A 56,298-nucleotide genomic window follows, 5' to 3' on the forward strand; every position below is an offset into this window, starting at 1 on the left:
GGTGGCTGCTCCTCCCGCGTCCGCTGAGCGCGCGACTGCCCGGGCACCCGGTCGGCATCCGCGGCCGACCGGGCGGCTGCGGATGCCGTGGGCGTGTACGGCGGACGCATCTGCTGATGCGCTCTGCCCTGCTCCACTCCGACCTCCTCGGCCTGCTCCGGGCCGGCCCGCCTGCGCCGTGCCTCCCGTGCACGATAGGCGGAGGAGGGCGCAGTTCAAACATCGATCTCTTCGGGTAAGGTAAGGCTAACCTGCAAACGATCGCGATTCGGTGGTCCCTGCATGACCCTCCCCACCCTGCTTCCCGGCACAACGACGTCCGCCGTGTCGGACGCGTACGCCCGCCTGACCGAGGTCTTCCCCGGGCTGCGTGCCGAGGTCCTCGGGGACGACGAGCCGGCTCCGTCGGGCGTCGGCTGGGTGTGGGCGCACGAACTCGCGGCCGGCGGCGCCGCCCTGGACACGTTCCTCGCCTGGGACAACGCGCAGGTGCTGCGGGACTACGGAAAGCAGGCCCGGCCCGATGTGGTCGCCAGCTTCGGCCTGCACCGCTACGCCTGGCCCGCATGTCTGCTGGTGACAGTGCCGTGGTTCCTGCACCGGCGGGTGCCGCGGATCCCCGTCGAGGACGTGGCGTTCCAGCGGACCCTGGGTCATCTGACCGTGCGCGTACGGGAGTTCACCTGCCTGCCGGACGACCCGGCGGCCGCGCTGCCGGGGGCCAGGGTGGTGGCGGACGAGGCGGCACTGCGGGCCGAGGTGCTGGCCGCGGTGGCCGAACACATCGGTCCGGTGCTCGACGGCTTCGGCCCCCGGATGCGCCGCGGCAAGCGGGCGCTGTGGGGCATGGCGACGGACGAGATCGTCGAGGGCCTCTGGTACATCGCCCATCTGCTCGGCGAGGAGGGGCGGGCGATGACCGAGCTGGAGGAGCTCCTGCCGGGCACCATCAAACCGTATGTCGGCACGGCGGGCTTCCGCGAACTGACCGGGCCGAACGGCGAGTCGCTGCCCACCCGCGACCGGGCCAGCTGCTGCCTCTTCTACACGCTGCGGCCCGAGGACACCTGCGTCACCTGCCCGCGCACGTGCGACGCCGACCGGGTACGGAAGCTGACGCCCGCCTGATCCGTACCGCCCCCGCACGGGTGGCGAGATTCGAACGCAACTCGGTTGCCGCAGACGGGCGTTCGAGGAGTTGCGGCCCATCCGTACGCCCCGTCGCCCCAATGGCATTCTCTTGCCCCGAAACCCCCTGAGCCCGAAGGGATTTCCGCCACTATGGCGCCCGAAACCCCTAACGCGATGCAAGGGACCGCGCATGAGACTGACCGACATATCGCTGAACTGGCTACTTCCGGGCGCAGTCCTGCTCGTGGGGGTCATGGCGGCGGTGGCGATGGTCGCGCGCGGCAAGCGCGCCGCTGACAAGTCCGCGGCCGACGACAGCTGGGAACGCAGCGAGGACCGGCGCAGGCGCAAGGAGGCGCTCTACGCCACCGCCTCGTACGTGCTGCTGTTCTGCTGCGCGGCAGTCGCCGCCGCGCTCTCCTTCCATGGACTGGTCGGCTTCGGCCGGCAGAACCTCAGCCTCTCCGGAGGCTGGGAGTACCTCGTCCCGTTCGGCCTCGACGGGGCGGCGATGTTCTGCTCCGTGCTCGCCGTGCGCGAGGCCAGCCACGGTGACGCGGCGCTCGGCTCGCGGCTGCTGGTGTGGACGTTCGCGGGTGCGGCCGCCTGGTTCAACTGGGTGCACGCACCGCGCGGCATGGACCACGCGGGCGCCCCGCACTTCTTCGCGGGGATGTCGCTGTCCGCGGCGGTGCTCTTCGACCGGGCGCTGAAGCAGACCCGCCGGGCCGCGCTGCGCGAACAGGGCCTGGTGCCCCGGCCGCTGCCGCAGATCCGGATCGTACGGTGGCTGCGCGCACCCCGGGAGACCTTCGGTGCCTGGTCGTTGATGCTGCTGGAGGGCGTACGCACGCTGGACGAAGCAGTCGACGAGGTACGCGAGGACCGGCGGGAGAAGGAGCAGAACCGTCTCCGCCGGAGGGACCAGGAGAAGCTGGACCGGGCCCACATCAAGGCCCTGAACCGGCAGAACCGGGCCTGGGGCCGGGCCGGCCGGGGCGGTGCCCAGGTCGACGTACCGGCCATCGCCCCGGCGGCGGGCTCCGCACAGTCCGTCGCGGAACCCGCCATACCGGAGCCGGGACAGCTGCCTCTGCGACCCAGACCATCCCTGCAAGCCGTGAACGGCACGAGCTCGAAGGGCTCCCCGGACCGGAGCACAGGTGATCCGAGAACCGTCGACCTCACCGCCGAGGACGACACCCAGGCCCTGCCCCGGCTCGACTCGCTGGAGCGGAAACTCAAGGACCTGGAGCAGCAGTTCGGCTGATCGAGACCCGGTCCGCGGCACCCGGACGGTCAACGTCCGTGCAGCTCAAGGCGGAAGGCCCTGTCCCGGCATCCGACTCGTCCGGACTCCCAGGCCCCTCAGGGCCTTCCGCCGTCCAGTTCGAACCAGACCACCTTGCCCAACGCGTGCGCCTTCACGCCCCACGCGTCCGCGAGGCTCTGCACCAGGATCAACCCCCTGCCGTGCGTACCGTCGTCGGCGTTCGGTACGTACGACATGGGCAGTCCGGATACGAAATCCCGCACCTCGACCCGCAGGGTCGCCGGCACCACGGTCACTGTGACGACCGCGCCGTGCCGCGTATGGACCAGAGCGTTCGTCACCAGTTCGCTCAGCAGGAGCTCCGCCACTTCGGCCGACTCCTCGTGCCATCGGTATCGTAGGAATTCCCGCAGCGCACAGCGCACTTCGGAGATGTCCGCCAGATCGGTACGAGCCAGTCTGCGGTGCATTCGAATCAGCTGCTGACGCTCCATCGTTTCCCCCGCGTGCACAGTGAATCACCCCCTTCTCGTCGAACACCTTCCCGGGATGCATGCCCCGCACGCGGGCTGTCACGCTTGTCGACTCATCAATAAGCACATATGGGGACGGGGCAGCCCTCATGACCTCGGAAACACGGCCGACACATTCCCGTTGTCCCGATTAACTTCCAAAAAATTCACACGAGTTGGCGTTGACGAGGACATGTCTACGCGCGTCATCATGGTGAACATGCGAATCCCCCCACGGATCACAACGCTCGGCGGTGTCGCCGCCCTCCTGTCCGTCCTCTTCGTCGGCGGTCCGATCACGGCGTCCGCCACCGCCGCCACCACATCGGTCGGCAGCATCTGCTACTCGGACCTGCCGTCCCAGGCACACGACACCCTCGATCTCATCGAGGCGGGCGGCCCCTTCCCCTACTCGCAGGACGGCATCGTCTTCCAGAACCGGGAAGGCGTGCTGCCCAGCCGGAACACCGGCTACTACCACGAGTACACGGTGATCACCCCGGGCTCGCCGACCCGCGGCGCGCGACGCATCGTCACGGGTGAGCAGAGCCAGGAGGACTACTACACGGCCGACCACTACGTCACGTTCGACCTCGTCGACTACGGCTGCTGAGGCTCCACCGACAGCACCCTCCGGACCGGTCCGCGCCGTAGCCCCCCACCTGCGGCGCGGATCACCGGACCGACGGGACGGCGGTGCCTTGTACGCTGCGCCCATGACCGTGACCTATGTGATCGACGGCTCCGAAGTCACCGGACTGGAACGGTTCTGGCAGGTGATCGGCGAGTCGGTGAACGGTCGCGGTGGCTACTTCGGCCGCAACCTCGACGCCTTCGCGGACTGTCTGAGCGGCGGCATGGGGACACCGGACGACGGCGACTTCGTCATCGAGTGGCGCGACCACGCAAGCTCCGCACACGCCCTTGGCCACGAGGAGACCGCACGCCACGTGCGCCGACTGCTCGGCCGGGCACACCCCACCAACCGGCCGGCCCTCCAGCGGAGACTGGACGAGGCACTGGCCGGACACGGTCCGACGCTGTTCGACCAACTGGTGGAGATCATCGAGGAGCGGACCGCGCCCGGCACACTGCGACTGCGCTGACCGTCGCCGCGCCTGCGGCCATGCACCCGCGCACCGAGTTCGTATGCCTCCGGTGCCCACCGGGGTACGTCGTCCGTCACGGACCCGCACCAGGGGTGCCCCGCGCGTCGCCGGGGAAGTGGTGCCATGAGCACCCCGCAGCCGCCGACCCCGAGGAGCCGTGATGCACGACGACCGCACGCTGGTGGAGGGACGCCTGGAGCGGGCCCTCCACCAATTCATCCGCCCCGCCCAGTACGCGGACCGGTCCCCGCTCGGCCTCTCGGTGTGGCATGCGCCGGGCGAGCCGGTGCCGGTGGCGGAGGCCATGAAGGGAACGTACGAGCCCTTCGCGACCGGAACCGAGTGGGGCAGGCCCTGGTCGACCAGTTGGTTCCGGCTGGAGGGCACGGTGCCCGAGGCGTGGGCGGGGCGCCATGTCGAGGTGGTGGTGGATCCTGGTTTCTCCGGTCAAGGGCCCGGCTTCCAGGCCGAGGGGATGCTGTACGACGACGGGGGCGTACCGCTCAAGGGCATCCATCCGCACAATCGCCATCTGACCGTCTCGGCCTCGGTGTCGGGCGGTGAGCCGGTCTCCTTGCTGCTGGAGGCGGCTGCCAACCCGGCCGTCCTGGAGCACGGCTTCGAGCCGACTCCGCTCGGTGACGTCCTGACGGCGGGCGACCGGCCGCTCTACAGGTTCGCCTCCGCGGACCTTGCCGTGCTGGACGAGGAGGTCTGGCATCTCGTCCTGGACATCGAGGTGCTGTCCGAGCTGATGCACGAACTGCCCGCCGACCGGTCGCGGCGCCACGAGATCCTGCGGGCGCTGGAGCGGATGCTCGACGCCCTGGACCTGCACGATGTGGCGGGCACGGCGGCCGCGGGCCGCGCCGAGCTGGCCGGGGCCCTGGCCCGCCCGGCGTCGGCGAGTGCGCACCGGATCTCGGCGGCCGGCCATGCGCACATCGACTCCGCGTGGCTGTGGCCGCTGCGCGAGACGGTGCGGAAGGCCTCGCGTACGTTCGCCAACGTCACCGCGCTCGCCCAGGACTATCCGGAGCTGGTCTTCGCGTGTTCGCAGGCCCAGCAGTACGCCTGGGTTCGTGATCATCAGCCGCATATCTGGGAGCGGATCAAGCGGGCGGTGGCGGACGGGCAGTGGGCGCCGGTCGGCTCGATGTGGGTGGAGTCCGATGCCAATATGCCGGGCGGCGAGGCGCTGGCGCGGCAGATCGTGCACGGGAAACGGTTCTTCGAGCAGGAGTTGGGGGTGGAGACGCAGGAGATCTGGCTGCCGGACTCCTTCGGCTACACGGCGGCCTTCCCGCAGCTGGCACGGCTGGCGGGGGTGAAGTGGTTCCTGACTCAGAAGCTGTCCTGGAACCAGACCAACAAGATGCCGCATCACACCTTCTGGTGGGAGGGGATCGACGGGACCCGTGTCTTCACCCACTTCCCGCCCGTCGACACGTACAACGCGAACTTTCACGCAAGTCAACTCGCGCATGCGGAGAAGAACTTCGCGGACAAGGGGCGGGCGACCCGGTCCCTGGTGCCGTTCGGCTGGGGTGACGGCGGGGGCGGTCCGACCCGGGAGATGCTGGAGAAGGCGCGCAGGCTGCGGAATCTGGAGGGTTCGCCGCGGGTCGAGATCGAGAAGCCGTCGGCGTTCTTCGCGGCGGCCGAGGAGGAGTACGCGGAGCAGGCACCGGTCTGGTCCGGCGAGCTGTACCTGGAGCTGCACCGGGCGACGTACACCACTCAGGCCAAGACCAAGCAGGGCAACCGGCGCAGTGAACACCTTTTGCGTGAGGCCGAGTTGTGGGCGACGGCGGCGGCCCTGCGGGCACCCGGATACGCGTATCCGTACGAGACGCTGGACCTGGTGTGGAAGACGGTCCTGCTGCATCAGTTCCATGACATCCTGCCGGGCTCGTCGATCGCGTGGGTGCACCGCGAGGCCCGTGACACGTACGAACAGGTGCGGGCGGAGCTGGCGGACCTGGTGGCGGACGCGGTGACGGAACTGGGCGCGGCAGATGGACTCGTTGCGCTCAACTCCTCGCCTTACGAGCGAAGTCAGGTGATCGAACTGGACGCGGAGGCAAGCGCGGTACTGCCGTCCGGTGCACAGGTGCAGCCGCTGGACGAGTGGCGTACGGCGGTGTTCGCCCGGTCGCCGGGGCTGGGCGCGGGGCTGCTCGACGGATCGGCGGTGCCGGAGCGGGAGGCGGTGGCGAGCCGCACGGCGGACGACGGGTTCGTCCTCGACAACGGGCTGCTGCGGGTCACCGTCGACCGCGACGGGCTGATCGCGGCCGTCCGCGATCTCGACGCGCATCGTGAGGTCATCGCCCCCGGCCACCGGGCCAACCTCCTTCAGCTGCACCCGGATCATCCCAACCACTGGGACGCCTGGGACATCGACCGGCACTACCGCCGCACCCGCACCGATCTGACCGATGCCGACTCGGTCGAGCTGATCGAGGAAGGGCCGCTGCGGACGGCGGTGCGCGTGGTGCGGACGTTCGGGAAGTCCCGGATCGTGCAGGAGATCCGGCTGGCCGCGGGCAGCCGGCAGATCGACATCGACACCGAGGTGGACTGGCAGGAGTCGGAGAAGGTCCTCAAGGTGGCCTTCCCGCTCGATGTGCATGCCGAACGGTCCACGTCCGAGATCCAGTTCGGCCACGTCCACCGGGCCACGCACGACAACACCGGCTGGGACGCGGCCCGTTTCGAGATCTGTGCACACCGCTGGCTGCGGGTCGCCGAGCCGGGGTACGGAATCGCGGTGCTCAACGACTCGACGTACGGACACGATGTGACCCGGACCCCGCACGAGTCGGGTCTCGCCACGACCGTACGGCTGACGCTGCTGCGCGCGCCGCACAGCCCGGACCCGGAGACCGACCTCGGCACGCACCGGTTCCGGTACGCGCTGGCGCCCGGGGCGGAGGTCACGGACGCGGTCCGCGCGGGGCTCGCGCTCAATCTGCCGCTGCGGGCGGCGGTGGCCCCGGTGGTGCCGTCACTGGTCACCACCGGGCATCCGGCGGTGACCGTGGAGTCGGTGAAGCTGGCCGAGGACCGCAGCGGCGATGTGATCGTGCGGCTGTACGAGTCGGCGGGCGGCCGGGCCGCGGCGACGCTCCGGGTCGGCTTCCCCGTCGTACGGGCGCAGATCACCGACCTGCTGGAGCGGCCCCTGCACGAGGCAACGGCCGATGAGCACGGTCTCGTACTGGCGCTGCGGCCGTTCCAGATCCTGACGGTACGGCTGACTCCGGCCTGAGCGACCGCCCCGCCCCCGGACCGGCTCAGAGCCTGTCGGGTGACCTTCGATCGGAGAGCGGACGCGGCATGGTGCGTGCGATTCCAAGGCGCCGGGATGGCCTCGTAGCGGAGCTACTAGGGCATTTCGGCAACGCCGGAAGCGTGCGTGCCAGGGCGTGGCCGCCCGATCAGAGGTCACCCGGCAGGCTCTCAGGGGCGGGGCACGTTCCGCAGGTTGGAGCGGGCCATCTGAAGCATCCGGCCCACACCTCCGTCCAGCACGATCTTGCTGGCGGAGAGCGCGAACCCGGTCACCATCTCCGCGCTGATCCTCGGCGGGATGGAGAGCGCGTTGGGATCGGTGACGACGTCGATCAGGGCCGGGCCCTTCTGCTTGAAGGCGTCCTTGAGGGCGCCTTCGAGCTGTTTGGGCTTCTCGACCCGTACGCCGTACGCCCCGGCGGCCCGCGCGATCGCGGCGAAGTCCGGGTTCTTGTTGGTCGTACCGAACGACGGCAGACCGGCGACCAGCATCTCCAGCTCCACCATGGAGAGCGCAGAGTTGTTGAACAGGACCACCTTCACCGGCAGGTCGTACTGGACGAGGGTCAGGAAGTCGCCCATCAGCATGGTGAATCCGCCGTCGCCGGACATCGACACGACCTGCCGGTTCCGGTCGACGAACTGGGCGCCGATGGCCTGCGGCAGCGCGTTGGCCATCGAACCGTGGCTGAACGAACCGATCACCCGGCGCTTGCCGTTCGGCGACAGATAGCGGGCTGCCCAGACATTGCACATCCCGGTGTCGACGGTGAACACGGCATCGTCGTCGGCGAGTTCGTCGAGCACCGAGGCGACGTACTCCGGATGGATCGGGATGTGTTTCTCGACCTTGCGGGTGTACGCCTTGACCACGCCCTCCAGCGCTTCGGCGTGCTTCTTCAGCATCCGGTCGAGGAACTTCCGGTCGGTCTTGGCCTTCACCCGCGGCGTCAGACAGCGCAGCGTCTCGCGGACATCGCCCCACACCGCCAGATCCAGCTTGGAGCGGCGGCCCAGGTTCTCGGGGCGCACATCGACCTGGACGATCTTCACATCGGTGGGCAGGAAGGCGTTGTAGGGGAAGTCGGTGCCGAGCAGGACCAGCAGATCGCACTCATGGGTCGCCTCGTACGCGGCGCCGTAGCCGAGCAGTCCGCTCATGCCGACGTCGTACGGGTTGTCGTACTGGATCCACTCCTTGCCCCGCAACGCGTGCCCGACCGGGGCCTTCACCCGCTCGGCGAACTCCATGACCTCGGCGTGGGCGCCGGCGGTGCCGCTACCGCAGAAGAGGGTCACCCGCTTCGCCTCGTCGACCATCCGGCAGAGCTTCTCGATCTCCTCGTCGCCGGGCCGTACCGTCGGCCGCGAGGTGACCAGGGCATGCTCGATCGACTTCTCCGGCGCCGGCTGGGAGGCGATGTCACCCGGCATCGAGACCACGCTGACGCCGCCTCGGCCGATCGCGTGCTGAATCGCCGTCTGGAGCAGCCGCGGCATCTGCTGCGGATTGGAGATCATCTCGTTGTAGTGGCTGCATTCCTGGAAGAGCAGATCCGGATGCGTCTCCTGGAAGTAGCCGAGACCGATCTCGCTCGACGGGATGTGCGAGGCGAGGGCGAGGACGGGGGCCATGGAGCGGTGGGCGTCGTAGAGGCCGTTGATGAGGTGCAGATTGCCGGGGCCGCAGGAGCCTGCGCAGGCCGCCAGGCTGCCGGTGATCTGGGCCTCGGCACCGGCGGCGAACGCGGCGGTCTCCTCGTGCCTGACCTGGATCCACTCGATGGCGGAGTTGCGGCGGATGGCGTCGACGACCGGGTTGAGGCTGTCGCCGACGACGCCGTAGAGCCTCTTGACTCCCGCCCGGACGAGAATGTCGACGAACTGCTCCGACACGTTCTGCTTGGCCATGGGTGCGTATCCTCTCCGCGCCGGCAGCGCGCGCTAGGACTCCATCAACCCATGGCCCGCACGGTTACGCCTCCCAGACGCCGACACTCGTGCGGTCGTCGGCGTACCCCTTCACCCTGAGTTGGGTGTCCGCGAGGAAGGCCGCCAGGCCGGGCGGTTCCTGGGGCGTCCAGCGTTCGGCGAGCTCGTCGGCGAGGGCGGGCTCGCCGCGCAACGGCTCGGCCAGCCCGGTGCTGCAGAGCAGCAGCGTGTCCCCCGGTCGGGCCACCGAGGCCCGGAACCGGAAGGGCTCCGCGGGCGGCGGGGGCGGGCTCTCGATGTACGGGGACGGCGGTGTCGTGATCCCCAGGTCCATGGTCAGCCGGTCGCCGTGCGGCCCGCTCTCGGGGGACGCGGATCCGAAACCGACGACGGGCTCCCCGGTGACGGCCCCGGGCGCCGGAACGTCCGGTTCGAGGTCCCGCCAGACGCCGTCGCGCAGCCGGAAGAGCCCGCCGCCGCCCACTCCGAAGAAGACCCGGGTGCGGCAGTCGGGGTCGGCCGACAGCAGCAGGCAGCGCAGGCCCGCGGTGTACTCGTGCGGTTCGAGCCCCAACTCGGCGGCGCGGGCGCGGAGCCTGCCGTAGCTGCGGTCGGTGAGGCGGTGCAGACCGGATTTGAGGTCGCCCCGGCGGCCTGCCCTTATGTCCTCGGCAAGCCGGGCGTGGCTGCGGCCGACGGCTCCGCCGATCCAGCGGCAGGCGTCGGCGGCCGCGAGATGGGCGCCCTCGGCGGCGCGGGCTCCGCTGGCGACGGCGACGAGTACGAGGGCGTTCTCGGCGGCGCCGAAGCGCACGGTGAGCAGGGCGTCACGCCGGGGCTCGCCGCGGAACCGCGCGGAATCCCCACGCACCGAGGCGGCCCGCAGGGTGTACGTGCCGTACCTGGCCCCGTCGAGCACGGTGTCGGCGACGAGCGCGTCGAGTTCCTGGGGTGTGGTGGCGGGCAGGGCGGTGGGCTCGGCGTCGTAGGTGGGCGGCCGGTCCCCTACATACATGAGTCCGGGGCGGGATGCGGGTCCGGGAGCCACCGGGTCCGGGCCGGCCGGGGTGGCTCCGGAGCCGGAACCGGTCGCCCCTGCAGGTGCGGACTCCTCCGGGGCCTCGGCCCGATCTGCGACCGGCCGCCTCGGCAGAGGCGGCACGTGCTCGGGCGGAGGCGGGACCGGGACGGGTGGTGGGGCGGGGACCGGAGGCGGGACCGGAGGCGGGACCGGGACGGGTGGTGGGGCCTGAGCCGGGACGGGTGGTGGGGCCGGGACGGGTGGTGGTCCATCGACGATCCCCGGCCGCTCGGCGCCGGGCGGCGGGGCCGGGGGCGGCGCATCGACGAGCGGCGGCGCAGGAGCCGGCGGTGCGGCGAAGGTTCGTGGCTGTGCGGCGCCGCGCGGTGGCTCCCACGGGGCGCGCTCGGCCTCCGTCGGCGGCTCCCACGGCGCGCGCTCCTGTACAGGTGGCTCCGGCGGTGTCCGAGGATCCGGCACGGCCGCGTCCACCCCTCCGTACCCGTCATCACGACCGGGCCCGCCCCGCCCCGCCGGACCCACCGCGTCCGAGGCCGAGTCGAAGCGGTCGTCGAGACTGTCGGCCGCGTTGGTCGACCCGGTGTCCGCGGCGGTTTCGTCGTACAGCCTGCGCCACCAGTCGTCCTCGTGGGCGGCGGGCCTCTCCCCCTGCTGACTCATGCCCTTATTGTCCACCGCACGGGCCGTACGAAAACGGGTCATCGGGAAAAAAGAGGTCCGCCGGGCGACCCCACCCCCCACGGGAAGGACGCCCGGCGGACCGGTTCCGGTGTGACCCCGGTCAGCGCACCGCGTATGCGTCGACGATGGTCTGGACGACGGAGTTGCCGTTGGCGTCCGTCAGTTCCGTCTTCAGCGTGACCGGCTTGCCGGCCGCGCCCGCGTGGTTCACGGTCGCGGTCCAACGTCCGTCCCGCTGTGCGGTGGTGGCCTGGGTCCAGGTCGTGCCACCGTCGTACGAGTACGAGACCTTGGCCGCGGTCAGCTTGCCGGGTGTGTAGCCCGCGTGACCGGTGACGCTCAGGCCGATCTTCTGACCGTCCTGCGCCGCCAGGGTCTTCATCCCGTCCGTCGCCAGGTCGTAGCCCGGGAAGAGGAGCGGGATGCCCTGAGAGTACGCGTTCTCGTCCCGCTTCGAACGGAATTTCCAGGTGGTCTCGGTCTGGGTGGACCGCTTCCACACTGCCGCGGGCGAACCGACCTTCATGGTGACCATGGTCAGTTCGTACGGTGCGTCCTCGGCCGGCACCTCGAACACGCCGGACGGGTATCCGGAGCTGCCGAAGTTCTTGTCGCCGCTGGTCAGCGTCATGTTGCCGAGGTCACCGAACGAGCCCTGGACACCACCGTGTTCGCTGTCCGCCCAGAAGCCCGGGGCGACGCCGATCAGGTTGTCCTGTCGCTCGGCGGCGAGCACCTCCTTGCCCTGGAGGTCGCGCGGAGTGGACGGGCCGACGATCCCCCGGTACCAGTTCTCCGTGCGCTGCGAGCCGGACTTGTAGGTGTGGGCCGGGTCGACCATGGACTCGCCCCAGGGGAAGCTGGAGGAGACGAAGCGCTCCCAGGCGTTGTCGCCCGCCGAGTAGTACTCGGTGCGCTTGCCCGGGACGGCGACGGTGTCGAACACGGCGGAGAAGCGCCCGCCGTACGGCCGGTCGATGACCAGCGAGTCGACGTAGTCGGCTGCCATGCCCATCGCCTCGTACGTGGCGGTGGACTTGCCGAGCTTGCTGTCACGGACCTTGTACGTACGGTCCGAGGTGACCGGGCCGGTCTCGGGGAAACCGAGGTTGTAGACGAACGGGCTGGCGGCGGTGGCCTTCCAGCCCAGAGTCACGGGACCGTCGGCGAGAGCGGCGGTCAGGCCGGCGGCCTCACTCGTCTCGATCGCCAGGGAGGGCAACGGCGCCGAACCGAAGCCGAGGGACGGCAGCCATGTGCCCGCGGACGGCCGGTACACGATGATCGCCTTGGCGCCGGCGGCCTTGGCGTTCCGCGCCTGGACGGACATGAATCCGTCGTCGGCGACCTTCACCAGAGCGATCTTGCCCGCGACGCCGGCGGCCTTCAGCTCGTCCGGAGTTCCGGTGCCCGCGTCGACGAGCGCGGCTTCGCCCGTACCGTCGAGGTTGACGGCGCCGGTGCTCGCCGTCTGCGGGTGCAGCTCGGCACCGCCGACGACCGAGAGCTTGTCGATCTGCGGGGCGTACGCACGCCAGAAGCTGGCGAACTCGAAGTCGCCGTCAGTGGCCCTGCCCTCGACGTCGGCCAGGTAGTTCTTCACGATGCGGCTGCCGGTGACGGAACCCGAGTGCAGCCAGACGTCGTCCCAGCTGCGGCCGAAGCTGAGGGTCGTGGAGCGGTTCTCGGACCTGCGGTCCTCGGTCTTCACCTGGAGCCGGTGGGCCTTGCGGGCGTCCAGTACCAGGGTGGTGTCCTTGGTGACGTTCAGCTGCGGCCTGGCGAGGTAGCCGACGGACTCGACCATCCTGCCGGTGGCGTCCTTCGGGTCCGGCGACATGACGAAGCTGGAGACGAAGTACGCGCCGGGGCGCACCTGGTACACCTGGTCGGCCGCCCCGTCGTTGAAGCGCCGCTCACCGCTGGCGGTGTCGGTGCCGATGACGTCCAGCGAGGAGGAACCCGCGGCGGGCTTGCCGGTGCGGTCGATGAGCTTGACGCGCAGAGTGACCGTCTCGGCGCCGACGTACAGCGAGAACGGGGTGGAAACCTTGACGCCGTCGGCGCCGGTGGCCAGTACGCGCCCGGTGACATCGCCGTACTGGGCGGCCTTCAGCTGCGCGGTCGGGTCGATGTGCAGCGGGACCTTGACGGTCGCTCCGGCCGGCACGGTGACACTGCTCGCGTCGAGCTTGGCGACGGAGGAGCGGACCGCCGAGCCGTCGTTGCCGGTGACGCCCTGGACCTTCAGCGACAGCTTCACCGGCTCGGTGCCGGAATTGGTGTACGGGACGTCGACCGTGGTGCGGTCGCTCCTGTCCTGCGGCCAGTTGAACGTACCGCCCTGGACGGCGGGGGCGCCGACGACGGTGGTGTCGATGGCGGCCTTGACGTCGAGGCGGCCGCCGCCGGTCTCCCGTACGTCACCGGGGATGTCGCTCTTCGCGGACGACACGAGGGCCGCCTTGATCTGCTGCGCGGTCCAGTCCGGGTGACGCTGCTTCACGATGGCTGCGGCGCCCGCGACATGCGGGGTGGCCATCGACGTACCGGACATCGACCGGTACGCGTACACTCCGCGGCCACCGGCCGCGGCGGCCGAGATGTTGACGCCGGGGGCGGAGATCTCGGGCTTGAGGGTGTGCGAGCCGATCACAGGTCCGCGGCTGGAGAACTGGGCCGTGGAGTCGTCGCGGTCGACGGCGCCGACGGTCAGCACGCTGGGGGCGCAGCCCGGCGAGGAGACGGTGTTCAGCGTCGGACCGGAGTTGCCGGCCGCGATGACGAACAGGGTGTCCTTGCTCTGGGCGAGCTCCTCGGCAGCGACACTCATCGGGTCGGTGCAGTCGGTCGGCGTCGGGCTCCCGAGACTCATCGAGACGACGTCGGCCTTCTGGTCGACGGCCCACTGCATACCGGCGATGATCCAGGACTCGGCGCCGGAACCGCTGTCGTTGAGGACCTTGCCCGCGAGCAGGTCGGCGCCCGGGGCGACGCCCTTCTTCTTGCCGTCGCTGGCCGCGCCGGAGCCGCCCACGGTGGAGATGGTGTGGGTGCCGTGGCCCTGCCTGTCGTCGGTGGTGTCGGAGTCGGTGAAGTTCTCCGAGGCGGCGATCCGGCCCTTGAGGTCGGGGTGTTCGGCGTCGACACCGGTGTCGAGGACGGCGACCTTGGTGCCCTTGCCGTCGTAACCGGCGGCCCAGGCGAGGTCGGCGCCGACCTGCTTGGTCGATTTGTCGAGAGTGGCCTGAACCTTGCGGTCGAGCCAGAGCTTCTTCAGACCGGAGACCGAGCGGGACCGGGTGTCGGTGACGTCCGACCAGAAGGCGGCGGCCTTCTCCTTGTCCGCCTTGAGCGCGACGCCGTCGATGGCGTCGAGTGCGAGTCCGCGCTTCGCACCGCGCGGGGTGACGGGCGCCGAGCGGGCCAGGTCCTTGCTGTACACCGCGATCAGCGGCAGCGACTTGGTGCTCGCGTCGTCATAGCCCTGACGGATCAGGCCGGTGACGTTGAAGAGTTCCTCGTCGACCTTGCCCGCGGCGAGCGCCCCGGTCGCGGTGTCCGGGTAGACGTACAGGTCCTTGCCGGACTGCCGGGTCTGGATGAGCGGCACGGTGCCGTCCTCGCGTGGCAGCGCGGTGGCGGACGCCGCCCCCGAACGGTCCGTGCTCACCAGAACCTTGTCCCCGGTGACCAGGGTGACGGTGACCGGCTTGCTGCCCTTCCCGGCAGCGGCAGCGGTGGCTGCCGCACTGCCGGTGAGCGGTCTTGTCGCGGCGGGCGCGTCCTGTGGCACGGCCACGGACGGCGCTACCACGGTGGCGGCCAGGACGGCGGCTGTCGCCGCTCCCAGCGCCGTACGCGATATCGGGCGCATCGCACTCCCCAGGTGATTCCGGAAGAAGGGCACACAAAGGCCTTGTTTCCGGAGGTTGTTGGTACTGCGGTGGCGCCACATTGGCAGAGGTACGTGCGATACAGGGATGATGTACACGGCGGGTTTACGCCGTGGCCGCTTTCCGCCACGGCCGACCGGCCGAAGAGTGCGCAACGATGCGGAAGTGACACGTCCGGGGAGGGGTCCGAGGGTGCTGGGAGCCATAGGTCTCGACGAGAGACAGGAGTCCGCCTACCGTGCGCTCGTCGCGATGGGAGCGGCGGAGGTCAACGACCTCGCGCACCGGCTGGGGCTTCCCGAGTCGGAGACCGAGCGGTCGCTGCGCCGGCTGGAGCAGCAGGGCCTCGCCGCCCAGTCGTCCGCCCGCACCGGCCGGTGGGTGGCGGCGCCTCCCGGGGTCGCCCTGGGCGCACTGCTCACCCAGCAGCGCCATGAGCTGGAGCAGGCGGAGCTGGCGGCGGCGCTGCTCGCCGAGGAGTACCGGGCGGATGCCGCCGAGCCCGCCGTGCACGATCTGGTCGAGGTGGTCACGGGCGCGAGCGCGGTGGCGCACCGCTTCCACCAGTTGCAGCTGGGGGCGGCGACCGAGGTGTGCGCCCTGGTCACGGGGAACCCCATCGCGGTCAGCGGGCTGGAGAACGAGTCGGAGGAGCGGGCCGCCACCCGCGGGGTGTCGTTCCGGGTGGTGATCGAGCGCGAGGTGCTCGCGCTGCCGAGCGGGATCCTGGAACTGTCGGCGGCGCTGAGCCGGCACGAGCAGTGCCGGGTCGTCGACCGGGTGCCGACCAAGCTGGTCGTCGCGGACGCCTCGCTGGCCATGGTGCCGCTGACCGGCCGCGGCGCCGAGCCGGCGGCACTGGTCGTCCATGCCTCCGGGCTGCTGGAGTCGCTGATGGGGCTCTTCGAGGCGGTGTGGCGCGAGGCCATGCCGCTGCGGCTCGGCGAGAGCGGCTGGGCTCAGGAGACCACCGTCGGACCCGATCCGACCGACCTGGAGATTCTGTCGTTGCTGCTGGCCGGGCTGACGGACGCGAGCGTGGCGAAACAGCTGGAACTGGGGCTGCGGACCGTCCAGCGACGGGTGAAGGGCCTGATGGAGCTGACCGGCGTGTCGACGCGGCTGCAGCTGGGCTGGCATGCGTACGAACGGGGCTGGGTGGCCCGCACCCCGCGGGCCTGAGGCGGGCTTGTCCGGCAGGGCCTCGCGACTGCCTCATTACGCCTCTGAGCTGCGCCGACGGCTCCCGCCCGGCACCTTGCTGACGGGCGGGACCTGCCGGACTCCGGCAGGCTGGTCAGATGGGTGTGTGGCAGCTCATCGCCGTGGGCCTGGTCATTCTGCTCGGCCTGGTCGGCGTGCTGGTGCCCGGGGTGCCGGGGCAGGCGATCGTCTGGGCGGCCGTGCTGTGGTGGGCACTCACCGACAGGAGCCCGGCCGCCTGGGGCGTACTGATCGGCGCCACCGCCCTCCTGCTGCTCAACCAGGCGCTGAAGCCGCTGCTGCGGCCGCGCCGCCCGCGCGAGTCCGGCGCCCCGCGCAAGACGCTGATGCTGGGCGGGATCGCCGGGATCGTGGGTTTCTTCGTGCTGCCTGTGGTGGGCGGGATCGTCGGGTACGTCGGGGCGATCTACGGTGCGGAGCGGCTGCGGCTCGGCAGCGGTGGGGCGGCCCGGGCCTCGCTCCGTTCGGTGATGCGGGCCACCGGCTACTCCGTGCTCGTCGAGCTGTTCGCATGTCTGCTGGTGACGGGGGCGTGGCTGGTCGTGGTGATCCGGAGCTGACCACTCACCTTCCTCTCGGTGGACATCAGGGTGGACACTGTCCAGATAGGCGGTAACACATCGGATCTCTCCCGCTCTATTGACGCCAGGATCGCCCTTGCCTACCTTCCGTGAAGGAATAGCTCGGATGAATTGATGCGCCTGCGTACGAGTCGCCAGGAGACGCCTTGCCCACAGCACCGGACCCTTCCTGCACGCCCCGGACTCCCCGGACGGCCTCCTCGCCGCCGTCCCCCTCCCGAAGAACTGTTCTCGCCACCGGCACCGCGCTCGGCGGCGCCCTGATGGTGGGCGGCGCGGCCGTCCCCGCCCAGGCGGCAGCCCCGGCCACCGCACCTGCCGCCTTCGCCGCGCCCGTCGTGCACTCCCCCGATGACAGCTGGCGCACCGTCCTCGACGACGCCGATCTGCTCTGGCAGAAGCTGCCGAAGACCTGGTACGAGGGCCCGTATCTGGGCAACGGCCGCCTCGGCTCCGGCATCTACGCCGAGCCGGGCGCCACGACGACGGCCGTCCGTTTCAACGTCCAGCACTCCGAGGTCCAGGACCACCGCCCCGAGTTCGGCTCCCTCTTCGGCCTCGCCCGCCTGCCGATCGGCCACTTCACCCTGGAACCGGCCGGCACCATCACCGGCATCGAGTGGTGGATGCGACTGCGCACCGCCGAGCTCGAAGGCACGATCACCACCACCGCGGGCACCCTGAAGCTCCGCGCCTTCGTACACTCCTCCAGCGACCTGCTCGCCGTCGAAATCACGCCGAGCGAGGGCGAGCAGGGCTTCCGCTGGGTCTTCCACCCGGCCGACGCCATCAGCCCGCGTGCTGACTTCAAGCCTCTGCCGGACGGCTACACGGGCAACCCGCCCGCCGTCGTCGAGCAGCACGGCGAGGTGACCGCCGCCGTCCAGCCGCTGCTGGCGGGCGGCCAGCACGTCACCGCGTGGCGGGAGCGCACCAGGGGTGACAGCCGCACGCTGTACGTCACCGTCACGCACTCCCACCCGAAGACGGCGGCACGTGACCGCGCGCTGCGTACCGTCAAGACCGCATCCGCGCTCCCGTACGCTCTGCTCGCCACCCCGCATCGCTCCTGGTGGGACCGGTTCTACCGGAAGAGCTTCCTGTCTCTGCCGGACGCCCGGCTGCAGCGCTTCTACTGGATCCAGCTCTACAAGACGGCGTCGGCGGCCCGCAAGGACGCGCCCGTGATGGCGACCTCGGGCCCCTGGCTGGAGCCCACCCCGTGGCCGAACACCTGGTGGAACCTCAACGTCCAGCTGGAGTACTGGCTGATCCACGGCTCCAACCACCTGGAGCTGGACGCCGTCACCCGCGCCCTGAGCGAGTTCCGGGACCAGCTCTCCCGCGAGGTCGCGGCCCCCTACCGGGCGGACTCGGCCGGCATCCCGCGCACCACCGACCCCCAGCTGGTCAACGGCGCGTCCGTGACCGACGGCGGCTACGGCGTCGGGATCCCCGGCCAGGACCCTCCCACCCCCGAGGTCGGCAACCTCACCTGGGCACTGCACAACGTGTGGCTCTCCTACCGGCACACCATGGACGAGTCGATCCTGCGCGACACGCTGTTCCCGTTGCTGCGCAAGGCGGTCAACTACTACCTGCACTTCCTGGCGCCCGGTGCGGACGGCAAGCTGCACCTCCCGGCGACGTTCTCCCCCGAGTACGGCGTCAACGCCCCCGACTGCAACTACGACCTCATGCTGCTGCGTTGGGGCTGCCGCACCCTGCTGGACTCGGCCGAGCAGCTCGGCGTCCACGACCCGCTGACGGCCCGCTGGCAGGAGGTGCTGGCCAAGCTCGCGCCCTACCCGGTCGATGCCAACGGGTTCATGATCGGCGCCGGGGTTCCGTTCGCGAAGTCGCACCGCCACTACTCGCACATGCTCGCGGTGTATCCGCTGTACGAGCTGACGGGCGCGACGCCCGACGAGCGCGCCCTGATCGAGAAATCCCTCGCCCACTGGGTGGGGTTCGAAGGCGCCCTGCAGGGCTACACCTTCACCGGTGCCGCCTCGATGTCCGCGCTGCTCGGCAAGGGCGAGGACGCGCTGAAGTACCTTGGCCAGCTGATGAGCCGCTTCATCCAGGCGAACACCATGTACAAGGAGTCGGGCCCGGTCATCGAGACCCCGCTCTCGGCGGCCCAGTCGCTGCACGACATGGTGTGCCAGTCCTGGGGCGGCACGATCAGGGTCTTCCCGGCGCTGCCCGCCGCCTGGCGGGAGCTGACCGTCCACGACTTCCGTACGCAGGGAGCGTTCCTGCTCAGCGCGGTACGGGAAGAAGGCCGCACCCGCTGGGTGCGGGTGACGAGCGAGGCCGGCGCCCCCTGCGTCGTACGCCACGGCATAGACGGCCCGATCGAGATCCGTGACCGCCACGGACGGCCTTTGGGGTACGAGGAGGTGGCGGACGGCACGGTGCGGATCGGCCTCCGCCAGGGCGACTCGGCGCTGATCACGGCCGAGGGCGACCGCCCGGCCCTGACGATCCGCCCGGTCGCCCCGAACGCGGCGGCGCCGCGCTGGGGTCTGCCGGTCTGAGCCGGCCCGGTCGAAGGTCGTAAGGACCACGGTCCGATGCGACGGCCGACGGGGCCGGCACACGGGGCCGGCCGACGTGCCGGGAGGCCGGTCCCGAATTCCGGCCGGGTGAAGGGAATGCGGGCCCTCGACGGGGCCGATGTCACCGGCGGTCCAGATGACGCACGGCGTACGAGCGCCAGGGCCGCCACCGCTCCGACCCGGGCGACCTGTCCGGATCCACATCGGGATCGCCGAGCGCCCGCATCCTGATCAGCGCCGCGGCTGCCGGACCGATCCCCGGCAGCCGCAACAGCGCCTGCTCGGCCTCGTCGCGGTCGGCCCCGGCGTCGAGACGCACGGTCCCGTCGGCGAGCGCGGCAGCCAGTGCCCGCAGCGCCGGATCGTCAGCCGCACCGGCCAGCACTCCCGGCTCCGGGAACACATGGGTCAGACCGCCGCACGGCACGTCGAGCACCTTCCCGTACGTCTCCACGAGCCGCTCCGCCGCTTCCCGGCCGACGAGCGTCCGTACGGCGAACTCCTCGGGGTCCGCGGCGCCCGGTGACCTCAGCCCGGGGCGGGCCGCGACGCGCGGTGCCAGCCCGGGGTCGGCGCGGAGCCGCTCGTCGACGGCGTACGGATCGGCATCCAGGTCGAAGAGGCGCCGCAGCCGCTGTACGGCCGTGGTCAGATCGCGCAGGTCCGTGAGGTTGATCCTGGCGTCCAGCCATGCCCCGGCGGACCGCTCGTCGACGGAGACGACGCCCGTGCCGTACGGCAGCCGCAGGGTGCGCCGGTAGGTGCGGGCGCCGGGATCGCCGCTGACCTCCTCGACCCGGGCGACCGCCTCGCCGGCCAGCAGATCGAAGACCTCGCGGGCGGCATACGGTCCCCGGTGGGCGAGCCTGAGCGGGATTCCGGCCGTGCGCGCCTCCCGTACCGCCGCTCCCAGTCCGGTCCCGGCCTCGGCCCGCAGCGCGCTCGGCGTGCGGGCGTAGATCTGCCGGATCGTGTCGTTGAACTGGCGCACGCTGGCGAAGCCGGACGCGAACGCGATCTCGGTGACGGGCAGCCCCGTCGTCTGGAGCAGCACCCGTGCGGTGTGTGCCCGCCGGGCGCGGGCCAGCGCGACGGGTCCGGCGCCCAGCTCGGCGTTGAGCTGCCGCTGCAACTGGCGCGAGCTGTAGCCGAGTCGGTGCGCGAGCCCGGGCACGCCCTCCCGGTCGACCACGCCGTCACCGATCATCCGCATGGCACGGCCGACGACGTCGGCCCGTACGTTCCACTCCGCGGACCCCGGGACGGCGTCCGGGCGGCAGCGCCTGCACGCCCGGAAGCCGTTGCCCTGGGCAGCGGCGGCGGTCGGGAAGAACCGGACGTTCTTCCGCTTGGGGGTGACGGCGGGGCAGCTCGGCCGGCAGTAGATCCCGGTGGTCTCGACGGCGAAGAAGAACTCCCCGTCGAACCGCGCGTCGCGGCTGCTCACCGCCTCGTACCTGGTCCGTTCGTCCATCACACCGTCCAGTGTGCGCCACCGAGCGGTGGCGCACTCGCGGTTTTCGGACGTCGACCCGGCGCCCCCGGCCGGGGCGCGGCACTACCGCACCCGGCCCCGCTTCGCGTCCATGGCGGCCCGGCCCGCGGCCCCCCTGCGCTTCCATTCGCGCAGCATCTCGGACCGCACCCGGGCATCGGTCTTGGCGACGATGCGCTGGTTCTCGCGCAGCAGCTTGCGGAAGCTGTCGAGGCGCCGCTCGGAGAGCGAACCGTCGTCGATCGCGGCGAGTACCGCGCAGCCGGGCTCGGACTGATGGGCGCAGTCGTGGAACCGGCATCGCCGGGCCAGGTCCTCGATCTCCGAGAAGACCTGACCGACGCCGGTCTCCGCGTCCCAGAGTCCGACCCCGCGCAGTCCGGGTGTGTCGATCAGTACGCCCCCGGAGGGCAGAACCAGCAGATTGCGGGTCGTGGTGGTGTGCCGGCCCTTGCCGTCGACGTCACGGGCGGCCTGCACTTCCATCACGTCGTCGCCGAGCAGCGTGTTGGCAAGGGTCGACTTGCCCGCACCGGACGCCCCGAGCAGCACACTCGTGCCGCCCGAGACGATGGCACCGAAGACGTCGAGCCCCTCCCCGGTGGCGGAGCTGACGGGCAGCACCTGCACACCGGGCGCGATGGCTTCGATGTCCTGGACGAAATACGACAGCGTGTCGGCGTCCGGCACCAGATCGGCCTTGGTCAGCACCACGATCGGCTGGGCTGCACCGTCCGTGGCGGACGCACCGTCCCGCAGCAGCGCGTCACCGCTGGAGCTGGACATGGCGAGCGCGAGGAAGCGCTCCACCCGCCCCAGGTCGAGCTCCACGGCGAGCGAGACACAGATGGCGATGTGGTCGACGTTGGTGGCGAGCACCTGCCCTTCGGAGCGCTGCGACGACGTCGAGCGCACGAAGGCGGTGCGCCGCGGCAGCAGTGTCCGTACGAACTGCGGATCGCCGTCGGGGTCGACGGCGACCCAGTCGCCCGTGCAGACGATCCGCATCGGGTCGCGGGGGACGACGAATGCGGTGTCCGCGCGGAGGGTGCCGTCGGGGGTGACGACATCGCACTGACCACGGTCCACCCGCACCACCCTTCCGGGCAGCAGCCCCTTTGCGGCGTGCGGTGCGAACTCGGCCGCCCAGGCGTCGTCCCAGCCGTACGGCGACAGCGGATGCGACGAGGACGGGCCGACGTCGGAGGAGAGCGGGGAAAGCGGGGAGAAAGACAAGGGAAACCCTTCGGAGGGTGGCCCCGGCAACGCGCACTCGGGCGCGGAGAAGTACGAAAGAAGGTCAGCCGGCGACCACGGGGGTGAGAACGATGCTCTTCCGGTTGTGGGCAGCGCCCACCGCAACGACAGTCATCAATGTCCTCACCTCCTGGTTCACAGCACGGGCCGACACCGGCGGTATGTCCGCCGGCCGCAACGCTGCACACGATAGCCGGGAGCCGCCCGACGCCGTCAACACATTTATTGCCTCAGGTCCTCGCGGCGGACCGGTCCGGGACGTTCGTCGGAGTTATCACGAAGTCTCCCTCGATCAGGTGAAACCGGCGTACAACGACGGTTCCATGGCCGTTATGGTGCCGAGCATGACCTCACCCCAGACCGCCACCGGCACGTTCACACAAGCCCAGTTGGGCACGCTCTCCCTGATCGGGTGGAGTGGGGAGCACCCCGACGACGGACACGATGTCGCCTTCCTGCTCGTCTACTCGCTGGGCGACGGGACGGACGGCCCGGCCGCCGGTGAGGCCGCGATGCGAGTGGCGCTGGAGCGCTGCGGGCTGCCGGTCGGCGCCGGTCTCGTGCGCGCCGCCGAGACGCCGGGCCTCCCGGTGAAGCTCCTGGTCCAGGCCGGCCAGGCCGTACTGACGCTGCCCCACTTCACCGCGCAGTACCGGGTGCCGCCCGAGTGGCTGGTCGCGGCCCGCGACCGGGGCGAGGTCTACGCGATGTTCGCCACCCGCCCGTGGCCGGCGGCGGTGCCGGGCCGGCCGGTCAGCGAGGAGCTGCTGCGTTCCTTCGCCGCCGACGAAGAGGTCGTCATGACCTCCGCCCACTGTCTTCTGCCGGTGCGCTCCCTGGGCTGACCCGCCCGCCCGGTCCCTCCGATGCCCACCGCCCCCCGTCGAGCGGTGGGCATCGTCGTGCGCCGCCCCACAGGGGAGAGCGGGCGGCCCGGGGGTACCCCTGGACCGCCCGCAGCTCACGCGGCGTCAGCTGTTGTTGGCGCCGTTGCCCGACAGGACCGGGACGTCGTCCACGATGTGCGACAGAGCCTCGTCGCCCTTGGCCTGGGTGGAGTTCTCGGCGCACTGCTGGTTCTGCGGCGAGTGCAGGACGTTGACGTCCTGGACCGCGACGGGCACCAGGCCCACGACCGAGCCGACGTCGGCCTTGGCCGGCAGGCCGACGCACGCCTTGTTCAGCGAACCCTGGACGAGCTGCAGCTGCGGGCTGCCATCGCCCTGGGTCACGCTGTTGCCGAACTGCTGCTGCGTCCCGTTCCCGTTGACCGACGTGGTGCCCTGGTCATTGCCGATCGCCATGGCCGAGGGAGCCGCGGCAGCCGACAGACCGACCAGGGATACGGCCACTGCCGCGCCGGCCATCATCTTCTTCATCACGCTTCACCTTTCAGAGCGTCCCGTTCTGGAACGCACTGATCAACCGGATACGGAAGCGTCAGTTCCGCAGCACCACTCAAATGGGTTGGATCCAGGGCGAGTTCGACGCGGGCGACCGCCTCCAGGTCCGATCAGTCACCGAACATCTCGCCGGAGGTGCGCGCCGCGGGGACGAGGCGACCCGCGCAGGGCGGATCGGACTCGGGGCGCGGCAAGGACTGCTGCCTGGCCCGCCGGGCTGCCTGCCACTCGGCGAGCAGCCGGTCGTAGATGGGTGTGACGTCCTCCGTGTGCCGGTGCCGGCCGCACGGGCGCTGACTGTCGTAATGGTCCATGACGGGCCTTTACCCGGTGCGGCGGCCGACCGCAGCCGCCACTACGGCAACCGGCCCAGTACACCCCTCCATCGAGGGTTTTCGGCGGGCTGAGGACCGTCCCGAGATCCCTGGCGGATCACCCTTGCGCGCACGACGAGGGGCCAGTCCGTCCGGGGCGCCGAGGAATGGCCGCCGCGTGGAAGAACTGGCCCCACGGAGTATCGCGGAAAGGCGTCCGGAGCGGTGAGGCTCTAGTTGTTGCCGTTGCCGGACAGGACCGGGATGTCGTCCAGGATGTGCGACAGAGCCTCGTCACCCTTGGCCTGGGTGGAGTTCTCCGTGCACTGCTGGTTCTGCGGCGAGGACAGGACGTTGACGTCCTGGACCGCGACCGGGACCACACCGACGAGCGAACCGACGTTGGCCTTGGCCGGCAGGCCGACGCAGGGCTTGTTGAGCGAGCCCTGGACCAGTGCGAACTGCGGGCTCCAGTCACCCTGGGTGGCCGAGTTGCCGAACGACTGCGCGTTGCCGTTGCCGTTGTACGACGTCGTACCGGTGTCGTTGCCGATGGCCATGGCCTGCGGGGCGATCGCGGCGGAGACGCCGACGATCGCAGCAGCCGCAGCTGCCGAGGCCATAATCTTCTTGATCATCAAATAGCCCTTCTGGGGTTTTCCGTTGTCCGCCTGTCCGGAGCGCCTTTATCAACTCGCTCCGGCGGGATTGGATGTGCCACTTCACCCGAACGGGGCCTCTGCCTTACGGATGTTGCCGAATGCGCGGCAGCGATACCGGAGAATTTCAATCACCGCGAATGCGATGGGAACTGCCGTCCTTTGACGGATCAGCCACCGAAGGGCACGCCACCTAGCAGCGGAGCCGCGCTCTTGGCCGCACCGGTGGCCTGACCGGCGGCCTTGGTGACGGCGCCCTTCTTCTGCACCGATTCCGTGGCGCCACCGACGGTGTCGACGATCGGGTCGATGCCCTGCGGGGCTGCGGCCAACACCTGGTTGACGCCGCCGTCGAGGCTGAAGCCGGGGGCCGTGGCGGTGGTAACGGCGAAGGCGGGAGCAGCCGTTCCGAGAGCAACCACGGAACCGGCAACGAACGCAGCAGTCTTCGCGTACTTCACTTTCAGGTTCCCTTCTGCGGCGGCATCTGTTTCGGTCGCGTCCCCGCGCCGCACAAGCCTTCTTTACCTGTGACTTCTGCCGCTTTCGACCTGGGTAACGATTCGGTTCCGGTCGGGAAACTGCACGGTCCACCTTTTCTGGTGGACCACTCGATCGATCGCATGACTATTCACTGGAACGAGTGTTGCAGGGGTTCCACAGCCGGAATGGGTGGTGCACTGTCAAGTGCTCCGTTCCGCGCAGCCGTCCGGGTGTCCGCCTCCAGCCGCCGGCGCACCGCGCCGCGGGCGATGCGGAACGACTTCGGCCGTTCCCCCTCATCCGGAAGCACGGCGAACTCGCGGAACGGAGCACGCGGAAAAAAGAGGAAAGCCCCGGATCGCACGCGAGGTGCGATCCGGGGCGGACCGGCGGTGAGCACTGGGCTCAGCCGACCGGAATTCAGCCGTTGGAGCAGGCGTTTCCGAACGCGGGGTTGAGCAGGCCGATCACGTTCAGCGTGTTGCCACAGACGTTGACCGGGACGTGAATCGGAACCTGAACGACGTTGCCGGAAAGGACACCCGGGGAGTTGTTGGCCGCACCCTCGGCACCGGAGTCGGCGAAGGCGGGAGTTGCGGCACCGATCGCCATCAGGGTTCCGGCGGCGATGGCGGCAACCTTGGTGTACTTCACTTTCATCCCTTTCTTTGACGGAGTCCGGAGCGGCCACGACTTTCGTGCCGCACGAGCGCATTCCTGAACGCTCGTAACTCCGCCACTACAATTGGTAACGACTTAAGACCGTGCGCGAAACTCTTCAAGAAGAAGATTCCTGAAAATCCGCCCGAATGATGCAACATTCGCTACTCGGCACAACCGCAAGGATCATTCGATTTTCCGTTGCGCCGAGGGACCGACAGGCAACAGCAGGCCCGGGCCCCGCGGAGGAGGAACCCCGGCGGGTCCGGGCCTTTGCGTCCGGCTCAGCTGTTGCCGGTGCCGTTGCCCGAGAGCACCGGAATGCCGTCCAGGATGTGCGACAGCGGCTCGTCACCCTTGGCCTGGGTGGAGTTCTCCGTGCACTGCTGGTTCTGCGGCGAGGACAGGACGTTGACGTCCTGGACCGCGACCGGGACCACACCGACGAGCGAACCGGCGTTCGCCTTGGCCGGCAGGCCGACGCAGGGCTTGTTCAGGCTTCCCTGAACCAGGCCGAACTGCGGGCTCCAGTCACCACGGGTCTCGGAGTTGCCGAACGACTGCGAAGAGCCGTTGCCGTTGACCGAGGTGGTACCGGTGTCGTTGCCGATGGCCATCGCCTGCGGAGCAAGCGTCGCCGAGATGCCGACGATGGAGGCTGCGACGGCACCCGTAGCCAGGACCTTCTTGATCACGATTAACCCTTCTCGTACTTGATGCCCCGCGTCGGAGCACTCTGACCAACTCACTGCCGGGCGTTTGGTTCTCTCCATTCACCCGAATGCCGAGTCGCCACGACGCTCGCACCGAAGCGCGTCGCGGAACCCGTCGCACTGATTGCGTCACAGGGTGACGAACACCCGTACGTAATCCGTCCGGGTGGTTACATAATTTCCACGGAATTCTTAGTTTCCCCCACCAAGTCTTTGTCGTTATGGGTGTCGTCAAGCGCGAGTTCGGGACGCGTGTCAGAGGAGTCCGTGTGAGTTCCGCTGAGCCGTGACCGCCGCTTGCCGAATCGCGTATGGCGAGCCGCCGGGACGGTTTCCCCGGCGGTAGCTGCACCGCCTGATGAATGAACTGCGGGCGATCCGCCCGCGCGAAATGTCCTAAGGAAGGGCAACCAATGCGAAAAGCTTTGAGTAAGAGCATGCTCGTCATGGCGGCGGCGTCAGGCATCCTGACCGCGGCAGGCGGATATGCACAGGCGGATGCTTCGGCCGACGGCTCCGCTGCCGGCTCGCCGGGCGTCGGCTCGGGCAATGCCGTACAGGTGCCGGTCCACGTTCCCGTCAATGTCTGCGGCAACACCGTCAATGTGGTCGGTCTGCTGAACCCGGCATTCGGTAACACGTGCGAGAACGCGAGCGACCGCTCGGACGACGGCGGGGCCCAGGGCGCGAGTGCCGTCGGTGGCACCAGCAACTCCCCCGGTGTGCTGTCGGGCAACCTGGTCCAGGTTCCGGTCGACGTCCCGGTCAACGCCTGCGGCAACACTGTCGATGTCGTCGGCGCACTGAACCCCGCGGCGGGCAACCATTGCTCCAACGGGAGCCGGCCGTCGACGGGCGAACCGCCCGTCGTCGAACCGCCCGTCGTGGAGCCCCCGGTCGTCGAGCCCCCCGTCGTGGAGCCCCCGGTCGTGGAGCCCCCCGTCGTCGAACCGCCCGTCGTGGAGCCCCCGGTCGTAGAGCCCCCCGTCGTCGAACCGCCCGTCGTCGAGCCCCCGGTCGTGGAGCCCCCCGTCGTCGAGCCCCCCGTCGTCGAGCCCCCCACCGTGATCCCTGCCGGCGTGAACACCCCCGGCTCTCAGCTGGCCCGCACCGGCGCAGCCGACCTCGGGGTAGCGGCTGGCGGCAGCGCTGCTCTTCTGCTCGGCGGCACCTTGCTGATGCGCCGCGCCCGCGCTTCGCGGAACTGACGTATGCGCAGAATTTCGTAACAGGAAATAGCGACAGGTCCGGCAGGACAGCATCAGCTGTCCTGCCGGACCTGTCGTGTTCCGCCGGCCTCGCGTACATGCGGGGCATCTCCCTGTGTCACCCGGCAGTCGGTGCGCACAGGGGGCGACGCCCCTACGGGTAGAAATGCGTCAGCGACTCGGCCACGCAGGCCGGTTTCTCGGACCCTTCGAGTTCGAAGGTGAAGGCGCGGGTCATCTGTACGCCGCCCCGCGCGACCTCCTTCACCCCGACGACCGACGCATGCAGCCGCACGCGGCTGCCGACCGGTACCGGCGCGGGATAACGGACCTTGTTGACCCCGTAGTTGAGTGCCCGGCCCACACCTTGCACCTGGAGCAGTTCACCGAACATCGGGATCCCCCAGCCGAGGACCATGTACCCGTGGGCGATGGTGCGTCCGTACGGGCCCGTCGCGGCGCGTTCGGTGTCGGTGTGGATCCACTGGTGGTCCCCGGAGACGTACGCGTACGCGTCGATGAGCTCCTGGGTGATCTCCTTCCAGCCGGAGTGGCCCAGGTCGCGCCCGCTCAGGGTGAGGATCTCCGGGATGCCGTGCACGGTCAGCGGCATGGTCCGCGCTCCGTTCTTGCTCGCAGTGGGAGTCAGACACCCCATGTCGTTTGAGGTCAAGCGGCAGAGGTGTAGGCATGGTGTGACCAGGCGGTGGCTTCGTCGTAGTGGGTACGGGTTTTGAGGCAGCCGTGGAGGATGCCGACGAGCCGGTTGCCGAGCTGGCGGAGGGCGGGGTTGTAGCCGACCTCGCGGGCGCGTTGCTTGTCGTAGTAGCGGCGGGCGCCCGGTGATCGCAGGGCAGCGAACGCCTGGGATTGCAGGGCGTCGGCGAGGCGGTTGTTGCGGACGTAGCGGGCCTGGACGCTGTGGCTCTTGCCGGAGGCTCGGGTGATGGGGCTGGTGCCGGCATAGTTCTTGCGGGCTTTCGCGTTGGCGTATCGGGTGGGATCGTCTCCGAACTCGGCAAGCACCCGGGCGCCGGTGATCTCCCCGATGCCAGGCATCGAGAGGTAGATCTCAGCGTCCGGGTGCGCCAGAAAATGGGTCTTCACCTGCTCTTCCATCGCGGCGATCTGCTCGTTCAGCGCGATGATCAAGCGGGCGTGGGCGGTGGCGGTGGCCGCGTAGGCGGCGGTGACCGGTTCGGGCAGACCAAGTTGCGGCTCACGCAGCGCGGCCTGGATGGTGGCCGCTTTCGCGTCCCGGTTGCGGCGGCGGTGGCGCGTCAGGACGGCGGTGATCTGGGTGCGGGTCAGCTTTGCCCCGGCTGCCGGGGCAGGTGCCTTGATCAGCAGTTCCAGCGCGTCCGTGCTGGTCAGTGTCAGGTCCGCGTATGCGGCCAAAGCGGCTGGGAAGTACTCGCGCAGAATGCAACGCAGCCGCTGGAAGGTGCGGGTGCGTTCCCAGATCAGGCTCTGGTGAGCACGGGCGACGACCTTGACGGCCTGGGCCTGCTCGCTGTCCCCGGCCACCGGTCGAAGCTGGTCCCGGTCGATGCGGACCATGTCCGCCAGCGCGTGCGCGTCGCCCTTGTCGCTCTTGGCGCCGGAGGAGGCATAGCGTTCCTTGAAGCGGTTGACCTGGCGGGGGTTGATCGCGAACACCTGGTAGCCGGAGGCGATCAGGGCCTGCACCCACGAGCCGCGGTCGGTCTCGATGCCGACCACGACCTCGGCTGGGTCCAGGTCCGCGCCGCCGTGGCGGGCGATCAGTTCGTGCAGCTTCGCGATGCCTGCCACCCCTTCGGGCAGGTTCGCGGCGGCCAGTTTGTGGCCGGTCTCGTCCTGGACCTCGACATCGTGGTGGTCCTCGGCCCAGTCATCACCGATCAGCAGCAACAGACCCTCCCCGTCTCGTACTTGACACAGCGGTGCAGCCTGCGGAAGGCGCGGCACGCGGCCTAATGGATCCAGTGCTCACGCCCCCGTGGGGCGGGCACGCCACCCCATCAGCGGTCTGGCCTCCCGGCCGACCAGCAGGGGCACGGTCTGACTCCAGAACTCGGCTGGTTCCGGCGGCGATAGTGCTCACCTGCTGGCGGCTACGGAACCGAGCATTCCCCGACTCCGTAGCTCCCATTAGGCGGTGACGGCGGCGGCGCGCGGTGCGGCAAGCGGCTCCGCGGCCTGTTCGTCGTGGTTGGGGCGCTTGAGCAGGAGCAGCATGCAGACCAGGGTCAGCACCACCTGGAGGACGGCGTAGGCGATGACGGCGGTGATCGAGCCGGTGCGGTTCAGCAGGAACTGGCCGATGATCGGGGTCGTTCCGCCGAGGAGAGTTCCGCAGAGCTGGTAGCAGAGCGAGATGCCGGTGTACCGCAGATGGGCCGGGAAGCGGCTGGCGAGCATGCCGGCGAGAGCCGCGTAGTAGAGGCAGTGCGGGATGGTCGCGACGGCGACGCCGACCATCGCCAGACCGTAGTTCTCGGTGCTGATCAGGATGAACATCAGCGGCATCAGGACCAGTTCGGGCAGCAGCATCACCGTCACCGCACGGGACCAGCTCTTCATCCGGGTGGCGATGAGCGCGCCGAACGGCTGGACGACGATCTGCGTGATGTTGGCGACCAGGATGATCGTCAGGAAGGAGCTGCGGTCGAAGTCGAGCGACGAGGTGGCCCAGGACAGGGCGAACGTCGACTTGAAGTACGTCGCCGACAGGCCGATGGTGCAGGCGCCGATGCCGAGGACGATCAGCATGGGCTGGGTGCGCAGGACTTCGGTCAGCGGAACCTTGACGACCTCCTTCTTCTGGATGAGGTTCGCCATCGCCGGGGACTCGGCGACCTTCAGCCGGACGAACAGCCCGACGATGACGAGGACGGCGGAGAAGAGGAACGGCAGGCGCCAGCCCCAGGAGACGAACGCCTCGTCGGGCAGCTGGCTGATCGCCAGGAAGCTCAGCGTGGAGAGGGTGTTGCCGACGGGCGAGCCCTGCTGGGCGAACGCCCCGTACAGCACCGACTTGCCCTTCGGGGCGTGCTCGGAGGCGATCAGGACCGAGCCGCCCCACTCGCCGCCGAGGCCGATGCCCTGCACCATGCGGATGGCGACCAGCAGGATCGGGGCGGCGATGCCGATGGAGGCGTAGCCCGGCAGCAGACCGATCGCGGTGGTCGAGATGCCCATCATCAGCAAGGTGATGACGAGCGTCTTCTTGCGGCCGAGGCGGTCGCCGTAGTGGCCGAAGATGATGCCGCCGATGGGGCGGGCGAGGAAACCGACCCAGAAGGTCGCGAAGGCGACCAGGGTGCCTATGGCGCCGTCGAGTTCGGGGAAGAACACCTTGTCGAAGACCAGCGCCGCCGCGGTGCCGTAGATGTAGAAGTCGAACCATTCGATGGTCGAACCGATGAAGGCTCCGAATCCGGCGCGGTTGGCGGCTCTGGTGCGCTCTCGTGGGGTGGCGGTGGACGCACTCATGCATGGCTCCCGTGAACGTCGTCGATCAAGCGGATGGTGGGGGCGTCGCCCGAGACGCCCGTGTCGGCAGCGCAGCGAGGGACCTGGGGACGGCTGCCGGGTGTGGTGGCGGTTACGGTGCCGACCGGGACCTGGAACGGTCCAATACCGAATTGCTGGTGCAGTGAGACGCCGGGCATCTCACTGCCGGTCAGCTGCCGTTGGTGCGACGAGCGCGGTACCCGTCAGGCCGCGATGCGCTCGAAGATCGCGGCGAGGCCCTGGCCGCCGCCGATGCACATGGTCTCCAGGCCGTAGCGCGCCTCGCGCCGGTGCATCTCCCGGGTCAGCGTGGCCAGAATGCGGGCGCCGGTGGCGCCGACCGGGTGACCGAGGGAGACCCCGGAACCGTTGACATTGATCCGCTGCTCGTGGTCGGTGTCGCCGAGGCCCAGTTCGCGGGTGCAGGCCAGGACCTGGGCGGCGAACGCCTCGTTGAGCTCGATCAGGTCGAGGTCGGCGAGGCCGAGTCCGGCGCGGGCGAGTGCCGCACGGGTCGCCGGGACCGGGCCGATCCCCATCGTCGCGGCCGGGACTCCGGCGCGGGCGAAGGAGACCAGACGCACCAGCGGAGTCAGGCCGAGGCGTACGGCTGTCGCCGCGCTCGTCACCAGGCAGGCGGCGGCCGCGTCGTTCTGTCCGCTTGCGTTGCCCGCGGTGACGGTGGCGTCAGGGTCGGACTTCAGCATGATCGGGCGCAGCGCGGCGAGTTGTTCGGCGGTGGTGTCGGGGCGCGGGTGCTCGTCGGCGGTGACGGTCGTCTCGCCCTTGCGGGTGCGTACGGTGACGGGGACGGTCTCCGCGTCGTAGCGCCCCTCGGCCGCGGCCCGGGCGGCGCGCTGCTGCGAGCGCAGGGCGAGCGCGTCCTGGTCGGCGCGGCTGATGGCGTACTCCCGCCGCAGGTTCTCCGCGGTCTCGATCATGCCGCCGGGGACCGGATGGTTGACGCCGCCCGCCGTGACCCGGCCGCGGGCCAGGGAGTCATGTAGCTGGAGGCCGGGACCCTTGATGCCCCAGCGGCCTTCGTGCGTGTAGTAGGGGGCGGCGCTCATCACGTCGACGCCGCCCGCGATCACGATGTTGCTGAAGCCCGCCCGGATCTGCATCGCCGCGTCGAGTACGGCCTGCAGGCCGGAGCCGCAGCGGCGGTCGATCTGGGCGCCGGTCACGGACTCCGGGAGTCCGGCGTCGAGGGCGGCGACCCTGCCGATGGCGGGGGCGTCGGAGGACGGGTAGGCGTGGCCGAGGATCACTTCGTCGACCTTCGCCGGGTCGATGCCGGTGCGGGCGACGATCTCGGCGATCACACGTGCGGCGAGCGCGGCCGGTGTCTGCTGGGCGAAGACCCCGCCGAAGCGGCCGATGGGGGTGCGCAGCGGTTCACAGATGACGATGTCGGGCTGCTGGTCGGGCACGGCGGGACCTTCCGGTGGCACGGGCGGATGACGGGGACGAGTGCGCGTACATGCGGTTCTGGAAGCACTGGTGGGTGTCCACCGACCCTCGCACCCGGTGACTGAGTCGGTCCAATATCCAGTTCGCCCTGGTTCAAGACGCCACGCGTCTCAATCCCCGACCGGGGTCGGCAGCGCGCTCTCCGCGACAGCGAGTACCGCGTGCAGGGCGGCGGACGGATTGTCGGTCCGCCAGGCCAGCGCCGCCTGAAGCCGGATCGGCGGCCCGGCGAGCGGTCGGTAGACCAGGCCGTTCTGCTGGATGTGCTGGCAGGAGGTGACGGTGAGAGTCACGCCGACGCCCGCGGCGACCAGGGCCAGGATGGTGTACGAGTCGGGGGCCTCCTGCACCACGCGCGGGTTGAATCCGGCCGCCTCGCACGCTCCGACGGTCGCGTCCCGCACGGTGGAGCCGGTGTTGGCGGGGAAGGAGACGAAAGGTTCCTCGGCGAGCACCTCGATCGGGACCCGCTCCAGCCTGGCGAGCGGGTGGTCGGAGGGCAGGGCACAGACCAGCTCCTCCTCGTCGATGACCCGGTACTGCACGCCCGGCCGGGTCACGGGCAGCCGGACGAATCCGAGGTCGAGCGAGCCGTCCGCCACTCCTGCGAGGGCGACATCCGCGTACGTCTGGCCTTTCATGACCAACTCCAGGGCGGGATGGGCGGCGCGCACCGCCCTGGTGAGCAGCGGCAGTGTCTCGTGGCTGGAGGCGCCGGCGAAGCCGATGGTGACCCGCCCGTACTCGCCGCGGCCGGCCGCCCTGGCGGCCCGTACCGCCGTGTCGAGGTCGTCGAGCACGGTCCGCACCGGCTGGAGGAACGACTCCCCCGCGCTGGTGAGCCGCACCGAGCGGGTGTTGCGCTCGAAGAGCTGGACGCCGAGCTCCTTCTCCAGCTGCCGGATCTGCTGGCTCAGCGGCGGCTGGGCCATCTGCAGGCGCTTGGCGGCCCGGCCGAAGTGCAGCTCCTCGGCCACTGCGATGAACGCGGACAGATGGCGCAGCTCCATTCCCCACCTCATTCATAAATCAGGAGTCTTGATTCGACCTTAATTTGGTATTGGACAGCAATCAATAGCCGCTGACACCGTGGGGCGACGCGCACGCACAGGCAGAGGAGCACCGAGCACCGTGGCCACAACGGACAGGGCGGACAGGGCGGACAGGGCGGACAGGGCGGACAGGGCGGACAAGACACTGTCGATGAGGGAGGCCATCGCCTCCTTCGTCCACGACGGCGACACCGTCTGCCTCGAAGGTTTCACCCATCTCATCCCGACCGCCGCGGGCCACGAGATCATCCGCCAGGGCCGCCGCGACCTCACCGTCGTCCGGATGACCGCCGACATCGTCGTCGACCAGATGATCGCGGCGGGGTGTGTGTCGCGGCTGGTCTCCTCCTTCGTCGGCAACTCCTCGGCCGGTTCGCTCGGCGAGCTGCGACGGCGGGTAGAGACCGGCGATCCCGCGCCGCTCGCCTTCGAGGAGTACAGCCACTACGGCATGATCTGCCGCTACCTCGCCGGCTCCCAGCGGCTGCCGTTCTATCCGCTGCGCTCGTACGGCGGCAGCGATCTGCCGTCCGTCAACAGTGATCTACGGAAGGTCACTTCGCCCTATCCGGGCCCGGACGGCGAACCCGAGCAGATCTATGTGGTGCCGCCCGTCAACCCGGACGTCACGATCATCCACGCCCAGCGCGCCGACCGTCGCGGCAACACCCAGATATGGGGCCTGACCGGCATCCAGGCCGAGGCCGTGTACGCGGCGGACAAGGCGATCGTCGTCGTGGAGGAGATAGTCGACGACGAGGTGATCCGCTCGGACCCGAACCGTACACTCGTCCCGGCCCATGCGGTCGACGCCGTCGTCGCCTGCCCACGCGGTGCGCACCCCTCGTTCGCGCAGGGTTACTACGACCGGGACAACGCCTTCTACCGGGCCTGGTCGCAGATCAGCAAGGATCCGCAGCGGCTGCAGGAGTGGCTGGACGAGTGGGTGCGCGGGACGGCCGACCACGCCGAGTACGTCGACAGGCTCGGCGACGAGTTCTGGGCAGGTCTGGCGGTCGGCGAGGCGCTCAGCGAACCGGTGAACTACGGGCGGCGACTGTGAGCACGGAACACGAGAAGGAGCAGGGCATGACCACCGTCACCTCGTCGGAGCTGCTCTCCGTCGTCGCCTCGCGCGAGCTGGTCGCGCGCCGCACCGTGTTCGCCGGCATCGGCCTGCCGACCCTCGCCACGGAGCTGGCCCATCTGACGGTCGCTCCGGACATCGAGGTCGTGTACGAGTCCGGGGTCTGCGGTGCGCACCCCTCCCACCTGCCGGAGACCATCGCCGACGCCGTCCTCATCACGGGCGCCGAGGCGGTCCTCTCCATGCCGGCGCTCTTCGGCTGCGTACTGCAGGGCGGCCATATCGACGTCGGGTTCCTGGGGGCCGCGCAGATCGACCACCACGGCAATCTCAACACCTCCGTGATCGGCGACTGGGACCGCCCGACGGTCCGGCTGCCCGGCTCCGGCGGCGGCGTCGAGGTGATGGCCAACTCCCGTGAGGTCTTCGTGGTGATGCGCCGTCACACCCCGCGCTCCTTCACCGCGACCCTCGACTTCTGCACCACGCCCGGGCCCGACCGGGCGCTCGCCGAGGGCATCCGGCCGCTGGGCATCGGCGTCACCCGGGTCATCACCGAACTGGGCATCCTGGCCCGCGCGGGCATCGGCGAGGAGCTGCGGCTCGTCGCCGTCCAGCCGGGTGTCACGGTCGAACAGGTACGTGCGGCCACGGGCTGGGACCTCTCGGTCGCCGACACGGTGGAGACCGTACCGCCGCCGACCGCCGAGGAACTGCGGCTGCTGCGCGAGGACGTCGACCCCGAACGCGTCTATCTTCGCTGAGACGACCAGTCGCACCCGCTCACCCGCATCCGAGAGGACCTCAACTGCCATGCGTATCAGGATCGTCGGCGCCGGAGCCATGGGCCGTGGTATCGCCCAGTGGGCCGCGACCGCCGGACACACCGTCGAGCTGTGCGACGTACGCACCGAGGCGGTGACCGCGGCCCTCGACTTCGTACGGTCCATGCTCGACCGCGCCGTACAGAAGGGCCGGCTGTCGGCCGAGGACTGCGCCGCCACCCTGGAGCGGCTGGTTCCGCTCGATGATCCTTGGGCGGACGGGCCGGACGTCGAGCTGGTCATCGAGGCGGTGCGGGAGGACCTCGGCACCAAGGCGGAGGTCTTCGGCCGGCTGGAGCAGGCGCTGCCCGCCTCGGCCGTGTTCGCGACCAATACCTCCTCCCTGTCGGTCACCCGGATCGCCGCGGCGCTGAAGGACCCGACGCGCCTGGCCGGGCTGCACTTCTTCAACCCGGTGCCGTTGATGAAGATCGTCGAGATCGTGCCGGGTGCGGCCACCCGCCCGGAGATCCCGCCGGCCCTCACCGCGCTCGTCGAGAGCTGCGGCCACCGGGCGGTGACGGTCGCCGACACCCCCGGCTTCCTCGTCAACCACGCCGGTCGCGGTCTGGTGACCGAGGCGCTCGCACTGCTGGAGGAGTCGGTCGCCGACCCGGCAGGCATCGACCGGATCGCGCGTGACGTGCTCGGTCTGCGGATGGGCCCGTTCGAGCTGATGGACCTCACCGGTCTGGATGTGACGGCAGCGGTCATCGACTCGATCTGGGAGGGCTTCCGGTACGCGGACCGGCTCCGCCCCTCGTACCTCACCCCGAACCGGGTGGCCGCGGGACTGCACGGCCGCAAGACCGGGCACGGTTGGTTCGCGTACGGCTCCGACGCGCCCGCCGCCGCTCCGGAGCCGCCGGTCACCGGCGATGCCGACCGGCCGGTGTACGTCGTCGGGGACGCGGCGGACTCCGACGCGACCACGCTCCGAGAGGCGCTGGCCTCGGCGGGCGGCACCGTCGAGACCGGCGCCGAACCGTCCGCCGACGCCCTGGTGCTGGTCCCGGTCTGGGGCACGACCGTGGCCGCCGCGGTCGCCGCGTACCGGCTGCCCGCCGGGCGCACCTTCGGAGTGGACCCGCTGCCTCCGGCCGGCCGCCGCCGGGTACTCGCCATGACGGCGGCGGCGGACCCGGCCGCCGCACGGGACGCCCGCGCGGTGCTGGCGCGGGCGGCGGAGGACGACGGCGAGCCGTACGCGGTGTCGGTCGTACGGGACACGGCGGGTTCGGTCGCGCAGCGGCTGCTGGCCTCGATCGTCTCCGTCGCCGCGTCGATCGCCGAGCGCTCCCTCGCCACCCCGGCCGACATCGATCTGGCCGTCACGACCGGTCTCGGATATCCGGTGGGGCCGCTGGCCTGGGGCGATCGGATCGGCGCGGACCGGATGCTGGAACTGCACCGGGCGCTGCACACGACGACCGGCGACCCGCGCTACCGCCCGGCCCGCTGGATCACCGAGCGCGCCCAGCTGGGTCTGGCGCTGACGGACCCGGGGACTTCCCCGGGCGACTGCCTGGGCTGAGGGATGTCCCGTTCGGATCGGGCCCGAGCCGGCCCGATCCGAACCATCTAGAGGTCGGCGACGAGTTCGTCGACGTGATGCAGGGCGGCGCGGACGATTTTTCACGGCCCACCACGCCGGGGCAGCGCATGACCGATTCGTACAAGACCCGCTGTGCGGCTGCGTTCTACGTTCGGACCATGACTCCACGACTCGACGCAATCGGCATCACCACCGCGGATCTGGCCGCATCGCTCGCCTTCTACCGCCGGCTCGGGCTCGACATCCCCGCCGGAGCGGACTCCGCACCCCATGTCGAAGTGACCCTGCCGAACGGACAGCGCATCCTGTGGGACACCGAGGACGTCATCCGCTCCTTCGACCCCGGGTGGGCCGGTTCGCAAGGGGGTGACCGGGTCGGGCTCGCGTTCGTCTGCGACAGCCCGGCGGAGGTGGACGCGGTGTACGCCGACCTGACCGGCGCCGGGTACCAGGGCCATCTGAAGCCGTGGGACGCCGTGTGGGGGCAGCGTTACGCGGTAGTCCTCGACCCGGACGGCTGCGCGGTGTCACTCTTCGCCGACGCCTCGCAGTAGGCGGTCAGGGTCGTACCGGCCAGTTCGCGCATCTCCCGCGCGAGGTGCGCCTGGTCGGTGCAGCCCGCCGCGAGCGCCGCATCGGCGTACGGCATGCCGGTCCGTACGAGGGCCAGTGCGCGCTGCAGTCGCAGGATCCGGGCCAGGGTCTTGGGCCCGTAGCCGAAGGCCGCCAGCGATCGGCGGTGCAACTGCCGGGCGCCGAGACCGGCCGTGTGCGCGGTGGCGGCGACCGACCGCCCCTGCGCGAGCTGCCCTGCGACGGACCGCATCAGCGGATCCGGCGGCCCGGTGGCGGCCGCCCGACGCAGCGCCAGGGACTCCAGTGCGGCACCGGGGTCGGCGGCGTCGGCGATGCGCTCGGTGAGGATGCGCACCTGGGTACCCGGCCACAGATCGGCGAGGTCGACCCGCAGGTCGCGCAGTTCGTGTGCCGGTACGCCGAGGAGGGCCGGGGCGGTGCCCGGGGCGAACCTGATGCCGGTGAACCGGCCGCCGGTGCCTTCGGAGGGTTCGTACGCGTGGGTGTCGGGCCCGGCGACGATCAGTCGGCCGTCCATCCAGAGCAGGTCCATGCAGCCGTCGGGCAGCACGGGCCGGACAGGCCCCTGCGGCACCTGCCGCGTCCAGACGATCGCCCCGTCGAAGCGGGACTCCCGCTCTGCGTACCTTTCGCCCATACCTCACACGGTAATGTCGCCGGGCAACCGTTTCGGCTTCCTGGTCGCCCGGTGCGACACCGGCGGCACTACGGCCGCGACTTCGGGGACCCCTTGCCCTGCCGATCCGCGTCCTTGGACGTGTCCTTCGTCGTCTCCTTGTCGCGGCTCGGCTGCCGCAGCCTGGACTTCACATCGTCGGGCGGCAGGAACCTCGACCACCGCTCAGGGAACTCGGACGGCATATAGGGGGTGTCGCCCTCGTCGATGTCGTCCCAGTCCGCCTCGGCGTTCTCCGCCTGCGCCCGCGCCAGGAGCTCCGCGGCCTGGGCCGCTCGCACCCGGTCGTTGGCCGCACGCGCCGCCGCCGTCGCCAGCGAAGGCCACACCCGATCGATGGCGGCGTTGACCGCCGCCCCCACCAGCACCGCGAACGCGGAGATGCCGATCCACAGCAACACGGCGATCGGGGCGGCCAGCGAGCCGTAGATCGTCGGCCCCTCGACCGTGCTGGTCAGATAGATCCGCAGCAGGAAGCTCCCGACCACCCACATCGCGAGCGCCACGAGCGCACCCGGCACGTCCTCGATCCACGGCGAGCGGACCGGCACGGACACGTGGTAGAGCGTCGTCAGGAACGCGATCGACAGCAGGATCACCAGGGGCCAGTAGAAGATGCTTATGACCTCCGTGCCCCACGGGATGAACTCCACGACCCGGTCGGGGCCGACCACGAGCAGCGGCAGCACGACCGCGCCGAGCAGCAGCGCCACGATGTACAGCAGGAAGGAGAGCAGCCGTGTCTTGACGATGCCGCGCTGGCCGTCGAGGCCGTACATCACGGTGATCGTCTCGATGAAGACGTTCACCGCGCGGGACCCCGACCAGAGAGCGATCGCGAAGCCGATGGAGATGACATCGGGGCGGGCGCCGGTCGTGACGTCCGCCAGGAGCGGTTTGGCGAAGTCGTTGACGCCCCGCTGGGACAGGACCGTCTGCGCCGCGTTCAGGATGTTGCGCTCGATGGACGCGACCGTGGTGGTGTTCGTCCACTCATCGACGTAGCCGAGCAGTCCGATCAGTCCGAGGAGCAGCGGCGGCAGCGACAGCAGGGTGAAGAACGCCGCCTCGGCCGCGAGCCCGAGAATGCGGTACTCCATGCACGAATTGACGGTGTCCTTGAGCAGCTGCCAGACCATCTGCCGCTTGGATACGTTGCGGTAGAGGACTCGGGCCCGGTGGAGCCGGCCCGGTGGCCGCTCGGGTGTTTCATTTGCTGCCTGCACATCCTTACCGTATCGGCATGGCAGCCACCACCCACACAGTGTCCAACCAGGTCCCGCCCCTGGTCGACTACGACGTCTTCGCCGCCGACCGCGCGCTCACCGAGGCCGTCGAGCGGCACCTCGCGCCCGAGCTGCTCGCCGGTGCACGCGACGAGCTGGGCGAGCTGGGCCGGTCCGCCGGGTCCGCGCAGGTCCAGCGGTGGGGTGCGCAGGCGAACGAGTACCCGCCGACACTGCGTACCCATGACCGGTACGGGCATCGCATCGACGAAGTGGAGTTCCATCCGGCCTGGCACCGGCTGCTGGGGCACGCGGTCACCGCCGGGCTGACCGACGCCTGGGGCCGGCCGGGCGGTCATGTGCGGCGCGCCGCCGGGTTCCTGGTGTGGACGCAGCCCGAGGGCGGGCACGGCTGCCCGCTGTCGATGACGCATGCGGCGGTGCCCGCGCTGCGGACCGATCCGGTGCTGGCCGCCGAGTGGGAGCCGCGCCTGACCTCGTGGGTGTACGAGGCGGGGCTGCGGCCCCCCGCGCAGAAGGCCGGGGTGCTCTTCGGAATGGGCATGACGGAGAAGCAGGGCGGCTCCGACGTGCGGGCCAACACGACGCGGGCCGAGCCGCTGTCGGCCGACGGCGAGTATCTGCTGACCGGGCACAAGTGGTTCTGCTCGGCTCCGATGTCCGACGGCTTCCTGGTGCTGGCTCAGGCGCCCGGCGGGCTGACGTGCTTCCTGCTGCCCCGGGTGCTGCCGGACGGCACCCGCAACGTGTTCGCGATCCAGCGTCTCAAGGACAAACTGGGCAACCGGTCCAACGCGTCGAGCGAGGTCGAGTTCGACGGGACGTGGGCACGCCGGGTCGGCGACGAGGGGCGCGGGGTGCGCACCATCATCGAGATGGTCGCCGCGACCCGGCTGGACTGTGTGCTCGGTTCGGCGGCACTGATGCGGCAGGCGGTGGCGCAGGCGATCCACCACTGCACCTACCGCAGCGCGTTCGGCGGGGTGCTGATCGAGAAGCCGCTGATGCGCAATGTGCTGGCCGATCTGGCGCTGGAGTCGGAGGCGGCGACGGTGCTGGCGCTGCGGCTGGCTGCTGCGTACGACGCCGATACGGAGGCGGAGCGGGCGTTCCTGCGGATCGCGGTGCCGACGGCGAAGTACTGGGTGACGAAGCGGTGCACACCGCTGGCCGCCGAGGCGCTGGAGTGTCTGGGCGGCAATGGTTACGTCGAGGAGTCCGGGATGCCGCGGCTGCTGCGTGAGGCGCCGCTCAACTCGATCTGGGAGGGCTCGGGGAACGTACAGGCGCTGGATGTGCTGCGGGCGCTGCAGCGCGAGCCGCAGGCGCTGAACGCGTTCCTGCAGGAGGTCGGCAGGGCGCGCGGTGCGGATCACCGGCTGGACGGGGCGATCAAGGACATGCTGACCGAGCTGGCCGATCTGAACGGGATCGAGGCGCGCGCCCGGCGGCTCGTCGAGCGGATGGCGCTGGTGCTGCAGGGTTCGCTGCTGGTGCGCTGGGCGCCGCCGGAGGTGGCCGACGCGTTCTGCGCGTCACGGCTGGGCGGGGACTGGGGTTCGGCGTTCGGGACGCTGCCGCACAGCCTGGACCTGGCCTCGATCGTGGAGCGGGCCCGGCCCGTCGCGCCCTGAGCAGGAACAGCGACGAAGGGTGGTGCTGCGCCGACACGGCACCACCCTTCATGCTGTGCACACCGAACAGCGGGGCACAGGCTCCGCCGCGCGGTATTACGCCACTCTCGTACGTATCGACACGCGACCGCCAGAGTTGCAAAGGGTTGCAACGAGTGTGTGGAGTGCGCAGTATCGGGAACCCCACAACGACAGGATGGAAGCCGGGCCGTGGACTCGGCTCCGGCAGCTGGGGGGATCGACGGTGGAGACAGGTCCGGTCGAGGTGACACGGCTGGCCGCCCTGGGTTCGGACCGGGCCACGCGCTTGCTCCACAAGGCCCGGGAGGCAAGGCTCGCAGGCGACCGCCCGCCCGTCGCACCACGGGCCGAGATCGGCGCCTCCTGGGACCGGGTGCTGCGCAGCGGCATCGACCCCGAGCAGTCCACCCAGAGTGTGCTGCTGGAGACGGACGAGATCGAGCACCGGCGCCGCAGTTCCGCGCTGGGTGAGGTGATGCCGCTGCTCAGCGACGGTCTGGTCTCCATCGCCGACACCGCGCAACAGATCATGGTCGTCACCGATACCGAGGGCCGGGTGCTCTGGCGGCAGGGCAACTCGGGGGTGCTCCGCCGGGCCGACGGCATCTGTCTGGAGGAGGGTGCGTCCTGGGCCGAGACGATCACCGGCACGAACGCGATCGGTACGGCGCTCGCCTCGCGCGCCCCGGTCCAGGTCCACTCGTCGGAGCATTTCGTCCGCAGTCTGCACTCCTGGACGTGTGCGGCGACCCCGGTCCGTGATCCGCGCGACGGCCGGCTGATCGGCATCGTCGACATCAGCGGCCCCGCGACCACATTCCATCCGATGACGCTGGCGCTGGTCGGTTCGGTGGCCCGGCTCGCCGAGAACGAGATCCGGACCCGGCATCTGGTCGCGGTCGACCGGCTGCGTTCGGTGGCAGCCCCGCTCCTCGCCCGGCTGGGCGGCCGGGCGCTGGCGGTGGACCCGCACGGCTGGCTGGCCGCCGTCACCGGCATGCCGCCGGTCGACCGGCTACCGCTGCCGAAGTCACTGCAGGCCGGCCGGGCGTGGCTGCCGTCGCTCGGTATGTGCCGGGTGGAGCCGCTGCCCGGCGGCTGGCTGGTGCAGGTGACGGACGAGCCGTCGGATGCGCCGCCGCGCCGGGTGGTCCTCGATCTGAGCCGGCCGCCCGGCCTCACGGTCACGGTGACGGGCCCGGTCGGCTCGTCGACCCAGCGGCTCTCGCCGCGCCATGCCGAGCTGCTGTACGCGCTGGCGCTGCACCCCGAGGGGCGTACGGCGTCGGAGCTGGCGGAGGACATCTTCGGCGATGCGACCCGGACCGTGACGGTGCGGGCGGAGATCTCACGGCTGCGGCGCCATCTGGCCGAGGTGCTGGCGCACCGGCCGTACCGCTTCGGTGAGGGGGTCGCGGTGGAGGTGATCCATCCGGAACACCCGGGCGATCTGCTGCCGCGCTCGACGGCGCCGGTGGTGGTCAGGGCCCGTACGTCGGCGTGACGGGAGCCGGGCCGTGACCGGAGTCGCAGTCCAGGCAGCGGGACAGGCTTTGGCCAGAGCTGTACAGCATGATTCCCTGGCAGGCATGAGCAACCCTGAGCCCGCCCCGGCCGCCGCCGAGGTGACCGTCTGGTCCCTGGAACAGACCTCCCCCGACGATCTGCGGCCCGCCGCGGCCCCCGAGGGCGACGTCCGGATCGTACGGTCGGCGGTGCCGCTGCCGGAGTTCAGCCGCTTCCTGTACACGGCGGTCGGCGGCGACATCCAGTGGACCGACCGGCTCTCGATGACGTACGCCGAGTGGCAGGAGGCCCTGGACCGGCCCGGGGCGGAGACCTGGGTGGCGTACGAGAACGGGACCCCGGCCGGCTACATCGAGCTGGACCCGCAGGACGACGGCGTGGTCGAGATCATGTACTTCGGCCTGATCCCGGCCTTCCGGGGGCGCCGGATCGGCGGTCATCTTCTCGCGTACGGGGCAGCGCGAGCCTGGGACCTGGCGGAGCGCTGGCCGGAGCGGCCGCCGACGAAGCGGGTATGGCTGCACACCTGCTCCAAGGACGGCCCGCACGCCATGGACAACTATCTGCGCCGCGGGTTCAGGCTCTTCGACACCAAGGTCGAGCTGGAGGCGGACGTGTCGACGCCGGGACCGTGGCCCGGCGCCGCCCGATAGAGCGGCACGTTTCGACCAATACCCCCATTACGGGCGCCCTGACACAGGCAGTGAGGTGACGGCCGCCACACCGTCTCACTTTTCGGGACAGTCTCGTCCACATCATGGATTGCGGTGGACTGTCCCGAGAGGCGCGTGACACGCTTCCGTCATGTCTGGAACTGGAATTGCCTTGGTGAGTCGACGCCACGTCGACTTCGGCCGCATGTCCAGCGCCATCTGTCCGGCGGGCTGAGAGTCCCAGCACCGCCGCGATCCCCCTTTCTCTGCCACACCTGCGCACCGCCGCGCCTCAGCGCGAGTGTGCAGATCAGAGCCGCCCTCCTGCAGTCCCGAAGGACGTACTGTCATGGCCGCTACCCCGGAACAGCCTGCGACCACCACGCCCCGCCGCAAGGCCGGACGCCACCGCGGCGAAGGCCAGTGGGCCGTGGGGCACCACACTCCGCTCAACGGCAATGAGCAGTTCAAGAAGGACGACGACGGTCTCAATGTGCGGACACGCATTGAGACGATCTACTCCAAGCGGGGTTTCGACTCGATCGACCCGAACGACCTGCGTGGGCGCATGCGTTGGTGGGGTCTGTACACCCAGCGCAAGCCCGGGATCGACGGCGGCAAGACCGCGATCCTGGAGCCGGAGGAACTGGACGACAAGTACTTCATGCTGCGGGTACGGATCGACGGCGGCCGGCTGACCACCGCGCAACTGCGGGTCATCGGCGAGATCTCGCAGGAGTACGCGCGCGGCACTGCGGACATCACCGACCGGCAGAACATCCAGCTGCACTGGATCCGCATCGAGGACGTCCCGGCGATCTGGGAGAAGCTGGAGGCCGTCGGGCTCTCCACCACCGAGGCGTGCGGCGACTGCCCCCGCGTGATCATCGGCTCCCCGGTGGCGGGCATCGCCGCCGACGAGATCGTCGACGGCACGCCCGCCGTCGACGAGATCCACGACCGCTACATCGGCAGCAAGGAATTCTCCAACCTGCCGCGCAAGTTCAAGACCGCGATCTCCGGTTCGCCGGTGCAGGACGTGGTCCACGAGATCAACGACATCGCGTTCGTCGGCGTGGTCCACCCCGAGCACGGTCCGGGCTTCGACGTCTGGGTCGGTGGCGGGCTCTCCACCAACCCGCGGCTCGCCGAGCGGCTGGGCGCATGGGTGCCGCTCGACGAGGTGCCGGACGTCTGGGCCGGAGTCGTCGGTATCTTCCGCGACTACGGCTACCGCCGGCTGCGCACCCGCGCGCGGCTGAAGTTCCTGATGGCCGACTGGGGCCCCGTGAAGTTCCGCCAGGTGCTGGAGGACGAGTACCTCAAGCGCCCGCTGCTCGACGGCCCTGCCCCCGAGCAGCCGAGCAACCGCTGGCGCGACCACGTGGGTGTCCACGAGCAGCAGGACGGCCGTTTCTACGTCGGGTTCGCGCCCCGGGTCGGCCGCGTGGACGGCACCACGCTGGCCAAGATCGCCGACCTGGCGGCCGCGCACGGCTCGGACCGGCTGCGTACCACCGTCGAGCAGAAGATGCTCATCCTCGACGTGGAGCGGGACCAGGTGGACTCCCTGGTTGCCGGTCTCGAGGCGCTCGACTTCCAGGTGAAGCCCTCGCCGTTCCGGCGCGGCACGATGGCCTGCACCGGCATCGAGTTCTGCAAGCTGGCGATCGTCGAGACGAAGGCGCGCGGCGCCTCGCTGATCGACGAACTGGAGCGCCGCCTGCCGGACTTCGACGAGCCGCTGACCATCAATGTCAACGGATGCCCCAACGCCTGCGCCCGCATCCAGACCGCGGACATCGGCCTCAAGGGCCAGCTCGTCCTGGACGCCGACGGCAACCAGGTGGAGGGCTTCCAGGTGCACCTGGGCGGCGCGCTGGGTCTGGAGGCCGGGTTCGGTCGCAAGGTCCGTGGCCTGAAGGTCACTTCGGCCGAGCTGCCGGACTATGTCGAGCGGGTGCTCGGCCGGTTCCAGAAGGAGCGCGAGGACGGCGAGCGGTTCGCGACGTGGGCGGCGCGGGCCAGTGCGGAGTCGCTGTCATGAGCGGCCGCGCCGCACCGTTCTACTGCCCGTACTGCGGGGACGAGGACCTGCGCCCGCACGAGACCGGGCACGGGGCCTGGGAATGTGCATCCTGCAACCGCGCGTTCCAGCTCAAGTTCCTGGGTCTGCTGACCCGGGGACTGCAGCGCAACGACGTTGAAGGGGACGGGACATGACGGACACTCTGCAGACCGATGACCTCAAGACCCTGGCCGAGCGCGCGGGCCGGGAGCTGGAGGACGCCTCCCCGCTGGAGATCCTGAAGTGGGCCGCCGACACCTTCGGCAAACGGTTCTGCGTCACCTCCTCGATGGAGGACGCGGTCGTGGCGCACCTCGCCTCCCGCGCCTTCCCCGGCGTCGACGTGGTCTTCCTCGACACCGGGTACCACTTCGAGGAGACGATCGGGACCCGCGACGCGGTGGATGCCGTGATGGACGTCAATGTCATCACGCTGACCCCGCGTCAGAGCGTCGCCGAGCAGGACGCCGAGTACGGGCCGAAGCTGCATGACCGCGACCCCGACCTGTGCTGCAAGCTGCGGAAGGTCAAGCCCCTTGAGGAGGGTCTGACTTCGTACGCGGCCTGGGCGACCGGGCTGCGTCGCGACGAGTCCCCGACCCGGGCGAACACCCCGGTGGTCGGCTGGGACGAGAAGCGGCAGAAGGTCAAGATCTCGCCGATCGCGCGCTGGACGCAGGACGACGTGGACGCGTATGTCGCGGAGCACGGAGTCCTCACCAACCCGCTGCTGATGGACGGGTACGCCTCCGTGGGCTGCGCGCCCTGCACCCGCCGGGTGCTGGAGGGCGAGGACGCGCGCGCCGGCCGCTGGGCCGGACGGGGCAAGACCGAGTGCGGGCTGCACGACTGATGACGACTGATCAGGAGACTTCGATGAGCGTGACGGAGACGGGAGCCACCATCTGGCTCACCGGTCTGCCGAGCGCGGGCAAGACCACCATCGCGTACGAACTGGCCGGCCGGCTGCGCGGCGAGGGCCACCGGGTGGAGGTGCTCGACGGCGACGAGATCCGGGAGTTCCTCTCCGCGGGGCTCGGCTTCTCCCGCGAGGACCGGCACACCAACGTCCAGCGGATCGGCTTCGTCGCCGAACTCCTGGCCGCCAACGGCGTGAAGGTGCTGGTTCCGGTCATCGCCCCGTACGCGGACAGCCGTGACGCCGTACGCAAGCGCCATCAGGCGGAGGGCACCGCGTATCTGGAGGTGCATGTCGCGACTCCGGTGGAGGTGTGCTCCGTACGCGATGTGAAGGGCCTCTACGCCAAGCAGGCGGCGGGCGAGATCAGCGGGCTCACCGGGGTCGACGACCCGTACGAGGCGCCCGAGTCGCCGGACCTGCGGATCGAGTCGCACCAGCAGACCGTGCAGGAGTCCGCGGCGGAGCTGTATGCGCTGCTGAGCGAGAGGGGTGCAGCGTGACGACCGTCGCGACTGTGTCGGAAGGCACCGACAATCCGTACGCACTCAGCCACCTGGACTCCCTGGAGTCCGAGGCGGTGCACATCTTCCGTGAGGTGGCGGGGGAGTTCGAACGGCCGGTGATCCTGTTCTCCGGCGGCAAGGACTCCATCCTGATGCTGCATCTGGCGCTCAAGGCGTTCGCGCCCGCGCCGGTGCCGTTCGCACTGCTGCATGTGGACACGGGACACAACTTCCCCGAGGTCCTGGAGTACCGCGACCGCACGGTCGCCGAGCACGGGCTGCGGCTGCATGTGGCCTCCGTGCAGGAGTACATCGACGCCGGGAAGCTCCGCGAGCGCCCCGACGGTACGCGCAACCCGCTGCAGACCGTGCCGCTGACCGAGGCCATCCAGCAGCACCGCTTCGACGCCGTGTTCGGCGGCGGCCGCCGCGACGAGGAGAAGGCACGCGCCAAGGAGCGGGTCTTCTCGCTGCGCGACGAGTTCTCCCAGTGGGACCCGCGCCGCCAGCGCCCCGAGCTGTGGCAGCTGTACAACGGCCGGCACGCCCCCGGCGAGCACGTCCGGGTCTTCCCGATCTCCAACTGGACCGAGCTCGACGTCTGGCAGTACATCGAGCGCGAGGGCATCGAGCTCCCGGAGATCTACTTCGCCCATGAGCGGGAGGTCTTCAACCGGTCCGGGATGTGGCTGACCGCCGGTGACTGGGGCGGCCCCAAGGAGGGCGAGCGGGTCGAGACCCGGCAGGTGCGCTACCGCACCGTCGGCGACATGTCCTGCACCGGCGCCGTCGACTCCGACGCCACGACGCTCGCCGCGGTGATCACCGAGATCGCCGCCTCCCGGCTCACCGAGCGGGGCGCGACACGCGCCGACGACAAGATGTCCGAGGCCGCGATGGAAGACCGCAAGCGCGAGGGGTACTTCTAGGATGACCACATTCACCCAGCACGCAGAGCAGTTGTCGACCACGACCCTGCTGCGGTTCGCCACCGCGGGGTCCGTCGACGACGGCAAGTCCACCCTCGTCGGACGCCTGCTGCACGACTCCAAGTCGGTCCTCACCGACCAACTGGAGGCCGTCGAGCACGCCTCGCGCAACCGGGGCCAGGAGGCGCCGGACCTGGCGCTGCTGACCGACGGGCTGCGGGCCGAGCGCGAGCAGGGCATCACCATCGATGTCGCCTACCGCTACTTCGCCACGCCGCGCCGCCGGTTCATCCTGGCCGACACCCCGGGGCATGTGCAGTACACCCGGAACATGGTGACGGGTGCCTCGACCGCCGAGCTCGCCGTCGTCCTGGTCGACGCCCGCAACGGTGTCGTCGAGCAGACCCGCCGGCACGCCGCCGTCGCCGCGCTGCTGCGGGTGCCGCACGTGGTCCTCGCCGTCAACAAGATGGACCTGGTCGACTACGCGGAGCCCGTATTCGCCGCCATCGCGGAGGAGTTCACCGCGTACGCGGCCTCGCTCGGCGTCCCGGAGATCACCGCGATCCCGATCTCCGCGCTGGCCGGTGACAACGTCGTGGAGCCGTCCGCGCACATGGACTGGTACGGCGGTCCGACGGTGCTGGAGCACCTGGAGACGGTGCCGGTCAGCCACGACCTCACCGCCTGCCACGCACGCTTCCCCGTCCAGTACGTGATCCGGCCGCAGACCGCCGAGCACCCCGACTACCGGGGCTACGCGGGCCAGATCGCCGCCGGTGCGTTCCGCGTGGGCGAGGCCGTCACCGTCCTTCCGTCCGGCCGTACGTCGACGATCGCCGGGATCGACGCGCTCGGCGAGAGCGTGGACATCGCCTGGGCGCCCCAGTCGGTGACCATCCGGCTGGCCGACGACATCGACGTCTCGCGCGGTGACCTGATCGCACCGGCCGACGACGCACCGGCAGTCACTCAGGACGTCGAGGCGACCGTCTGCCACGTCGCCGACCAGCCGCTCGCCGTCGGCCAGCGGGTGCTGCTCAAGCACACCACCCGCACGGTCAAGGCGATCGTCAAGGACATCCCGTCCCGGCTGACGCTGGACGACCTCTCGCAGCACCCGGCGCCCGGCCGGCTCGTCGCCAACGACATCGGCCGGGTAGTCGTCCGTACCGCCGAACCGCTCGCGCTCGACGCCTACGCGGACTCGCGCCGCACCGGTTCGTTCCTGCTGATCGACCCGGCGGACGGCACCACGCTCACGGCCGGCATGGCGGGCCAGGCGTTCGCCGCCGCGGCCACGGGCGAGGAAGCCGCCACCGACGACCCCGAATGGGACTTCTGATGAGTATCGACGTCTTCGCGACGTTCGCGAAGGAGGGGGGCCGCGTCGGCAGCGGCACCCTCGGCAGCGGCCAGGGCGGGGTTGCGCGATGTGCGTGATGACGTACGCGCACTGCCTGCGCGCCCGCTTGCACCAACCGCACCGCCTGTACCGCCAGTTCAGACGAAGACATGCCGACTTCCCGGCCGCGTCCCCGTAACCGACGAGGGACGCGAGTACCGGGCCAACGAGAGGAAAGCCTCCCGTGCCTGCCACCCGTATCACCCTGCGCCGCAGCCTCGCCGCTGCCGCCGCTCTGCCGCTGCTCGCCGTGGCGCTCACCGCCTGCGGTTACGGCTCCGAGGCGAAGGACGACGACGCCAAGAAGGCGAACGTCTCCTCCGGCGGCAAGAAGCTCTCCGCGGACACCGTGAAGATCGGCTACTTCCCGAACCTCACGCACGCCACCGCCCTGGTCGGCATCCAGGAAGGCCTGATCGCCAAGGAGCTCGGCGGCACGACGGTCAAGCCGTCGACGTTCAACGCCGGGCCGTCCGAGATCGAGGCGCTCAACGCGGGGTCGATCGACATCGGCTTCATCGGCCCCTCCCCCGCCATCAACGGCTTCGCCAAGTCCAAGGGCAAGAGCCTGCGGATCATCGGCGGTTCGGCGTCCGGCGGTGTGAAGCTGGTCGTCAACCCCAAGAAGATCAAGACCCTGGACGACCTCAAGGGCAAGAAGATCGCCACCCCGCAGCTCGGCAACACCCAGGACGTGGCGTTCCTCAACTGGATCTCCGAGAAGGGCTGGAAGGTCGACGCCCAGAGCGGCAAGGGCGACGTCTCCGTGGTCCGTACGGACAACAAGGTGACCCCGGACGCCTACAAGGCCGGTTCCATCGACGGTGCCTGGGTCCCGGAGCCGACCGCGTCCAAGCTGGTCGCGCAGGGCGCCAAGGTGCTCCTCGACGAGTCGACGCTCTGGCCGGACAAGAAGTTCGTGATCACGAACATCATCGTGTCGCAGAAGTTCCTCAGCGAGCACCCGGACGTCGTCGAGGCGGTGCTGCGCGGTTCGGTCAACACCAACGCGTGGATCAACGCCAACCCGGACAAGGCGAAGGCCTCCGCCAACGCGGCGCTCAAGGAGCTGTCCGGCAAGGCGCTGCCGCCCGAGGTCATCGACCCGGCGTGGAAGTCCGTCCAGTTCACCGATGACCCGCTGGCCGCCACCCTCGACACGGAGGCCAAGCACGCGGTGAAGGCCGGTCTGCTGGAGCAGACGGACCTGAGCGGCATCTACGACCTGAAGCCGCTGAACAAGATCCTCAAGGCCGCGGGCAAGCCCGAGGTCGCCGACGCCGGTCTCGGCGTCAAGTAACCCCCGACCGATCCAGGATCTCCCAGGAGGTGACGACCATGGCGACGACCACTCTCACCAAGGCCGAGGACCGTGTATCGGCCGGGCACGCCGCCCGTATCGCGCACGTCTCGAAGTCCTTCGGCGGACCGGAGGGGACGCAGCTCGTCCTGGACGACATCACGCTCGATGTCGCGCCCGGCGAGTTCGTCACCCTCCTGGGAGCTTCCGGGTGCGGTAAATCGACGCTGCTCAACCTGGTGGCCGGACTCGACCGCCCGACCGCGGGGTCCATCGAGACCCCCGGCGGGCGGCCGGCCCTGATGTTCCAGGAGCACGCCCTCTTCCCGTGGCTGACCGCGGGCAAGAACATCGAACTCGCGTTGCGGCTGCGTGGCGTACCCAAGTCCGACCGCCGTACCGAGGCGGAGCGGCTGCTCGAACTCGTACGGCTCGGCGGGGCCTACGGGAAGCGGGTGCACGAACTCTCGGGCGGCATGCGCCAGCGGGTGGCGATGGCCCGCGCGCTCGCCCAGGACAGTCAACTGCTGCTGATGGACGAGCCGTTCGCCGCGCTCGACGCCATCACCCGGGATGTGCTGCACGACGAGCTGACCCGGATCTGGCGCGAGACGAACGTCTCGGTCCTCTTCGTCACGCACAACGTGCGGGAGGCGGTCCGGCTCGCCGAGCGGGTCGTCCTGCTGTCGTCGCGGCCTGGCCGGATCGCCCGCGAGTGGACGGTCGACATCGACCAGCCGCGCCGCATCGAGGACACCGCGGTGGCGGAGCTGTCCGTCGAGATCACGGAACAACTGCGTGGGGAGATCCGCCGACATGGCCAGCACTGAGACCACCACTACCGAGGACGCCGCCGTCAAGGACGCCGCCCAGGACCTGGCCGGCCTCGAGGCGGGTCTTGACGCACTCGACGCGGTGCGGGTGAGCCGCACCCCGGTGCGCCAGGTGCTGGTGCAGAAGGTCCTGCCGCCGGTCGTGGCCATCGCACTCGTCCTGGTCGTCTGGCAGATCCTGATCTGGGCGAAGGTCACCGACGACTACAAGCTGCCGTCGCCGTCCCAGGTCTGGGACGAGGTGAGCAACGCCTGGGCGCAGGGCACCCTGCTCGGCTACATCTGGACGAGCGTCTCGCGCGGCCTGTTCGGCTTCCTGCTGGCGCTCGTCATCGGCACCCCGCTCGGGCTGCTGGTGGCGCGCGTGAAGGTGGTGCGCGCGGCGATCGGACCGGTACTCTCGGGTCTCCAGTCACTGCCGTCGGTGGCCTGGGTGCCGCCCGCGGTCCTCTGGCTGGGGCTCGACGACAGGATGATGTACGCGGTGATCCTGCTGGGCGCCGTCCCGTCGATCGCCAACGGTCTCGTCGCCGGTGTCGACCAGATCCCGCCGCTTCATCTGCGGGCGGGGCAGACGCTGGGCGCCACCGGGCTGCGCGGTACCTGGCACATCGTGCTGCCCGCCTCGCTGCCGGGCTATCTGGCGGGGCTGAAGCAGGGCTGGGCGTTCTCCTGGCGCTCGCTGATGGCCGCCGAGATCATCGCCTCGTCGCCCGATCTGGGCGTGGGCCTGGGGCAGTTGCTGGAGCAGGGCCGGGAGACCAGCAGCATGTCGATGGTGTTCCTCGCCATCTTCCTGATCCTGATCGTCGGCATCGCCATCGACCTGCTGATCTTCAGTCCGCTGGAGCGGTGGGTGCTGCGCAGCCGCGGCCTCCTCGTCAAGAACTGAGTACTGTCATGACTTCCCCCGTTCTCCTTGTCATCGCCCACGGCAGCCGTGATCCGCGGCACGCGGCGACCGTGCACGCGCTCACCGCGCGGGTCCGGTCGCTGCGGCCGGGGCTGCGGGTGGAGACCGGCTTCCTCGACTTCAACGCCCCATCGGTGCCGCAGGTCCTTCAGCGGCTGGCCACGGACGGAGCGAGGGACGTCGTCGCGCTCCCCCTGCTCCTCACCCGGGCCTTCCACGCCAAGTCCGACATCCCCGCGGTGCTGCACAAGGCCCGGACCGGACTGCCGCAACTGCACATCCGACAGGCCGAAGTACTCGGCCCGTCACCGCTGCTGAACTCCGCGCTGGAACAGCGCCTGTACGAAGCCGGGGTCCGTCCCGGCGACAGAAGCTCGACCGGGCTCGTCCTGGCCTCGGCGGGCTCCACAGACCCGGAGGCGATCGCAGTGATCGCTGAAATCGCGCGGGAGCTGCGGCACACCGGTTGGTGTTCCGTGCGGCCTGCGTTCGCCTCCGCTGCATCTCCCGCGGGGTTCCCCCGCACCGAGGACGCGGTACGGGCCCTGCGGGCCGAGGGCGTGCGCCGGGTGGTGGTGGCGCCGTACGTCATCGCGCCCGGCCGCCTCCCGGACCGTATCGCTGCGGGTGCCCGGGGGGCGGGGGCGGACGTACTGGCCGACGTACTCGGCCCTTCGCCGGAGTTGGCACGGCTGCTGCTGCGGCGCTACGACGAGGCGTGTGTGCCCCGCGTGGCGGCGCTCACCGCCTGACCGGGAACACCGAGCGCTCGGGAGAGCGGGCGACTGTCAGCTGAAGTCGAGACTGCCCGTGCGGGTGCGCTTGAGCTCGAAGAAGTCCGGGTAGCCGGCCATCACCCGGAGGCTGTCGAACAGCCTGGCCGCCTCCTCGCCGCGCGGGACGGAGTTGAGAACCGGGCCGAACCAGACGCCGCCGTCGACATGGATGGTGGGGGTGCCGACATAAGCGTCGGCCTCCGGGTCCTTGCCCGCGTCATGGCTGCGGCGCAGCGCCTCGTCGTACGCCGTGGAGTGCGCGGCGCCGGCAAGCCCGTCGGGCAGGCCCACTTCGGCGAGCGCCTGGGCGACCACCTCGTCGAAGTCCTCGTTCTTCTGTACGTGGATACGGGTTCCCAGGGCGGTGTAGAGCTCGCGGAGCACACCGTCGCCGTGGTCCGCGGCAGCGGCGACCGCGACCCGTACCGGGCCGATCGACCTGTCGACCAGTTCCCGGTACCAGTCGGGGAGTTCATTGCCGACGTTGTGCAGGAAGAGACTCATGACGTGGAAACGGAGTTCGATGTCGCGCTGCTGCTCCACCTCCAGCATCCAGCGGGAGGTGATCCAGGCGAACGGGCAGGCCGGGTCGAAGTAGAAGTCGACGGCGGTCCTGCCCGTGGCCGGGGTGCGGTGAGTGGTCATGCGTCGAGCCTATCCAGACATTGGCGTACAACCGCGGGCCATTCACCGTTCGTGCGACTGGGCCACTTTCAGGTGGCGGTCCAGTGCGGATCGCGTCCGCTGTGGGCCAGCGCCCGTTCGAACACCGGCGCCGAATCGGACACCGGGACCTCGTCGGCGAAGCCGTCGTACTGCCGGTAGAGCGCCGCGGAGCCGTCGACGACATCGAGGACGAAGGCTGCCGCCGCGTCGGAGAGCCGGAACTCCTGCCCGGTTGCCCGAGCCACGTCCCAGCTGTGCAGGGCCGTCTCCTCGATGAGCATGGCGGCGATCTCGGACGCCGGGGACGTCGAACCTCCGAGGTCGATCTCCCCCTCCCAGACCGCCGGGTCCGACCAGGCGGCGACGGCGCGGTCCAGTTGCGCCGCGTACTTCTCCGCCCAGTCGGCGTCCGCGGTGAAGTCACGGGTGGTGAGCTCGTCGGGAAGATCCTTGCGCAGGGCGCGGTGCTCCAGGCCGTACGAGGTGTAGAGCACCCAGTGGTTGATCAGCCCGCGCACGTCCCAGTCGCCGCAGGGCGTGGCGGAGGCGTCCAACTGTTCGGCGCGGACGGCGCGGGCGATACGGGCCGCCTCGGCGGCACATTCGGTCAGGTGAGCGTGCTCGTTCTTCATGCACAGCACGCTAGAGCGGCCGCTGGCGCGGGTATTGAAGAAAAGCGACAGCGGCCGGGTTTCCGGCCCGGTCAGGAGGCCGCGTCGATCAGTGCGGTGAGTTCGGCCACCGACATCGATCCGGGCTCCCGGCGCCCCCGCGCGAAGGCATTCGCGGTGCGCTGGAGTACGTCATTGACCGGTGTGGGCACCCCGTGCTCCCGGCCGAGCAGCACGATCTCACCGTTGAGATAGTCGGCCTCGATGGTGCCCGTACCCCGACTGAGGCTCTGCCAGGACGAACCGGCGCCGCGCGGGGAGCCGTCGCACGGCTCGAAGCGGATCCGGTCGCCGCGCGCCTTCGTCTGTTCCTCCTGGCCGACCGCGTCGATACCGGCGGCCGCCAGCACGGCCCGGCCCTCGGCGAGCGCCCGCTTGAACAGGGCGACGGCATCCTCTCCGGTGAGCAGGCCGGTGACGGCCTCGATCGCGTTGGCGAGGTTGGACAGCAGCTTGCCGTACTTCCAGCGCATCACGTCCGGCACGACCGGGGCGAGCAGCTTCGACTTCTCCAGGTCGGCGGCGATCAGCCGGGCCGTCTCGTCGGTCCCGGTGGGGTAGCGCCCCAGGTGCAGGATGCCGGTCAGCGGCGTTCCGGCCGCGGACACCTGGCCGGGTTCGACGAAGGTGGCGGGCAGCCAGACGCACATGCCGTACACATGCCGGAAGCGGCGCAGCGCGAGACGTTCGCTCTCCACGCCGTTCTGCGCGCAGATCAGCGGCAGCCGCTCGCCCGCGGTACCGCCGCCCGCCACCGGCCTGATGCTCCAGGTGTCGAGTGCGGCGGTGCTGTCCTGTGTCTTCACGGCGAGTACGAGTACGTCGTCCGCGATCAGGTCCAGTGCGTCGGGCCGGTCGACGACGGGGAGGGAGTGGGTACGAGGGCCGTCCGGCGTGGTGAGCCGGAGTCCGCCCGTGCGCAGCGCCTCGTACTGCGCGCCGCGCGCCACCAGGACGACGTCGTGGCCGGCCTCGGCCAGCCGTCCCCCTATGGCGCCGCCGACGGCGCCCGCTCCCACGATGATGTAGCGCATCCCGGCTCCGTTCGGTGCGGCCGCGTGTCACATATGGCGGTCAAATCCTATGCGGGGAGGCGGACGTGTCGAGGGCCGCCCACCGGGGTCGATCTCCACCGGCTGCACCGGCCGACCCGGATGTGCCCATGGCCGACCAGCTGGGCGCTCGGGATGCGCTGAGGCAGGAAGGTAGGATCCGGTTCATCGGTCCGGACACGCCCTCACCGCCGACCAGCTGGAGCAGGTTCTCTCCCCGACCGGGATCGCCTCGGTGCAGAACCGCTTCTCCTCGACCGTGCGTCGGACCCGGTGCTGAAGCTCTGCCAGATCCATGGCCTCGCTTCTCCGCCCTGGTTCCCGCCGGCCGACGGCGCCCCGACCTTTGACGTCGCCGAGGCGCCCGCCGGGATCGCCGAACGGCACGGTGCCACCCGCGGGCAGATCGCCCTCGCCTGGCTGCTGCACCGCTCCCCCGCACTGTGCCCGACGCCGGGCCTGGGTTCGCCCAACCATCCGGCGGAGGCCCTCGGGGCTGCGGAGATCCGGCCGTCCGCCGAGAACATGAGTCGCCTGGAAGCGCTCGCGCCCGCATGAAGGAGTACCCGCCCATGACCACCACCGCCGCCGCCCTCACCACCTCTGTCTCCGCGGCCCCGGTGCCGGTGATCCGGGCCGACGGGGTCCGGCTCGTCCGAGACGGCAACGTCCTGCTCGACTCGGTCTCGATGACCGTGCGCAGCGGTGAGCACTGGGCCCTGCTCGGCGCCAACGGTGCCGGAAAGAGCACGCTGCTCGGGCTGCTCGGCGCGGTCACCCACCCCACCCACGGATCGGTGGAAGTCCTGGGACGCACGATCGGACGGGTCGACCTGCGGGAGCTGCGGACCCTGCTGGGGCACGTCAACCCGCGTCATCCGCTGCGTTCCCCGCTGTCGGTGCGCGAGGTGGTGCTCACCGGTCTGACCAACTCGGTCGAGCCGGTACCGCGTTGGTCCGCGAGCGCCGAGCAACAGGAACA

The 56,298-nt window shown here is 70.2% G+C and carries 52 protein-coding genes (2 of these 52 only partly in view); 29 read left to right on the plus strand and 23 right to left on the minus strand.

The features are described from left to right. On the minus strand, positions 1–137 hold the beginning of the coding sequence (locus OHA03_RS03085; RefSeq protein ID WP_267000456.1) for a GntR family transcriptional regulator. 709 nt of this gene lie to the left of the window's left edge; the window shows 137 of its 846 coding nt (coding positions 1–137); it begins with the start codon at positions 135–137; the stop codon falls past the left edge of the window. 145 nt (positions 138–282) lie between these two features. Here OHA03_RS03085 and OHA03_RS03090 point away from each other — a divergent pair, with 145 nt between their 5' ends. Next, a complete protein-coding gene (locus tag OHA03_RS03090) occupies positions 283–1,128 on the plus strand; it encodes a (2Fe-2S)-binding protein (RefSeq protein WP_267000458.1) in 846 nt (281 codons plus the stop codon). Positions 1,129–1,321: 193 nt separating this feature from the next. Further along, a complete protein-coding gene (locus OHA03_RS03095) occupies positions 1,322–2,401 on the plus strand; it encodes a DUF2637 domain-containing protein (protein WP_267000460.1) in 1,080 nt (359 codons plus the stop codon). Between the two features lie 98 nt (positions 2,402–2,499). On the opposite strand, the gene OHA03_RS03100 is transcribed toward OHA03_RS03095, so the two are convergent. Next, complete coding sequence (locus OHA03_RS03100; protein WP_267007917.1) at positions 2,500–2,862, minus strand: ATP-binding protein; 363 nt, start codon at positions 2,860–2,862, stop codon at positions 2,500–2,502. 274 nt (positions 2,863–3,136) lie between these two features. On the opposite strand from OHA03_RS03100, the gene OHA03_RS03105 reads away from it, so the two are divergent. From OHA03_RS03105 to OHA03_RS03115, 3 genes are all read left to right on the plus strand, one after another. Then, the gene (locus tag OHA03_RS03105) at positions 3,137–3,529 is read left to right on the plus strand and encodes a ribonuclease domain-containing protein (protein ID WP_267000462.1); all 393 of its coding nucleotides are present in this window, start codon (positions 3,137–3,139) and stop codon (positions 3,527–3,529) included. Positions 3,530–3,632: 103 nt separating this feature from the next. Continuing rightward, positions 3,633–4,022, plus strand: coding sequence for a barstar family protein (locus tag OHA03_RS03110; RefSeq protein WP_267000464.1), 390 nt, complete (start codon positions 3,633–3,635; stop codon positions 4,020–4,022). Positions 4,023–4,185: 163 nt separating this feature from the next. Continuing rightward, entirely contained in the window at positions 4,186–7,299 is a 3,114-nt protein-coding gene (locus OHA03_RS03115; protein ID WP_267000466.1) for a glycoside hydrolase family 38 C-terminal domain-containing protein, read from the plus strand. A gap of 191 nt (positions 7,300–7,490) precedes the next feature. Here OHA03_RS03115 and OHA03_RS03120 read toward each other — a convergent pair whose 3' ends face one another. The 3 genes from OHA03_RS03120 to OHA03_RS03130 all read right to left on the minus strand — a co-directional run bounded on the left by OHA03_RS03120 (position 7,491) and on the right by OHA03_RS03130 (position 14,854). Further along, positions 7,491–9,233, minus strand: coding sequence for a pyruvate dehydrogenase (locus OHA03_RS03120; protein WP_267000468.1), 1,743 nt, complete (start codon positions 9,231–9,233; stop codon positions 7,491–7,493). A gap of 64 nt (positions 9,234–9,297) precedes the next feature. Beyond that, the gene (locus tag OHA03_RS03125) at positions 9,298–10,956 is read right to left on the minus strand and encodes a protein phosphatase 2C domain-containing protein (RefSeq protein WP_267000470.1); all 1,659 of its coding nucleotides are present in this window, start codon (positions 10,954–10,956) and stop codon (positions 9,298–9,300) included. A gap of 121 nt (positions 10,957–11,077) precedes the next feature. Next, positions 11,078–14,854: a S8 family serine peptidase gene (locus OHA03_RS03130; RefSeq protein WP_267000472.1), complete on the minus strand. Its 3,777-nt coding sequence runs from the start codon at positions 14,852–14,854 to the stop codon at positions 11,078–11,080. Between the two features lie 211 nt (positions 14,855–15,065). On the opposite strand from OHA03_RS03130, the gene OHA03_RS03135 reads away from it, so the two are divergent. The 3 genes from OHA03_RS03135 to OHA03_RS03145 all read left to right on the plus strand — a co-directional run bounded on the left by OHA03_RS03135 (position 15,066) and on the right by OHA03_RS03145 (position 19,221). Then, positions 15,066–16,055, plus strand: a complete 990-nt coding sequence (locus OHA03_RS03135; protein ID WP_267000474.1) for a LuxR family transcriptional regulator — start codon at positions 15,066–15,068, stop codon at positions 16,053–16,055. Positions 16,056–16,174: 119 nt separating this feature from the next. Continuing rightward, positions 16,175–16,657: a DUF456 domain-containing protein gene (locus OHA03_RS03140; RefSeq protein WP_267000476.1), complete on the plus strand. Its 483-nt coding sequence runs from the start codon at positions 16,175–16,177 to the stop codon at positions 16,655–16,657. A gap of 284 nt (positions 16,658–16,941) precedes the next feature. After that, entirely contained in the window at positions 16,942–19,221 is a 2,280-nt protein-coding gene (locus tag OHA03_RS03145) for a glycoside hydrolase family 95-like protein (protein WP_267007918.1), read from the plus strand. Positions 19,222–19,363: 142 nt separating this feature from the next. Here OHA03_RS03145 and OHA03_RS03150 read toward each other — a convergent pair whose 3' ends face one another. After that, the gene (locus OHA03_RS03150; RefSeq protein WP_323181323.1) at positions 19,364–20,716 is read right to left on the minus strand and encodes an AlkA N-terminal domain-containing protein; all 1,353 of its coding nucleotides are present in this window, start codon (positions 20,714–20,716) and stop codon (positions 19,364–19,366) included. Between the two features lie 84 nt (positions 20,717–20,800). Next, entirely contained in the window at positions 20,801–21,973 is a 1,173-nt protein-coding gene (gene rsgA / locus OHA03_RS03155; RefSeq protein ID WP_267000481.1) for a ribosome small subunit-dependent GTPase A, read from the minus strand. Positions 21,974–22,338: 365 nt separating this feature from the next. Here rsgA and OHA03_RS03160 point away from each other — a divergent pair, with 365 nt between their 5' ends. After that, positions 22,339–22,839, plus strand: a complete 501-nt coding sequence (locus OHA03_RS03160; protein WP_267000483.1) for a DUF5949 family protein — start codon at positions 22,339–22,341, stop codon at positions 22,837–22,839. A gap of 126 nt (positions 22,840–22,965) precedes the next feature. Here OHA03_RS03160 and OHA03_RS03165 read toward each other — a convergent pair whose 3' ends face one another. The 6 genes from OHA03_RS03165 to OHA03_RS03190 all read right to left on the minus strand — a co-directional run bounded on the left by OHA03_RS03165 (position 22,966) and on the right by OHA03_RS03190 (position 26,208). Then, the gene (locus tag OHA03_RS03165; RefSeq protein WP_323181144.1) at positions 22,966–23,373 is read right to left on the minus strand and encodes a rodlin; all 408 of its coding nucleotides are present in this window, start codon (positions 23,371–23,373) and stop codon (positions 22,966–22,968) included. A 134-nt stretch (positions 23,374–23,507) separates the two neighbouring features. Further along, positions 23,508–23,711: a hypothetical protein gene (locus tag OHA03_RS03170; protein ID WP_267000487.1), complete on the minus strand. Its 204-nt coding sequence runs from the start codon at positions 23,709–23,711 to the stop codon at positions 23,508–23,510. 233 nt (positions 23,712–23,944) lie between these two features. Further along, on the minus strand, positions 23,945–24,349 hold the full coding sequence (locus OHA03_RS03175; protein ID WP_267000489.1) for a rodlin: 405 nt from the start codon (positions 24,347–24,349) through the stop codon (positions 23,945–23,947). 191 nt (positions 24,350–24,540) lie between these two features. Next, positions 24,541–24,831 carry a hypothetical protein gene (locus OHA03_RS03180; RefSeq protein ID WP_267000491.1) on the minus strand — a complete coding sequence of 97 codons (291 nt, stop codon included), beginning with the start codon at positions 24,829–24,831 and terminating at the stop codon, positions 24,541–24,543. Positions 24,832–25,273: 442 nt separating this feature from the next. Beyond that, positions 25,274–25,465: a chaplin gene (locus OHA03_RS03185; protein ID WP_267007919.1), complete on the minus strand. Its 192-nt coding sequence runs from the start codon at positions 25,463–25,465 to the stop codon at positions 25,274–25,276. A gap of 332 nt (positions 25,466–25,797) precedes the next feature. Beyond that, a complete protein-coding gene (locus OHA03_RS03190; protein WP_267000493.1) occupies positions 25,798–26,208 on the minus strand; it encodes a rodlin in 411 nt (136 codons plus the stop codon). Between the two features lie 455 nt (positions 26,209–26,663). On the opposite strand from OHA03_RS03190, the gene OHA03_RS47775 reads away from it, so the two are divergent. Continuing rightward, the gene (locus tag OHA03_RS47775; protein WP_323181324.1) at positions 26,664–27,434 is read left to right on the plus strand and encodes a chaplin; all 771 of its coding nucleotides are present in this window, start codon (positions 26,664–26,666) and stop codon (positions 27,432–27,434) included. Positions 27,435–27,588: 154 nt separating this feature from the next. Here OHA03_RS47775 and OHA03_RS03205 read toward each other — a convergent pair whose 3' ends face one another. The 5 genes from OHA03_RS03205 to OHA03_RS03225 all read right to left on the minus strand — a co-directional run bounded on the left by OHA03_RS03205 (position 27,589) and on the right by OHA03_RS03225 (position 33,415). Beyond that, on the minus strand, positions 27,589–28,047 hold the full coding sequence (locus tag OHA03_RS03205; RefSeq protein ID WP_267000495.1) for a MaoC family dehydratase: 459 nt from the start codon (positions 28,045–28,047) through the stop codon (positions 27,589–27,591). A gap of 56 nt (positions 28,048–28,103) precedes the next feature. Then, positions 28,104–29,327 carry an IS110 family transposase gene (locus OHA03_RS03210; RefSeq protein WP_267000497.1) on the minus strand — a complete coding sequence of 408 codons (1,224 nt, stop codon included), beginning with the start codon at positions 29,325–29,327 and terminating at the stop codon, positions 28,104–28,106. Between the two features lie 240 nt (positions 29,328–29,567). Beyond that, a complete protein-coding gene (locus OHA03_RS03215; RefSeq protein ID WP_267000499.1) occupies positions 29,568–30,911 on the minus strand; it encodes an MFS transporter in 1,344 nt (447 codons plus the stop codon). Between the two features lie 224 nt (positions 30,912–31,135). Further along, positions 31,136–32,365 (minus strand): acetyl-CoA C-acetyltransferase, encoded by a 1,230-nt coding sequence (locus OHA03_RS03220; RefSeq protein WP_267000501.1) that lies wholly within the window; start codon positions 32,363–32,365, stop codon positions 31,136–31,138. 150 nt (positions 32,366–32,515) lie between these two features. Then, positions 32,516–33,415, minus strand: a complete 900-nt coding sequence (locus OHA03_RS03225) for a LysR family transcriptional regulator (RefSeq protein WP_267000503.1) — start codon at positions 33,413–33,415, stop codon at positions 32,516–32,518. 193 nt (positions 33,416–33,608) lie between these two features. On the opposite strand from OHA03_RS03225, the gene OHA03_RS03230 reads away from it, so the two are divergent. The 4 genes from OHA03_RS03230 to OHA03_RS03245 all read left to right on the plus strand — a co-directional run bounded on the left by OHA03_RS03230 (position 33,609) and on the right by OHA03_RS03245 (position 37,477). Beyond that, complete coding sequence (locus tag OHA03_RS03230; RefSeq protein ID WP_052189856.1) at positions 33,609–34,520, plus strand: CoA transferase subunit A; 912 nt, start codon at positions 33,609–33,611, stop codon at positions 34,518–34,520. A 26-nt stretch (positions 34,521–34,546) separates the two neighbouring features. Beyond that, positions 34,547–35,308, plus strand: coding sequence for a CoA-transferase subunit beta (locus tag OHA03_RS03235; protein WP_267000505.1), 762 nt, complete (start codon positions 34,547–34,549; stop codon positions 35,306–35,308). Positions 35,309–35,357: 49 nt separating this feature from the next. Beyond that, the gene (locus tag OHA03_RS03240) at positions 35,358–36,902 is read left to right on the plus strand and encodes a 3-hydroxyacyl-CoA dehydrogenase (protein WP_267000507.1); all 1,545 of its coding nucleotides are present in this window, start codon (positions 35,358–35,360) and stop codon (positions 36,900–36,902) included. 128 nt (positions 36,903–37,030) lie between these two features. After that, a complete protein-coding gene (locus tag OHA03_RS03245; protein WP_267000509.1) occupies positions 37,031–37,477 on the plus strand; it encodes a VOC family protein in 447 nt (148 codons plus the stop codon). Here OHA03_RS03245 and OHA03_RS03250 read toward each other — a convergent pair. Both OHA03_RS03250 and OHA03_RS03255 read right to left on the minus strand, forming a co-directional pair. Further along, a complete protein-coding gene (locus OHA03_RS03250) occupies positions 37,414–38,157 on the minus strand; it encodes a helix-turn-helix domain-containing protein (RefSeq protein ID WP_267000511.1) in 744 nt (247 codons plus the stop codon). The genes OHA03_RS03245 and OHA03_RS03250 overlap by 64 nt on opposite strands. A 68-nt stretch (positions 38,158–38,225) precedes the next feature. Beyond that, on the minus strand, positions 38,226–39,422 hold the full coding sequence (locus OHA03_RS03255) for a YihY/virulence factor BrkB family protein (RefSeq protein ID WP_267000513.1): 1,197 nt from the start codon (positions 39,420–39,422) through the stop codon (positions 38,226–38,228). A 17-nt stretch (positions 39,423–39,439) separates the two neighbouring features. On the opposite strand from OHA03_RS03255, the gene OHA03_RS03260 reads away from it, so the two are divergent. From OHA03_RS03260 to OHA03_RS03320, 13 genes are all read left to right on the plus strand, one after another. Then, positions 39,440–41,077 carry an acyl-CoA dehydrogenase family protein gene (locus OHA03_RS03260; protein ID WP_267000515.1) on the plus strand — a complete coding sequence of 546 codons (1,638 nt, stop codon included), beginning with the start codon at positions 39,440–39,442 and terminating at the stop codon, positions 41,075–41,077. Positions 41,078–41,321: 244 nt separating this feature from the next. Further along, on the plus strand, positions 41,322–42,602 hold the full coding sequence (locus OHA03_RS03265) for a helix-turn-helix domain-containing protein (RefSeq protein WP_267000518.1): 1,281 nt from the start codon (positions 41,322–41,324) through the stop codon (positions 42,600–42,602). Positions 42,603–42,687: 85 nt separating this feature from the next. After that, positions 42,688–43,278 (plus strand): GNAT family N-acetyltransferase, encoded by a 591-nt coding sequence (locus OHA03_RS03270; protein WP_267000520.1) that lies wholly within the window; start codon positions 42,688–42,690, stop codon positions 43,276–43,278. A 349-nt stretch (positions 43,279–43,627) separates the two neighbouring features. Next, the gene (locus OHA03_RS03275; RefSeq protein WP_267000522.1) at positions 43,628–45,325 is read left to right on the plus strand and encodes a nitrite/sulfite reductase; all 1,698 of its coding nucleotides are present in this window, start codon (positions 43,628–43,630) and stop codon (positions 45,323–45,325) included. Continuing rightward, the gene (locus OHA03_RS03280) at positions 45,322–45,501 is read left to right on the plus strand and encodes a hypothetical protein (protein WP_267000524.1); all 180 of its coding nucleotides are present in this window, start codon (positions 45,322–45,324) and stop codon (positions 45,499–45,501) included. The genes OHA03_RS03275 and OHA03_RS03280 overlap by 4 nt, the downstream gene beginning before the upstream one ends. Further along, positions 45,498–46,199 carry a phosphoadenylyl-sulfate reductase gene (locus OHA03_RS03285; RefSeq protein WP_267000526.1) on the plus strand — a complete coding sequence of 234 codons (702 nt, stop codon included), beginning with the start codon at positions 45,498–45,500 and terminating at the stop codon, positions 46,197–46,199. The genes OHA03_RS03280 and OHA03_RS03285 overlap by 4 nt, the downstream gene beginning before the upstream one ends. Next, positions 46,199–46,768, plus strand: coding sequence for an adenylyl-sulfate kinase (cysC, locus tag OHA03_RS03290; protein WP_078878713.1), 570 nt, complete (start codon positions 46,199–46,201; stop codon positions 46,766–46,768). Before OHA03_RS03285 ends, cysC begins: the two co-directional genes overlap by 1 nt. Further along, positions 46,765–47,700 carry a sulfate adenylyltransferase subunit CysD gene (cysD, locus tag OHA03_RS03295; protein WP_267000528.1) on the plus strand — a complete coding sequence of 312 codons (936 nt, stop codon included), beginning with the start codon at positions 46,765–46,767 and terminating at the stop codon, positions 47,698–47,700. The genes cysC and cysD overlap by 4 nt, the downstream gene beginning before the upstream one ends. 1 nt (position 47,701) lies before the next feature. Then, positions 47,702–49,045 carry a sulfate adenylyltransferase subunit 1 gene (locus OHA03_RS03300; RefSeq protein ID WP_267000530.1) on the plus strand — a complete coding sequence of 448 codons (1,344 nt, stop codon included), beginning with the start codon at positions 47,702–47,704 and terminating at the stop codon, positions 49,043–49,045. Positions 49,046–49,289: 244 nt separating this feature from the next. Further along, complete coding sequence (locus OHA03_RS03305) at positions 49,290–50,405, plus strand: ABC transporter substrate-binding protein (protein ID WP_267000532.1); 1,116 nt, start codon at positions 49,290–49,292, stop codon at positions 50,403–50,405. Between the two features lie 38 nt (positions 50,406–50,443). Continuing rightward, positions 50,444–51,235, plus strand: coding sequence for an ABC transporter ATP-binding protein (locus OHA03_RS03310; RefSeq protein WP_267000534.1), 792 nt, complete (start codon positions 50,444–50,446; stop codon positions 51,233–51,235). After that, entirely contained in the window at positions 51,222–52,130 is a 909-nt protein-coding gene (locus tag OHA03_RS03315; protein WP_267000536.1) for an ABC transporter permease, read from the plus strand. Before OHA03_RS03310 ends, OHA03_RS03315 begins: the two co-directional genes overlap by 14 nt. 8 nt (positions 52,131–52,138) lie before the next feature. Then, positions 52,139–52,903, plus strand: coding sequence for a sirohydrochlorin chelatase (locus OHA03_RS03320; RefSeq protein WP_267000538.1), 765 nt, complete (start codon positions 52,139–52,141; stop codon positions 52,901–52,903). A 36-nt stretch (positions 52,904–52,939) separates the two neighbouring features. Here the strand turns inward: OHA03_RS03320 and OHA03_RS03325 are convergent, their stop codons facing one another. The 3 genes from OHA03_RS03325 to OHA03_RS03335 all read right to left on the minus strand — a co-directional run bounded on the left by OHA03_RS03325 (position 52,940) and on the right by OHA03_RS03335 (position 55,298). Then, positions 52,940–53,572 carry a DsbA family protein gene (locus OHA03_RS03325; RefSeq protein ID WP_267000540.1) on the minus strand — a complete coding sequence of 211 codons (633 nt, stop codon included), beginning with the start codon at positions 53,570–53,572 and terminating at the stop codon, positions 52,940–52,942. A 68-nt stretch (positions 53,573–53,640) separates the two neighbouring features. Continuing rightward, positions 53,641–54,225, minus strand: a complete 585-nt coding sequence (locus OHA03_RS03330) for a TIGR03086 family metal-binding protein (protein WP_267000542.1) — start codon at positions 54,223–54,225, stop codon at positions 53,641–53,643. Between the two features lie 71 nt (positions 54,226–54,296). Continuing rightward, entirely contained in the window at positions 54,297–55,298 is a 1,002-nt protein-coding gene (locus tag OHA03_RS03335; RefSeq protein WP_267000544.1) for a ketopantoate reductase family protein, read from the minus strand. 291 nt (positions 55,299–55,589) lie between these two features. On the opposite strand from OHA03_RS03335, the gene OHA03_RS03340 reads away from it, so the two are divergent. Both OHA03_RS03340 and OHA03_RS03345 read left to right on the plus strand, forming a co-directional pair. Continuing rightward, complete coding sequence (locus OHA03_RS03340) at positions 55,590–55,874, plus strand: aldo/keto reductase (RefSeq protein WP_267000546.1); 285 nt, start codon at positions 55,590–55,592, stop codon at positions 55,872–55,874. A gap of 14 nt (positions 55,875–55,888) precedes the next feature. After that, positions 55,889–56,298: the beginning of an ABC transporter ATP-binding protein gene (locus OHA03_RS03345; RefSeq protein WP_267000548.1), read on the plus strand. Its footprint extends 430 nt past the window's final position; only the first 410 of its 840 coding nucleotides appear in the window; it begins with the start codon at positions 55,889–55,891; the stop codon falls past the right edge of the window.

The organism is Streptomyces sp. NBC_00154 (assembly GCF_026342835.1).
Lineage (GTDB): Bacteria > Actinomycetota > Actinomycetes > Streptomycetales > Streptomycetaceae > Streptomyces.

Excerpts from the sequence above, each read along its gene's own strand:
- cysC (WP_078878713.1), top strand. The coding sequence starts at position 46,199 with ATGACGACTGATCAGGAGACTTCGATGAGCGTGACGGAGACGGGAGCC.
- OHA03_RS03115 (WP_267000466.1), top strand. The coding sequence starts at position 4,186 with ATGCACGACGACCGCACGCTGGTGGAGGGACGCCTGGAGCGGGCCCTC.
- OHA03_RS03325 (WP_267000540.1), bottom strand. The coding sequence starts at position 53,572 with ATGACCACTCACCGCACCCCGGCCACGGGCAGGACCGCCGTCGACTTC.
- OHA03_RS03160 (WP_267000483.1), top strand. The coding sequence starts at position 22,339 with ATGACCTCACCCCAGACCGCCACCGGCACGTTCACACAAGCCCAGTTG.
- OHA03_RS03125 (WP_267000470.1), bottom strand. The coding sequence starts at position 10,956 with ATGAGTCAGCAGGGGGAGAGGCCCGCCGCCCACGAGGACGACTGGTGG.
- OHA03_RS03095 (WP_267000460.1), top strand. The coding sequence starts at position 1,322 with ATGAGACTGACCGACATATCGCTGAACTGGCTACTTCCGGGCGCAGTC.
- OHA03_RS03250 (WP_267000511.1), bottom strand. The coding sequence starts at position 38,157 with ATGGGCGAAAGGTACGCAGAGCGGGAGTCCCGCTTCGACGGGGCGATC.
- OHA03_RS03275 (WP_267000522.1), top strand. The coding sequence starts at position 43,628 with ATGGCCGCTACCCCGGAACAGCCTGCGACCACCACGCCCCGCCGCAAG.
- OHA03_RS03285 (WP_267000526.1), top strand. The coding sequence starts at position 45,498 with ATGACGGACACTCTGCAGACCGATGACCTCAAGACCCTGGCCGAGCGC.
- OHA03_RS03280 (WP_267000524.1), top strand. The coding sequence starts at position 45,322 with ATGAGCGGCCGCGCCGCACCGTTCTACTGCCCGTACTGCGGGGACGAG.
- OHA03_RS03170 (WP_267000487.1), bottom strand. The coding sequence starts at position 23,711 with ATGGACCATTACGACAGTCAGCGCCCGTGCGGCCGGCACCGGCACACG.
- OHA03_RS03225 (WP_267000503.1), bottom strand. The coding sequence starts at position 33,415 with ATGGAGCTGCGCCATCTGTCCGCGTTCATCGCAGTGGCCGAGGAGCTG.
- OHA03_RS03320 (WP_267000538.1), top strand. The coding sequence starts at position 52,139 with ATGACTTCCCCCGTTCTCCTTGTCATCGCCCACGGCAGCCGTGATCCG.
- OHA03_RS03240 (WP_267000507.1), top strand. The coding sequence starts at position 35,358 with ATGCGTATCAGGATCGTCGGCGCCGGAGCCATGGGCCGTGGTATCGCC.
- OHA03_RS03260 (WP_267000515.1), top strand. The coding sequence starts at position 39,440 with ATGGCAGCCACCACCCACACAGTGTCCAACCAGGTCCCGCCCCTGGTC.
- OHA03_RS03175 (WP_267000489.1), bottom strand. The coding sequence starts at position 24,349 with ATGATCAAGAAGATTATGGCCTCGGCAGCTGCGGCTGCTGCGATCGTC.
- OHA03_RS03130 (WP_267000472.1), bottom strand. The coding sequence starts at position 14,854 with ATGCGCCCGATATCGCGTACGGCGCTGGGAGCGGCGACAGCCGCCGTC.
- OHA03_RS03120 (WP_267000468.1), bottom strand. The coding sequence starts at position 9,233 with ATGGCCAAGCAGAACGTGTCGGAGCAGTTCGTCGACATTCTCGTCCGG.
- OHA03_RS03335 (WP_267000544.1), bottom strand. The coding sequence starts at position 55,298 with ATGCGCTACATCATCGTGGGAGCGGGCGCCGTCGGCGGCGCCATAGGG.
- OHA03_RS03110 (WP_267000464.1), top strand. The coding sequence starts at position 3,633 with ATGACCGTGACCTATGTGATCGACGGCTCCGAAGTCACCGGACTGGAA.
- OHA03_RS03310 (WP_267000534.1), top strand. The coding sequence starts at position 50,444 with ATGGCGACGACCACTCTCACCAAGGCCGAGGACCGTGTATCGGCCGGG.
- OHA03_RS03245 (WP_267000509.1), top strand. The coding sequence starts at position 37,031 with ATGACCGATTCGTACAAGACCCGCTGTGCGGCTGCGTTCTACGTTCGG.
- OHA03_RS03150 (WP_323181323.1), bottom strand. The coding sequence starts at position 20,716 with ATGGACGAACGGACCAGGTACGAGGCGGTGAGCAGCCGCGACGCGCGG.
- OHA03_RS03105 (WP_267000462.1), top strand. The coding sequence starts at position 3,137 with ATGCGAATCCCCCCACGGATCACAACGCTCGGCGGTGTCGCCGCCCTC.
- OHA03_RS03230 (WP_052189856.1), top strand. The coding sequence starts at position 33,609 with ATGAGGGAGGCCATCGCCTCCTTCGTCCACGACGGCGACACCGTCTGC.
- OHA03_RS03165 (WP_323181144.1), bottom strand. The coding sequence starts at position 23,373 with ATGAAGAAGATGATGGCCGGCGCGGCAGTGGCCGTATCCCTGGTCGGT.
- OHA03_RS03300 (WP_267000530.1), top strand. The coding sequence starts at position 47,702 with ATGACCACATTCACCCAGCACGCAGAGCAGTTGTCGACCACGACCCTG.
- OHA03_RS03205 (WP_267000495.1), bottom strand. The coding sequence starts at position 28,047 with ATGCCGCTGACCGTGCACGGCATCCCGGAGATCCTCACCCTGAGCGGG.
- OHA03_RS47775 (WP_323181324.1), top strand. The coding sequence starts at position 26,664 with ATGCTCGTCATGGCGGCGGCGTCAGGCATCCTGACCGCGGCAGGCGGA.
- OHA03_RS03235 (WP_267000505.1), top strand. The coding sequence starts at position 34,547 with ATGACCACCGTCACCTCGTCGGAGCTGCTCTCCGTCGTCGCCTCGCGC.
- OHA03_RS03315 (WP_267000536.1), top strand. The coding sequence starts at position 51,222 with ATGGCCAGCACTGAGACCACCACTACCGAGGACGCCGCCGTCAAGGAC.
- OHA03_RS03185 (WP_267007919.1), bottom strand. The coding sequence starts at position 25,465 with ATGGCGATCGGTGCCGCAACTCCCGCCTTCGCCGACTCCGGTGCCGAG.
- OHA03_RS03090 (WP_267000458.1), top strand. The coding sequence starts at position 283 with ATGACCCTCCCCACCCTGCTTCCCGGCACAACGACGTCCGCCGTGTCG.
- OHA03_RS03140 (WP_267000476.1), top strand. The coding sequence starts at position 16,175 with ATGGGTGTGTGGCAGCTCATCGCCGTGGGCCTGGTCATTCTGCTCGGC.
- OHA03_RS03215 (WP_267000499.1), bottom strand. The coding sequence starts at position 30,911 with ATGAGTGCGTCCACCGCCACCCCACGAGAGCGCACCAGAGCCGCCAAC.
- OHA03_RS03270 (WP_267000520.1), top strand. The coding sequence starts at position 42,688 with ATGAGCAACCCTGAGCCCGCCCCGGCCGCCGCCGAGGTGACCGTCTGG.
- OHA03_RS03145 (WP_267007918.1), top strand. The coding sequence starts at position 16,942 with ATGGTGGGCGGCGCGGCCGTCCCCGCCCAGGCGGCAGCCCCGGCCACC.
- OHA03_RS03330 (WP_267000542.1), bottom strand. The coding sequence starts at position 54,225 with ATGAAGAACGAGCACGCTCACCTGACCGAATGTGCCGCCGAGGCGGCC.